This window comes from Streptomyces hiroshimensis, assembly GCF_014650335.1.
GTDB lineage: Bacteria > Actinomycetota > Actinomycetes > Streptomycetales > Streptomycetaceae > Streptomyces > Streptomyces hiroshimensis.
In genome coordinates, this window is sequence record NZ_BMUT01000010.1 from 283,635 (window position 1) to 339,760 (window position 56,126).

Here is a 56,126-nt window from a genome sequence, read left to right on the forward strand (position 1 = left end):
GGACGGGCGCACGGCCGAGGCCGACATGGTGGTCGCCGGCGTCTCGCCCGGGCGGCTGCGGCAGCTCGCCCCGGCGGCCTGCGGGCCCGCGGCGCGGCCCGGTCCGCCGGTGCCGCCCGGGCGGTTCACGGTCTTCCTCGCGCTCCGCGGGGCGCGGCCCGCGGCCACCGCCCACCGCACGGTGGTCCACGCGCCGGACCGCGGCGCGGAGTTGGAAGGGATCTTCGGCGAGGGTGCGCGCGGCCCCGCCGCGCTGCACTACCGGCCGACGGTGACCGTACTGCGCCCGGACGATCCGGACGTCCGCCCGGACGAGGGCCACGAGGCCGTCACGCTGACCGCCACGGTCGCACCGCACGGTCAGGTGGACTGGAACGGCGAGGCGACGTCCGCCGCCTTCGCCGAGCGCGTGCTCGACGCCGCGGAAGGAGTGCTGCCGGGCCTGCGGGAGCGCCTGCTGTGGCACGAGGTGCGCACGCCCGCCGACACCGAGCGGGCGACGGGCGCCGAGGGCGGGGGCGTTCCGGCGCCGGTGCTGGCCGGTGGCGGGGGCGCGTTCCTGCGGACCGCCAATGCGACGCCGCTGCCCGGCCTGTATCTCGCGGGCGGCTTCGCCCACCCCGGCGGCGGGCTGGCGCACGCGGGGATGTCCGGGACGATGGCCGCGGGCCTGATCGTGTCCGGGGCGGACTGGCGCGGCTCCCAGTAGGCAGCGGCTCTCCGCCGGGCGGAGGTTCTCCGCCCGGCTGCGGTTCTCGGCCCCGCTGCGGTTCTCGGCCCCGCTGCGGTTCTCCGCCCGGAGCCCCGCTGCCGCGGCGGTGCGGTCAGTAGCGGGGCTGCTCGTTGTGGTGCTCGGTGTACTGCTCGCCGTAGCCCGGCCCCTGACCCTGGCCCTGCCCCTGGCCGGGGAGTTGCTGGGGATAGCCCGGGTAGGGCTGCTGGGGGGCGTAGCCCTGCGGGGCGGGCGGAAGGTCGCCGTCGCGCTGCTGCGGCACCCAGACGCCGCCGGGCGGGGTGTCCATGTCGTACTGCGGGGCGGGCGCGTAGGCCTCGGCGGGATAGCCGCCCATGCCGTAGGGCTGGGGAGCGGGCTGCTGGTACTGCCCGTAGGAGTCGTACGGCTCGTAGGCCTGCTGCCGGCTGCCGATGTAGGGGTCGGAGTACGCGGCGTACTGTCCCTGCCCGTAGTCGAATTGACCGGGCTCGGCGGGCACGCCGGGCGCTGCCGGGACCTGGGCGCCGTAGGGGGCGTCGTACGGGGCGGAGTCGCCGTACAGGACGGGGCCGGCGCTCTGGGCAGGGCCGGTGTCCTGGGCGGGGGCGGAAGCCGCGCCGTAGCCGTTGTCGCCGTAACCGCTCTCGCCGTAACCGCCGTAGGCCGCCGCGTCGCCCGCGTTTCCGGGTCCGGCCTGCGTCCGGAGGTCGGCGCCGGGCAGGCCGGGGTCGCTCGCGGGCTCCGCGAGCGGGGGGACGGCGGGCATGGCCGCGGTCTCGTCGAGCGGAGGGGCCTCCGCCCGCTCCGTCCTGCGGCGCCGGCCGGTGCGCGGCTCCTTCGGGCCGTCGTCCTCGGCGGCCGGCTTCCCGGCGCGCTTACCGGACTTGACGCCCCTTCCGGACCTACCGCCCGTGCCGGATTTCTCCTCCGTGCCGGACTTGCCGAACTCGCCCGCGTTGTCGCCGTTGCCGGTCTTGTCCCGGCGGAGCGCCCAGCCGCGCGAGAAGCCCCGGCGGAAGGAGAGCGTCACATACGTCTGCCCGACGGCGAAGGCCACCGCGCCCACCGCGATGACCGCGACGGACGGGATGACGACGCCCGCGACGACGCCGAGGAACCCGGCGAAGGCGAGGAGGCGCCAGCGCAGTCGCGCCTTGTACTGCAGCAGCACTTCGCCGAGCAGCCAGAGCGCGACGACGCCGAATGCGATGTAGAGGACCGTCCAGCCCATTTACGCCCCTCTCGTGGCCGCCGCCTTTCGAGGGGCCGGCCGTCAGGACCGCTGGTGCAGTCCCAGATTCTCGTAGATTTCCAGCGTCGCCGTGGAGTGGTTCAGGGTAATGAAGTGCAGCCCGGGAATCTCCTCGGCCATCAACCGAGCGCACAGCTCCGTGGCGTACTCGATCCCGATCGAGCGTACAGCGGCGCGGTCGTCCTTGACCGCGAGGATCCGCTCGGCCAGCGCGGGCGGGAACGCGGCATTGCTGAGCTGCGCGAACCGCTCGATCTGGCGGACGTTGGTGACGGGCATGATCTCGGGGATGATCGGGGTGTCACAGCCGGCGGCCGCCACCCGGTCGCGCAGCCGCAGGTAGTCCTCCGGGTAGAAGAACATCTGGGTGATGGCGAAGTCCGCGCCCGCGCGGCACTTGTCCACGAAGTACCGGATGTCGGTGTCCCAGTCGGTGGAGCGCGGGTGCATCTCCGGGAAGGCGGCGACGCCGACGCAGAAGTCGCCGGACTCCTTGATGAGCCTGACGAGGTCGGCGGCGTAGTGCAGGCCCTCGGGGTGGCGCACCCACTCGCCCATGGGATCGCCGGGCGGATCGCCGCGCAGGGCGAGCATGTTGCGGATGCCGACGTCGGCGTACTGGCCGATGATGTTGCGCAGCTCGGCCTTGGAGTGGTTGACGGCTGTCAGGTGGGCGACGGGCGTGAGCGTCGTGTCGGTCGCCATGCGCTCGGTCACCCGCACGGTGCCCTCGCGGGAGGAGCCTCCGGCGCCGTAGGTGACGGAGACGAAGGTGGGGCCTACGGCCTCGATCCGGCGGATGGCGTCCCAGAGGGTGCGCTCCCCCTTCTCGGACCTCGGGGCGGCGAACTCGAAGGAATACGACCGCTCGCCTGAGGCGAGCAGGTCACGCACCGTGCGCGCGTGGTCTGTCCTGGTGGAGGCGGTACCAAGGGCCATACCGGCAAGTTAACCAGCGGTCCCGGCGGCCCCCAACCCACTTCTACGATTTGCCCGATAGGCCGGTATCCCGTCCGCCATGCGGACGGGATCTTCATATTCCGTTGATGCTCCGTTGACGTTCCCGGTGATGCTCCGTTGGCGTTCCCGGCCGGCCCGGAAGGAGCCTTAAGGAACCTCAGGAGCCTCAGAGGCGCTCGCGGACCCGCTTCGCCAGCAGCGCCGCCGCCTCGCCCGGATCGTCCGCCTCGGTGATCGCGCGGACCACCACGACCCGGCGGGCGCCCGCGTCGAGCACCTGCTCCAGATTGCCCAGGTCGATGCCGCCGATCGCGAACCAGGGGCGCGCGGTGCCGAGGGCCGCCGCGTGGCGGACCAGGGGCAGGCCGGGGGCGTGCCGGCCCGGCTTGGTGGGGGTCGGCCAGCAGGGGCCGGTGCAGAAGTAGTCCACGCCGGGCTCGGCGGCCGCGGCATCCACCTCGGCCTCGGCGTGCGTGGAGCGGCCGATCAGCACCTCTTCGCCCAGGATGGCGCGGGCGGCGGGCACCGGCAGATCGCCCTGGCCGAGGTGCAGGACGCCGGAACCGGCGGCGTGGGCGACATCGGCGCGGTCGTTGACCGCGAAGAGCCTGCCGTGGCGCCGGGCGGCATCGGCGAAGACGGCGAGGTGCTCCAGCTCCTCGCCCGCTTCCATGCCCTTGTCGCGCAGCTGGACGATGTCGACACCGGCGGCGAGGACCGCGTCGAGGAATTCCGGCAGATCGCCCTGGCGCTTGCGGGCGTCGGTGCACAGGTACAGCCGGGCGTCGTCGAGGAGGGCGCGGGCGGTGGCGGACATCGGGTGGTTCCCCCCGGGTCGGCGGAGTGCGGGCGGGGGCGCGCCCCGCCCGCACACCGGACGGTTCTGACGGGCGCGGCTCACCGCGCCCGGGACTGCTGCTGAGGCTTTCGGGCGGCTCGGCGGCTCAGACGGCGAGCGCCTGGGCGCGCCGCTTCACCTCCGTGCCGCGGTTCTCCCGCAGCGCGTCCGCCGGGGTGCCCGGCAGGGTCTCGTCGGCGGTGAAGAGCCACTCCAGCATTTCCTCGTCGCTGAAGCCGTCGTCCCGCAGCAGCGTCAGGGTCCCGGCCAGGCCCTTGACGACCTTGCCCTCGCCGATGAAGGCGGCGGGCACCATGAGCACCCTGTTCTCACCGCGGCGCACGGCGATCAGCTGGCCCTCCTTCACCAGCTGCCGCACGCGCGTCACCTCCACGTCGAGCTTCTCTGCGATCTCGGGGAGGTTGAACCAGGCGGGAACAAGCGCGTCGATCTTTGCGTCAATCTCGGTCACGGGACAAGCCTGCCATCTGCCGCTGACAGCCGGTAGCCGGGTTGACCCGACCCGGGCGCGTCACAGCACCGCGGCCTTCAGCGGCACCGACGCGTCGGCGGCCTTGGTGCGGTCCAGGGAGGCGCCCTTCTCGATGAGCTTGCGGCCCTGGGCGAGGTCCCTGGGACGGCCGACGGCCAGCAGGGCGACCAGGACGCCGGCGCGCAGCCAGCACACGCTCCAGGCGGCGGTCGAGGGGTCGCCGCGCCACAGCAGCTCGTCGGCCGCGGCGTGGTGGCCCGCGTACTGCACGAAGCGCCCGAACTGCTCGGACCAGAAGTACGGCACCGGGTCGTAGACCGGCCCCTCGGCCGGGCCGAGCACGATGTTCGCCGCGACGGTCCGCGGCCCCTGCATGGCGTTGTCCCAGTGGTGCACGAGCAGCCGCTCGCCGTAGCGGGCGGAGGGGAAGGAGGCGCAGTCGCCGACCGCGTAGACGTCGGGCAGCGAGGTGCGCAGCCGCTCGTCGGCGACGACGGCGCGGTCCTCGCCGAGCTCGATGCCGGAGCCCTCCAGCCAGCCGGTCGCGGGCCGCGCCCCGATGCCGACGACCACGGCGCCGGCCGGCAGCCGGGTGCCGTCGTCGAGTACGACCGCGCCGGGCTCGACGGTGCTCACGCGCGCGCCGAGCATCAGCCGGGCGCCGCTCTCGGCGTACCAGGGGGCCATGCGGGCGGCGACCTCGGCGGGCATGGCACCGGCGAGGACGCGGTCCGCCGCCTCGACCACGGTCACCTCGCAGCCCGCCTCCCGGGCGGCCGTCGCGACCTCGGCGCCGATCCAGCCCGCGCCGACGGCCACGACGTCGTGCTGGGCGGCCAGCACCGGCCGCAGCCCCACGGCGTCGTCGAGGGTGCGCAGCAGGTGGACGCCGGGCAGGCCCTCGCTGCCGGGCAGCCGGACGGGCTCGGCGCCGGTGGCGATGACCAGGACGTCGTAGGGGACGGGCCCGGCGGCGGTCTCCAGCAGGTGCTCGGCCGGGCGCAGGCCGGTGGCCTCCCGCCCGAGCTGGAGGTCTATCCCGAGCGAGGCGAAGTCCACCTCGAACGCGGAGCCCTCGGCCTTGCCCAGCAGGACGGCCTTGGAGAGCGGCGGCCTGTCGTACGGAGGGTGCGGCTCGGCGCCCAGCACCGTGACGGTGCCGACCCAGCCGTGCTCGCGCAGGGCGACGGCGGTCTGCACGCCGGCCATTCCGGCGCCCACGATGACGACGCGCCGCTCGCCGGCGGCAAGTGCTTCTTCCCGGTGCTCGCTCACCCGATCACTGTAGGGCGACGGCGGCGGGGACCGGCGCGCGGGCACCGCCGCGTCGTCGTCCGACGGGCCCTCGCCCCGCAATCGCGGCGCGTACTAGGGTGGCCGGTGCACGCACTCGCGGGAGCCCGGACGACCGGGCTGAGAGGGAGGCTGGACGGCCTCCGACCGTACGAACCTGATCCGGGTCATGCCGGCGAAGGGAGGGGCTGGACACCTCATGGCCGCGTCGACGACCACATCGGACGCACCGACTCCACCGACCGTGCCCGCCTGCGACGTCCTCGTCGTGGGCGGCGGTCTCATCGGGCTCGTCACCGCCTGGCGCGCCGCACAGCGCGGGCTGCGCACCGCCGTGGCCGACCCCGCACCGGGCGGCGGCGCGGCGCGCGTCGCCGCCGGGATGCTGGCCGCGGTGACCGAACTGCACTACGGCGAGGAGGCGCTGCTCGCCCTCAACCTGGCCTCCGCGCGCCGCTATCCGGACTTCACGGCCGAGCTGGAGGAGGCGAGCGGCGTCGCCACCGGCTACCGGGCGTGCGGCACGCTGGCCGTCGCCCTCGACGCCGACGACCGCGAGCACCTGCGCGAGCTGCACGCCCTGCAGCAGCGCTGCGGGCTGGACGCGCAGTGGCTCACCGGCCGCGAGTGCCGCCGCCTGGAGCCGATGCTCGCGCCCGGCGTACGCGGGGGGCTGCGGGTGGACGGGGACCACCAGACCGATCCCCGCAGGCTCGCGCGGGCGCTGCTCACGGCCTGCGAGCGGGCCGGGGTCGCCTTCCACCGCTCGGGGGCCGTACGGCTGCTGCTCGCCGGGGACCGTGCCACGGGCGCCGAGCTCGCGGACGGCCGCCGGATAGCCGCGGGCCAGGTGGTGCTCGCGGCGGGCAGCCGCAGCGGGACGCTCACGGGCGTCCCTGCCGACGCCTTGCCGCCCGTGCGCCCCGTCAAGGGCCAGGTGCTGCGGCTGCGTGTCCCGGACGCGTACGCGCCCTTCCTGTCCCGCACCGTGCGGGCGGTCGTCCGCGGCGGCCCGGTGTACCTGGTGCCCCGCGAGAACGGCGAGCTCGTCCTCGGCGCGACCACCGAGGAGCTCGGCTGGGACACCACCGTCACCGCCGGCGGGGTCTACGAGCTGCTGCGCGACGCCCACGAGCTGGTGCCCGGCATCACCGAACTGCCCCTGGTCGAGACCTCCGCCGGGCTGCGCCCCGGCTCCCCCGACAACGCACCCCTGCTCGGCCCGACCGCCCTTCCCGGGCTGCACGCCGCCACCGGCCACCACCGCAACGGCGTCCTCCTCACCCCGCTGACGGGCGACGTCATGGCCGAGGTGCTGACCACCGGGCGCCTCCCCGAGGAGGCCCGCCCCTTCACCCCCCGACGCTTCTCGAACGCGCTGCAGGAGCTGCCCGTATGAACCCCAGCGATCCCACCGACAACCCCGAGGCCCACATGGGCATCAGCGTCAACGGCGAGCACCGCGAGGTGCCCCACGGCCTGACCCTCGGCGCTCTCGTGGCGAGCATGAGCTCCGCGCCCGGCGGCGTGGCCGCCGCCGTCAACGAGGCCGTCGTGCCGCGCGGCCAGTGGGCCGCCACCCGGCTCGGCGCGGGCGACCGCGTCGAGGTCCTCACCGCAGTGCAGGGGGGCTGATCAGCACCGATGGCGGACGACCTGCTCACCATCGCCGACACCACCTTCGGCTCCCGGCTGATCATGGGCACCGGCGGAGCGCCCAGCCTCGACATCATGGAGCGCGCGCTGCTGGCCTCCGGCACCGAGCTGACCACCGTCGCGATGCGCCGCCTGGACGCGAGCGTCCGGGGCTCCGTGCTCTCCGTGCTGGAGCGGCACTCCATCCGGGTCCTGCCGAACACCGCCGGCTGCTACACCGCGGGCGAGGCCGTCCTGACGGCCCGGCTGGCCCGGGAGGCGCTCGGCACGGACTGGGTCAAGCTCGAAGTGATCGCCGACGAGCGCACGCTGCTGCCCGACCCGGTCGAGCTGCTCGACGCCGCGGAGATCCTCGTCGACGACGGCTTCACGGTGCTGCCGTACACCAGCGACGACCCGGTTCTCGCCCGCAAGCTGGAGGACGTCGGCTGCGCGGCGATCATGCCGCTGGGCTCGCCCATCGGCTCCGGCCTCGGCATCCGCAACCCGCACAACTTCCAGCTGATCACCGAGCGCGCCGGGGTCCCCGTGATCCTCGACGCGGGCGCCGGCACGGCCTCCGACGCCGCGCTCGCCATGGAGCTGGGCTGCGCCGCGGTGATGCTCGCCTCCGCGGTGACGCGCGCCCAGGAGCCGGTGCTGATGGCGGAGGCGATGCGGCACGCCGTGGAGGCGGGGCGGCTGGCGTACCGGGCGGGACGGATACCGCGGCGCCACTTCGCCGAGGCGTCCTCTCCTGCGGAGGGCTTGGCGCGTCTCGATCCGGAGCGGCCCGCCTTCGGCGCGGGCGACTGACCGGAGCTCCGCCCCGGACCCCGGTCCGGGGCGCCGGACGGCTTGATTCTTGCTGGGGTCATGGCTGTCTCCCCGCCCTTTTAGACTCGTCGCGTGGATACGACGCTAGGGGACCCGTTGGTCGGGCACACGCTCGACGGCCGCTACCGGGTCGAGGCCCGCATCGCCGTGGGCGGGATGGCCACGGTCTACCGCGCCCTCGACACCCGGCTCGACCGGGTGCTCGCGGTCAAGGTGATGCACCCCGGCCTCGCCGCCGACACCGCGTTCGTGGAGCGCTTCATCCGCGAGGCCAAGTCGGTCGCGCGCCTGGACCACCCCAATGTGGTGGGCGTCTACGACCAGGGCACCGACGGCCCGTACGTCTATCTGGCGATGGAGTACGTGCCCGGGTGCACCCTGCGCGACGTGCTGCGCGAGCGCGGGGCCCTCCAGCCCCGCGCCGCCCTCGACATCCTGGAGCCGGTGCTGGCCGCGCTGGGCGCGGCCCACCTCGCGGGCCTGGTGCACCGCGACATGAAGCCCGAGAACGTGCTGATCGGCGACGACGGCCGGGTGAAGGTCGCCGACTTCGGGCTCGTCCGCGCCGTGGACACCGACACCACCGCATCCACCGGATCCGTGCTCGGCACCGTGTCGTACCTGGCCCCCGAGCAGCTGGAGCACGGCACCGCCGATCCGCGCGTGGACGTCTACGCGTGCGGCGTCGTCCTCTACGAAATGCTGACCGGTGCCAAGCCGCACACCGGGAGCACCCCGGCCCAGGTCCTCTACCAGCACCTGCACGCGGACGTCCCGCCGCCGTCGGCGGCCGTGCCGGGCCTGGCCGCCGGGCTGGACGGCCTCGTCGCCGACGCCACCGCCCGCGACCCGCGGCTGCGCCCGGCCGACGCCGTCGCGCTGCTGGGCCTTGCCCGCGCCGCGCGCGCGGAGCTGAGCGACGAGCAGCTGGACTCGATGCCTCCGCAGGCGCTCACCGACGCGGTCACAGGCCGCGCGACGGGCCCCGAGGACCGTACGAGCGTGCTGCCCCGGCCGGCCGCGCGCCCGCTGCCCGAGGAGGACGGCGACCGGCTGAACCGCACCACGCGGCTGGAGCACCCGCCCGCTCCCCCGGCCCCGCCGGCCCCGCCTGTGCCCCCCGCGGGCCCGCGCGGCCGGTTCCGGCAGGCGCCGCGGCGCGGGGTCCTCGCGGCGGTCGCCGCACTGCTGGCCGTGCTGATCGGCACCGGGGTCTGGTACGTCAACTCGGGCCAGTTCACGACCGTCCCCGCCGTCCTGGACATGACCCGGGACAAGGCGGAGAAGACACTGGACGACGCCGGGCTCGGGGTGCGCACGAAGGAGGACTTCAGCGACACCGTCGAGCGCGGCCACGTCATCGCCGCCGACCCGGCGCCCGGCAAGCGCATCCGCAACACCGGCAAGGTGACGATCACCCTCTCGCGCGGGCCCGCGCGGGCCGAGGTGCCCAACGTCGTCGGCATGCCCTTCGACGAGGCGAAGAAGAAGATCGAGGGCGCGGGCCTGACCGTCGGCGAGGTCGGCAAGCAGTTCAGCAGCGAGACCCCGCAGGGCTCGGTACTGGCCACCGACCCGAAGCCGGGCGAGCAGCGCCGCCCGGAGGCGCCGGTCGCGCTGACCGTCAGCAAGGGCGCCCCGCTGGACGTGCCGGACGTGCGGGGCATGTCCCCGGACGCCGCGACCGCCGCCCTGCGCGACAAGGGCTTCGAGACCAAGGTGTCGGAGACCCAGGTCTTCTCCGACCGCGCCAAGGGCTCCGTGGCCGAGCAGTCCCCGGGCACGGGCGACAAGGCCGCCAAGGGCGACACGGTCACCCTGACCCTCTCCAAGGGCAAGGAGATGCTGCCGGTCCCGGACGTCACGGGCAAGAACGAGGCCGAGGCCAAGCGGCTGCTGACCGGGGCGGGCTTCCAGGTGAAGGTCGACAAGCCGTTCTTCTTCCCGCAGGACTCGGTGGAGAGCCAGTCGGTCAAGGGCGGCGAGCAGGCCGCCAAGGGCGACACCATCACCATCAAGCTCAAGGGCGGTCTGTAACCGTGTCCGTAGCAGTGGAGGAGCCGGCAGCCGCGGAGGAGCAGGCCCCGGGACGGCTGCGCAACCCCGTGGGCGGCCATGTGCCGGTGGCGGGCGGCCTGGCCAAGGTGGGCCTGGCCTACGCGCGCGAGATGGGCGCGGAGACCCTCCAGGTCTTCGTCGCCAACCCGCGCGGCTGGGCGACGCCCGCGGGCAACCCCGCGCAGGACGAGGCGTTCCGCGCCGCGTGCGCGCAGGAGTCCCTGCCGGTGTGGGTGCACGCCCCCTACCTGATCAACTTCGGCTCGCACACCGCGGCGACGGTCGAGCTGTCCGGGGAGTCGATGCGGCACTCGCTGCGCCGCGGGCGGGCCATCGGCGCGCAGGGCGTGGTCGTGCACACCGGCTCCGCGACGGGCGGCCGGCCGCGCCGGGCGGCGCTGGAGCAGGTCCACGAGCGGCTGCTGCCGCTGCTGGACGAGCTGACCCACGACGACGACCCCTGGCTGCTGCTGGAGCCCACGGCCGGTCAGGGCGCGTCGCTGTGCTCGCTGGTCGAGGACCTCGGCCCCTACTTCGAGGCGCTGGAGCACCACCCGAAGCTGGGGGTGTGCCTGGACACCTGCCACGTCTTCGCGGCGGGCCACGACCTCGCCGGGCCGGGCGGGATGAAGAGCACCCTCGACGAGCTGGTCTCGGTGGTGGGCGAGGGGCGGCTGAAGCTGATCCACGCCAACGACTCGAAGGCGGTCGTGGGCGCGCACCTCGACCGGCACGAGAACATCGGTTCCGGCCACATCGGCGCCGGCCCGTTCGCGGAGCTCTTCCGCCACCCGGCCACGGCCGGGGTGCCGCTGACGATCGAGACGCCGGGCGGCCCCGCGGGCCACGCCGCGGACGTGGCCCGCCTGAAGGAGCTGCGCGACGGCGTGCTCTGACGCGCGCCGCGGGCCTTAGAGCTCCGGGCCCTCGCCCGGCTGCTCCTGGTAGGAGTAGCGCTGCTCGCGCCAGGGATCACCGATGTTGTGGTAGCCCCGCTCCTCCCAGAAACCGCGCCGGTCGGCCGTCATGTACTCCACGCCGCGCACCCATTTGGGCCCCTTCCAGGCGTAGAGGTGCGGCACGACGAGACGGACCGGGAAGCCGTGCTCGGCGGTGAGCGGCTCATCGTCCTTGTGCGTGGCGAAAATCGTCTTTTCGGAGGCGAAATCGGCCAGTCGCAAATTTGAGCTGAAGCCGTATTCCGCCCACACCATGACATGTGTGACCCCGGGCGCGGGCGGTGCGAGTTCGAGCACCGTACGGGCCGAGACCCCGCCCCATTCGGCGCCGAGCACGCTGTATTTCGTGACGCAGTGCAGATCCGCCACGACCCTCGTGTACGGCAGTGCGGAGAATTCCTCGTGCGTCCAGCAGTGCTTGTCGCCGTCGGCGGTGGACCCGAAGACGCGGAACTCCCACCGGTCCGGCTTGAACCTCGGCACGGGGCCGTAGTGCGTCACCGGCCAGCCGCGCTGCAGACGCTGCCCCGGCGGCAGCTGGGGGAGCTCCCCTTTGCGGCTTTCGGTGTTTTTCGAGGGCCCCATGCCCCCATGGTGTCAGACCTTTCGGGGCGCCGGTGACCAGGGGTTCCACTATGGGGACAACTCCCACTAAGTGTGCACTTACTGGACGGTTTCGAAGGGCGGTGCGAGGATGCGCGCAACCTGCCAGTCACCCTTGCTTGGAAGGAGCCTCTGCAATGCAGGGCGATCCCGAGGTCATCGAGTTCCTCAATGAACAGCTGACTGCCGAGCTGACCGCGATCAATCAGTACTTCCTGCATGCGAAGCTGCAGGAGCACCACGGGTGGACCAAGATCGCGTCACATACGCGCGCCGAGTCCTTCGACGAGATGCGGCACGCGGAGACCCTCACCGACCGGATCATCTTCCTGGAGGGGCTGCCCAACTACCAGCGGCTCTTCCACGTCCGGATCGGCCAGACCATCACGGAGATGTTCCAGGCCGACCGGCAGGTGGAGGTCGAGGCCATCGACCGCCTGCGGCGCGGGGTGGAGGTCATGCGGGCCAAGGGCGACATCACCTCGGCCAATATCTTCGAGTCGATCCTCGCGGACGAGGAGGATCACATCGACTATCTGGACACGCAGCTGGAGCTGATCGAGAAGCTCGGCGAGGCGCTGTACATCGCGCAGTTCATCGAGCAGGAGAACGGCGGGTCGGACTGAGCCCTAGGCCGCCTGGGGCTGAGGCTGTGACAGCGCGGGTATCCCGGCGCCGAGCACATCGGATTCCCCCCGGTCGGCCAGCTCGCGGCGCGGGCACGCGCCACGGCCGAGCAGCGCCTGGATGCGGCGCACACAGCCGCCGCAGTCGGTGCCCGCCTTGCAGGCGGAGGCTATCTGCCGGGGCGTGCACGCCCCCTTGTCCGCGTGCTCACGCACCTGCTGCTCCGTGATGCCGAAGCACGAGCAGACGTACACGCGGTTCACCGCCAGCCGGGTTGATCAATAAGGTAACCCTAACCTTACCCGGCCCGGTGGCGGAAAAACAACGCCGTGGGGCGGGGATCACAGATCCCCGCCCCACGGCGCGCTCGTATCACCGGCTCCTACTGGTCGCGGTACATCTCCGCGACGAGGAACGCCAGGTCCAGGGACTGGCTGCGGTTGAGGCGGGGGTCGCAGGCCGTCTCGTAGCGCTGGTGCAGATCGTCGACGAAGATCTCGTCGCCGCCGCCCACGCACTCGGTGACGTCGTCACCGGTGAGCTCGACGTGGATGCCGCCCGGGTGCGTGCCGAGGCTCTTGTGGACCTCGAAGAAGCCCTTGACCTCGTCCAGCACGTCGTCGAAGCGGCGGGTCTTGTGGCCCGAGGCCGCCTCGAAGGTGTTGCCGTGCATCGGGTCGCAGATCCACGCCACCTGGGCACCGGAGGCGGTGACCTTCTCCACCAGCTCGGGGAGGTGGTCACGGATCTTGCCCGCGCCCATGCGGGTGATGAAGGTGAGCCGGCCCGGCTCGCGCTCCGGGTCGAGGCGCTCGATCAGGGTGAGGGCGTCCTCGGCCGAGGTGGTCGGGCCGAGCTTCACACCGATCGGGTTGCGAATCTTCGAGGCGAACTCGATGTGCGCGCCGTCCAGCTGGCGGGTGCGCTCACCGATCCAGACCATGTGGCCGGAGACGTCGTACAGGTTCCCGGTGCGGGAGTCCGTACGGGTCAGGGCCGACTCGTAGTCGAGGATCAGGGCCTCGTGCGACGAGTAGAACTCGACCGTCTTGAACTCCTCCGGGTCCGTCCCGCAGGCGTTCATGAAGTTCAGCGCGCGGTCGATCTCGCGGGCCAGGGCCTCGTAGCGCTGCCCGGACGGGGAGGACTTCACGAAGTCCTGGTTCCAGGCGTGCACCTGGCGCAGGTCGGCGTAGCCACCGGTGGTGAAGGCACGCACCAGGTTCAGCGTGGCCGAAGAGGCGTGGTACATGCGCTTCAGCCGCTGCGGGTCCGGCGTGCGGGCCTCGGGCGTGAAGGCGAAGCCGTTGACGGAGTCGCCGCGGTAGGTCGGCAGGGTCACGCCGTCGCGGGTCTCGGTCGGCTTCGAGCGCGGCTTGCTGTACTGACCGGCGATACGGCCGACCTTGACGACGGGCACCTGGCCCGCGTAGGTCAGCACGGCGCCCATCTGGAGCAGCGTCTTGAGCTTGTTACGGATCTGATCGGCACCGACGGCATCGAAGGCCTCGGCGCAGTCGCCGCCCTGGAGCAGGAACGCCTCTCCACGGGCGACCGCTCCCAGGCGCTGGCGCAGCTGGTCGCACTCACCCGCGAAGACGAGAGGCGGATAGGACTCGAGCTCGGCGATCACATCGCGCAGAGCCTCTTGGTCCGGCCATTCGGGCTGCTGCGCCGCGGGAAGGGAGCGCCAGGTGTTGCCACCGGCGTGGAGTTCAGCGTTCACGGTCACGCTCCAACCCTACGGGGTCGCGGCGGCTGTCCGGCCGCCGGACCGCACTTTGAGACATTTGCCGAGACAAGGACGAGACGCGCCCAAGACACGCCAGAGCCACCGCCCAATACCGGCCATCCCCGTACCGCTTCACCGCCGCACGGGACACGGGCGCCCCCGCGCCCCCGCCCGCTACCCCGGAAGCTTCCATTCCTACGGCCTGACCTCGGCTGATACCCGCCGGTAGGGATCGTGCTTCGGGTAGGGTGCCCAGCATGTTCGCGCAGCAGACCCAGAACTGGTGGTGGACCGCTCATCCGGCGGCCCACTGACTGCGCGTACCACCGACGCATCGCGAAGGCCGCCCGAGGGGCGGCCTTCCGCATTTCCCGGGCCGTTCCTCTCCTCACCGGAAGGAACACTCCCCATGCCCAGCGACACCGCCCGGCCCGCCGGCACCGCCGCCCTGCTCGCCCGGCTCACCGGCCCCGCCTGCCCGCCCTTCGCCCTCCTCCACCGCCGCACACCCGGCCTCCCGCACGGCGCCGGGGACGGGCCGGGCGCGCCCGCAGGCACCGTCGAGCTGCTCCTCGGCCCCGTCGAGGAGGTCGAGCGCCTCGCCGACATCCCGCTGCCCGCCGGCCGGCCCGGCGGCGACCGCCCCGTCCACGACGCCCTCGCCCTCGTGCCCTTCCGGCAGATCCGCGAGCGCGGCTTCGACGTCCGCGACGACGGCACGCCGCTGGCCGTCCTGCGCCCCGAGGAGAGCCACGAGCTGCCCCTCGGCGACGTCCTCGCCGCCCTGCCCGCCCACGCCGTCCGCGTCGAGGGCGGCGCCTTCGACGTGAGCGACGACGCCTACGCGGAGATCGTCCGGCGCGTGATCGACGACGAGATCGGCAGCGGCGAAGGCGCCAACTTCGTGATCCGGCGGACCTTCGAGGGCGAGATCCACGGCTTCACCCCCGCCGACGCCCTCGCCCTCTTCCGCCGCCTGCTGGCCGGTGAGCGCGGCGCCTACTGGACGTACGTCGTGCACACCGGCGACCGCACGCTCGTCGGGGCCAGCCCGGAGGTGCACGTGCGGATGTCCGGCGGGACGGTCGTGATGAACCCCATCAGCGGCACCTACCGCTACCCCGCCTCCGGCCCCGACCGCGACGGCCTGCTGGCCTTCCTCCACGACCGCAAGGAGGTCGAGGAGCTGTCCATGGTCGTGGACGAGGAGCTGAAGATGATGTGCACCGTCGGCGACATGGGCGGCGTCGTCGTCGGGCCACGGCTGAAGGAGATGGCCCACCTCGCCCACACCGAGTACGAACTGCGCGGGCGCTCCTCCCTGGACGTACGCGACGTGCTGCGCGAGACCATGTTCGCCGCGACCGTCACCGGCTCGCCCGTACAGAACGCCTGCCGCGTCATCGGGCGCCACGAGCCCGGCGGGCGCGGCTACTACTCGGGCGCCCTCGCGCTCATCGGCCGCGACGCCGGCGGCGCCCGCACCCTGGACTCGCCCATCCTCATCCGCACCGCCGACATCGACCGCCGCGGGCGGCTGCGCGTCGGCGTCGGCGCCACGCTCGTGCGCCGCTCCGACCCCTACGCCGAGGTCGCCGAGACCCACGCCAAGGCGGCGGGCGTCCTCGCGGCCCTCGGCGTCCGCGCCCCGCGGGCGCCCCTGCCCGCGGCGGCGCCGGTCCGGCTCGCCGACGACCCCCGGGTGCGCGCCGCGCTCGACGCCCGCCGCGCGGACCTCGCCCCCTTCTGGCTGCGCATGCAGTCCGCGGACACCGCTTCCGCCGCCTCGGCCGCCTCCGCCGCCGGGCGGGCCGGGCACGCCCTCGTGATCGACGGCGAGGACACCTTCACGGCCATGCTGGCCCACCTGCTGCGCACGTCCGGCCTGGAGGTGACCGTACGGCGCTACGACGAGCCCGGCCTGCGGGAGGCCGCCCTGGCCCACGAGGGCCCCGTCGTCCTGGGCCCCGGCCCCGGCAACCCCTCCGACGCCGCCGACCCCAAGATGCGGATGCTCCGCGGCCTGGCTGCGGAACTCCTGCGCAGCCACCGCTACGGCCTGCTGGGGGTGTGCCTGGGACACGAGCTGATCGCGGCCGAGCTGGGGCTGGAGATCGTCCGCAAGGACGTGCCGTACCAGGGGGCGCAGGAACGGATCGATTTCTTCGGGCGGCCCGAGACCGTGGGGTTCTACAACACGTTCACCGCGCGGTGTTCCGCCACCGCGGAGGCGGAGCTGGCGATGCACCGCATCGAACTGAGCCGGGACCCCGGCAGCGGGGACGTCCACGCGGTCCGCGGCCCGGGATTCGCGGGCCTGCAATTCCACCCGGAGTCGATCCTGACCCTGGACGGCGCCACGATCGTGGCGGAGCTGCTGGCCGCCGTCCTGGTCTGACCCGCCGCTGCGCGGCGGGGTCGTCCCACCCACCCACCCGTTCACTCAGAGAGTGATGGTTCTCCGGTAATGGGCGGGTGGGTGGGCGAAAACCCGCGCCGAAGGCGCGGGACACCCGGCCGTCAGCCGAAGAAGACCTTCACCTCCTCGTAGCGCTCGACCGGCACGGTCTTGAGCCGGGCCGTGGCCTCAGCCAACGGCACGCGGACGATGTCCGTACCGCGCAGGGCAACCATCCGCCCGAACTCCCTCCCTCGCACCGCATCGATCGCATGCAACCCGAACCGCGTGGCCAGCCACCGATCGAACGCGCTGGGCGTGCCGCCCCGCTGGACGTGCCCCAGCACCGTGGTCCGCGCCTCCTTGCCCGTGCGCCGTTCGATCTCCTTCGCGAGCCACTCCCCCACGCCGGACAGCCGTACGTGCCCGAAGGCGTCGTGCGACGTGCCGTCCTTGAGGACGAGGTCGCCGTCCTTGGGCATGGCGCCCTCCGCGACGACCACGATGGGCGCGTAGCTGGCGCGGAAGCGGGAGGTGACCCAGCCGCAGACCTCGTCGAGGTCGAAGCGCTGCTCGGGGATGAGGATGACGTTGGCCCCGCCGGCGAGGCCGGAGTGCAGGGCGATCCAGCCCGCGTGCCGGCCCATGACCTCCACGACGAGAACGCGCATGTGGGACTCGGCGGTGGTGTGCAGCCGGTCGATGGCCTCGGTGGCGATGCCCACCGCCGTATCGAAGCCGAAGGTGTAGTCGGTGGCGGAGAGGTCGTTGTCGATGGTCTTGGGGACGCCGACGCAGGGCACGCCGTGCTCGCTCCAGAGCAGGGCGGCGACGCCTAGGGTGTCCTCGCCGCCGATGGCGATCAGGGCGTCGACCTCGTCCTTGGCGAGGTTCTCGCGGATCCGGCGGATGCCGCCGGGCTCCTTGAAGGGGTTGGTGCGCGAGGAGCCGAGCACGGTGCCGCCGCGCGGGAGGATGCCGCGCACGGCGGGGATGTCGAGCCGGGACGTGGCGCCGTTAAGGACGCCCCGCCAGCCGTCCCGGTAGCCGATGAAGTCGTAGGAATGGTCCTGGACGCCCTTGCGGACGACGGCGCGGATGACCGCGTTGAGCCCGGGGCAGTCACCGCCGCCGGTCAGCACTCCGATCCGCATGACACTCTCCTTCAGCCGGAGGACGCCCGGCCGGGTCAAGGTCAGGCGTCGTCGAGACCTCGCTCTATCGCGTAGCGCACGAGCTCCACGCGGTTGTGCAACTGGAGCTTGCCCAAGGTGTTCTGCACATGGTTCTGCACCGTGCGGTGGGAAATAACCAGACGCTCGGCAATCTGCTTGTACGACAGACCCTTGGCGACGAGGCGCAGCACCTCCGTCTCGCGGTCGGTCAGCCGGGGCGCCTTGGGCTCGTCGGGCGCGGCCGGGGCGGGGTCGGCGGCCAGCCGCCGGTACTCGCCGAGGACCAGTCCGGCGAGGCCGGGGGTGAAGACGGGGTCGCCCGCGGCGGTGCGCCGTACGGCGTCCACGAGCTCCTGGGTGCTGGCCGACTTCAGCAGGTAGCCGGTGGCGCCGGACTTCACGGCCTCCAGGACGTCGGCGTGCTCGCCGCTGGCGGAGAGGACGAGGACGCGCAGCGCGGGGTTCTCCCCCACGAGCTCCTTGCAGACGGCCACGCCGGGCAGGCCCGGCAGGTTGAGGTCGAGGACCAGGACGTCGGGGCCGGCGGCCTTGGCGCGGCGCACGGCCTCGGGGCCGTCGCCGGCAGTGGCCACGACGTCGTACCCGGCGGCGGCCAGGTCGCGGGCCACGGCGTCGCGCCACATGGGGTGGTCGTCGACGACCATGACCCGCACGGTGCGCTCGGTGGGTGCTTCGGCTTGCGTATCGCTCATCGCTGTTCTTTCCCGTTCCCCCGTGGAACCTTCAGTTCGACTTCCGTGCCCTGGCCGGGGACGGACAGCAGCTCGGCGCTGCCGCCCAGGTCCCTCAGGCGCCCGCGGATCGACAGGGCGACGCCCATCCGCCCCTCCCGTTCGGCGTCCGCGAGCCGGCCCTCGGGGATGCCGGGGCCGTCGTCCCGCACGGTGACGATCACCGCGTCCGGCTCGTCCTCCAGCAGGATCCAGGCCCGCGCCCCCTCGCCCGCGTGCTTGCGCACATTGTCCAGGGCGGCCCCGACGGCGGCGGCGAGCTCGGCGGCGGCGGCCGCCTCCAGCAGGACGGGGGTGCCGGGCCCGGCGAAGGAGACATCGGCCCCGGCGTGCGGGGCGAGCAGCGCCCCCACGTCGATGGGGCCGGTGGGGACCGGCGGGGCGGCCGCGACGGCGCCGACCAGCTCGGCGTCCCCGGCCAGCTCCTCGGCGGAGCGCTGCGGGGGCAGCAGGCCCCCGGCGACCAGGGTGCGCAGCGCGATCTCCTGCTCGCCGGCCATCCGGCCGAGCTCGGCCGCCTCGCCGCCGAGCGCGGCACCGCGCCGCTGCACCATGGCCAGCACCTGCAGGACGCCGTCGTGGATGTCGCGGGCGAGCCGCTCGCGCTCGCGGGTGGCGGCCTCGATGCGCAGGGCGCGGGCGAGGGTGCGCTCACTGGCGCGGGCGACCTCGACGATGTAGCCGATGGCGATGCTGGAGACCCACACCAGGAGCACGTTGTGGACGGTGTCCCGGGCGGGGCTGCCGCGCTCGGCGAGGTTGGCGACGGCCACGAGGGTGGAGCCGACGGCCGCCCAGCGCCAGCCGCCCTTGATGGCCAGGCCCAGGACGGCTCCGCCGGTCCAGATGGACGGCAGAGTGGCGGCACCACTGTCGATGCGGGCCGGGGAGTCGACGGCCGCGGTGACGAGAATTCCGGCGAGTGCGAGGGCCAGGTCGGCGATGAGGAACCGCTTCGTGCAGCGTTCCGGCGCCGAGGTCCGGTTCCACGTGAGCGCCATCCACCCGGTGAGTACGCCCATGTAGAGGGCGCCGCCGAGCGGATGTGCGTACTCGCGGTAGTTGACGGCGAAGAGCGCCAGGGCGTAGCAGAGCGTCAGAATGCGGTAGCCGGTCAGCGCGCGCCACAGCGGCAGCTCCACCGACATCCGTACGACGCGCGGCTTCCTGCTGCGCGGTGTCATCGTCCAACCCCCGAGCCGGGCGCGCCTGCGCCGCCGGCCGCCGCTTCCCCGTTACCTGCCGCCCTGATCGGCTTTGTCGGCCTTGTCGCCCATATCGGCCTTTTCGAGCCCGGCGGCCTTCGCCGCCTTCTCCTCCTCGGCCTTCCGCTTCGCCTCGTCCGCGATCTGCCGCTTGGCGGCGGTCGCGTAGATGTCCACGTACTCCTGGCCCGAGAGCTCCATGATCTTGTACATGACCTCGTCGGTCACCGAGCGCAGGATGAAGCGGTCGCCGTCCATGCCGTGGTAGCGGCTGAAGTCCAGCGGCTCGCCGATGCGGATGCCCGGGCGCACCATCTTGGGCAGCACCTTGCCCGGGGGCTGCACCTTCTCGGTGTCGATCATGGCGACGGGGATCACCGGCGCCCCGGACAGCAGGGCCACCCGGGCGAGCCCGCCCGGCTTGCCCCGGTAGAGGCGGCCGTCGGGGGAACGGGTGCCCTCGGGGTAGATGCCGAACAGCTCACCGCGCGCCAGCACGTCCAGGCCGCTCTTGACCGCGGCCTCACCCGCACCGCGGGCACCCGAACGGTCGACGGGCAGCTGGCCGACGCCCTTGAAGAACGCAGCCGTCAGCTTCCCCTTGACTCCGGGGGAGGTGAAGTATTCCTGCTTTGCGATGAACGTGACCTTGCGGTCGAGCACCGCGGGCAGGAAGAACGAATCCGAGAACGACAGGTGGTTGCTCGCGAGGATCGCGGGCCCTTCGGCCGGGATGTTCTCCAGGCCCTCCACCCACGGCCGGAAGGCAAGCTTCAGCGACCCGCCGATGGACACCTTCATAGCGCCGTAGAACAACCGAGAACCTCCTGTGTGTGACGAGGAGACCTTAACCTGCCTACCCGCCGTGCGGCGCTCCGCGTACGCTGAGGGCCGGACCCTCTGCGTCCTCCTTTGCCCCCGCATCCCCGATCGGAGATCCCGGTGCCGCTCCTCCCCGGAGCCGAGCCGTTCCGCCATGAAGGCGGAGAGGTAGGCGTCCTCGTGTGTCACGGCTTCACCGGTTCCCCGCAGTCCGTGCGGCCCTGGGCGGACCATCTGGCCGGGCGTGGGCTGAGCGTCTCGCTGCCGCTCCTGCCGGGGCACGGCACCCGCTGGCAGGACATGCAGCTCACCGGCTGGCAGGACTGGTACGCCGAGGTCGACCACGCGCTGCGGGAGCTGAGGGAGCGCTGCTCGCAGGTGTTCGTGTGCGGCCTGTCGATGGGCGGGGCGCTCGCCCTGCGCCTCGCGGCCCGCCACGGGGATGCCGTCAGCGGCGTCGTCCTCGTCAACCCGGGCAACAAGGTCCACGGCCTGGCCGCGCGGGCCCTGCCCGTCGTGCGCCACTTCGTGCCCTCCACCAAGGGCATCGCGAGCGACATCGCCAAGCCCGGCGCCCAGGAGGTCGGCTACGACCGGGTGCCGCTGCACGCCGCGCACTCGGTGCGCCGCTTCTTCCAGCTGGTCGACGCCGAACTGCCCCAGGTCACCCAGCCCTTGCTGCTGATGCACAGCCCCGAGGACCACGTCGTCCCGCCGGCCGACTCCGCCCGCATCCTCGCCCGCGTCTCCTCCCGGGACGTCACCGAGCGGCTCCTGGAGCGCAGCTACCACGTGGCCACCCTGGACCACGATGCCGAGCGCATCTTCGAGGACACCTACGCGTTCATCGGCCGGCTCTCCGGCGTCGGCTCCGAGGAGGGGACGGCCGCCCGTGGCTGAGCGTGACGCGGGCCGCGACGAGAGCCGCGACCCGCTCGACGAGGACGCGGCCTGGGCGGAGCTCGTCGCCGCGTACGGGGAACAGCCCGATCCGGAGACCGGCCGCTGGCCCGCCACGGGCGACGACGCCGGCACCCCCGCGGGGGCCGGGAAGGACACCCCGGAGAAGGACGTCCCCGGGAAGGACGCCTCCCCCGGGCCCTCTCCCGCGAAGGAGGAGCCCCCGGGCAGCTTCATCGTCTACGCGCCCGGCGTGGGCCCCCGCGACTGGAGCACGCCGGAGGCGCCGGAGACCGGCGCGGACGATGCGGAGGATGCGGACGAGGGCCACTTCATCCCGCCCGAGCCGCCGCCCCTGCCCACCGGCGACGTGACCGCCCGTTTCGCCTGGATCGCCGTGCTGGGCGGTCCGCTGCTGCTCCTGATCATGGTGCTGCTGCAGCAGCAGCTCACCTGGTGGGTGACCACCCTCGGGGTCGGCGGCTTCCTGGGCGGCTTCGCCACGCTCGTCCTGCGGATGAAGGACGGCGACGACGAGGACGACGACCCGGGGCGCGGCGCGGTGGTGTGAACCCGCGCTGCGCTACGCAGCCGGCACGCGCAGTGCGGCCAGCACCGGCAGGTGATCGGTCGCGACCCGGAGGTCGCGCTCCTCCACGCCGGGCAATCCCATGGGGACCCCACACCCCAGCACCTCCACCCCCTCCGTCGCGAAGACCGCGTCGATCCGCTGCAGCGGGTCACCCAGCCGGGTGGTGTGCTCCCTCCCCCACGGCTTGGTCGCCCAGCCGTCCTGCAGGGCATCCGCCAGCAGGCCGAAGGTGCGGCCGTCGGGGCGGTCGTTGAGATCGCCCGCGGCGACGGCGTGCGGCACGTCCAGGGCGGCCAGCCGGTCGAGGAGCAGCCGGCCCTGCTCGTAGCGCTCCCACTCCTTGATGCTCAGGTGGCAGCTGAGGACGCCGAGCCGGGCCCGGCCGAAGCGGAGCACCGCGGTCGAGAAGCCCCGCTGGTGGAGACCGGGGGTACGGGGCAGCAGGACGTCCTCGGTGCGCTCCACGTGGGCGCGGAGCGAGGAGAGGATCATGGGCCCGGAGGCGGTGGCCCCGCCCGCGACGTACACGAGCCCGGAGGTGCGGGCGAGCCGGGCGGCGGCCTTGCGCCAGCGGAAGAAGCGGGGCGCCTCCTGAACGCAGACGACGTCGGGCCGGCAGGCCCGGATCACCCGGGCGAGGGCCGCGACGTCGTCGCGCATGGAGCGGATGTTGTAACTGAGCACCCGTACGACGGCGGAACCGTCGGACTCCGTCCGGGATGCCGGGAGATCCGGCAGGGCCGCCGTGCCCGTTCCGGCTTCTGAACCCATTCCGCTCCGTCACCTCTCTCCGCCGCAACGGCGGGCAGCGAGACGGCGGTCTCCGGCGGTGCCGAACCGGCCTCAGGTCGGCTCGGCACCGCCGGGATCCACCGTTGTGGTTGACGCCGGCCGCGGCGGAAGAACGCGGTGCGGCCGGCAAGCAGAGGGGCCCCCGGAACCGCGGGGTTACCCCTGCCGGGCCAGGTCGGCCGCGCCGACCAGCCCCGCCTTACCCCCGAGCTGTGCGGCAAGCACCTGCGCGTGCGGGCGCCACTGGCCGCCGATCAGCCAGCGCTTGAACGACTTGCGGATGGGGTCGAGCACGAGGTCGCCCTCGTCCGAGACGCCGCCGCCGACGATGAACGCCGAGGGGTCGAAGAGCGAGGCCAGGTCGGCCAGGCCCGCGCCGGCCCAGCGGGCCAGCTCGCGGAAGGAGTCGATGGCGACCGGGTCGCCCTGCCGGGCGGCGGCGCTGATGTGCTTGCCCTCGATGCCCTCGACCGTGCCGTCACCGAGACCCAGCAGGATCTCGGCGTTCTCGGGGGTGGCGTTGGCGCGCTGCTTGGCGTAGCGGACGAGCGCGCGCCCGGAGGCGTACTGCTCCCAGCAGCCCTGGCTGCCGCAGCCGCACAGCAGGCCGTCGGGGACGACCCGGATGTGGCCGAACTCGGCGGCCACGCCGAAGCGCCCGCGCCGCAGCTTGTTGCCGATGATGATGCCGCCGCCGAGGCCGGTGCCCAGCGTGATGCAGATGACGTCGTCGTGGCCCTGGCCGGCGCCGAAGCGGTACTCGCCCCAGGCCGCGGCGTTGGCGTCGTTCTCGACGACGACCGGGAGGCCGACGCGCTGCTCGACCTTGTCCTTCAGCGCCTCGTGGCGCCAGTTGATGTTCGGGGCGAAGAGGACGGTGGCCCGCTTGTCGTCCACGTAGCCGGCGGCGCCGATGCCGACGGCCTCCACGTCGTGGTCGGCGCTGACCGTGCGCACCGCGTCCGCGATGGCGTCGATGACGCCCTCGGGGGTCGACGGGGTCGGCACTTTGCACGTCGCGAGGATGTTGCCCGCTTCGTCGACCACACCGGCCGCGATCTTCGTGCCGCCGATGTCGACGCCGATGGTGAGTCCCATGTGTCCCTCAGTTTTTCGCTCGAACCCCGCCGCGACCCACCGTACCGGAGCCGGGGATCAGTCGAGGTCGATGCGCTCGCTCCCGCCCTTTCCTCCGTCACCTTCGCCGGGTCCGGCGGGCTTTCCGGGGCGCTGCGCGGGCTCGTCGCGCACCCAGCGGGCCTCCTGGCCCCGGACCGCGGCGCGGTAGGCGGCCAGGAGTTCGGAGCCGGCGGAGGCGAGGTGGTCGAAGACGTCGGGGTTGCGCTCGATGACGGGCTCGACGACGGCCTTCGCCTGGGCGACGACCTGCTGGACGACGCCCTGGGCGGTGCCGCCCCCCAGCGGCAGCTGCATGCCGGAGACCTTCTCGGCGACGGCGTCGACGAGCTTGCGCAGCTCCTCGGCGGCGGTGCCGGGCGGCGGGCCCTGCTGCGCCCGCCGGCGGGCGCGCTCCGCGGCGAGGTCCTCGGCGCAGGCCTGCTCCCAGGCATCGGGGTCGGGCGCCGCCCCGGGTGCGGGGCGCTCGGTGTGATCGCTCATGGCAGCGCCTCCAGGCTCCTGCAACAGGGGTTTTCTCCGACGTTACCCGAAGGGCAGGGTGCCGTTCAGGCAGTGCCGTTCAGGAGGGCGTCGGCCACAGGTCGGGGTCGGGGGTGAAGCGCACGCACAGCGCCCCGTCCCGCAGGCCCGCGCCCGAAACGGTGCAGCGGCGCAGCGCGGAGGGCAGGGCGAGGACGCGGCGGAACGGGCCGACGCCGACGATGAGTTCGTCGCCCCGGCGCAGGAGGTCGAGGTCGCCGCGGTCGGCGCCCGGCAGCGGGAGCCGCCACAGCAGGACGCCGTCGGTGGCGAGGCGGTCCTCGACGACGGGGTCGGCGGCGCCGGCGGTCCCGGTGCCGTTCCAGCCGTCGAGCTCGTCGGTGAGGCCGCCGCCGGGTATGACGCCGACGCCGCCGGCCGAACCGTTTCCTCCCCCGGCGGCCACGCCGATGGTGGTCGAGCGCGCGCGTCCGGCGAGCTCGGCGAGGTCCCGCGGGCCGCGCGGCCCGCGGCCGAGGTGGGGCAGCTCGCAGACGGTGACGCCGTCGACGAGGAACTCCTCGTGGAGCGCCTTGTGGGCGGCGAGCTGCTCGGCGGCGAGGCCCGCGAGCCAGGGGTCGCCGATGAGGTCGTCGCCGGTGAGGTCGTCACCGGTCACCCCGGCGCCGCTGACGCCGGGCAGCAGGCGGTTGGCGACGAGGGAGTCGACGCGGCAGCCCTGGAGGGCGAGGGCGGCGCGGGCGAGGCGCAGTTCGGCGGCGGCGAGCGGCCCCGGTTCGGCGACGAGCCGCACGGTCGTGCCGTCGGCTTCGAGGACGTCCTGGACGGCGGCGAGCTCGGCCTCCCAGCGCTCCGCGGTCTCGTAGAGCCGCTGCGTGGGCATGGGCACCCCGGCGAGCTGGGCGAGCATGGGGCGCAGGGCGCGGGCGGCCTGCCGCTCGGCGGGCAGCAGCCGGCGCAGGTAGCGGCGCAGCTGCTCGGGGAGGGCCAGCAGCCGCACCGTGGCGTGCAGGGGCGGCATGTCGGCGACGAGCAGGTCCCACTCGCCCTCCGCGTGCGCGGCGCGCAGGGCGGTGAGGAGCGCGAGGGGCTCGGCGCCGGGCAGTTCGGTGAGCTCCTCGGGGTCGAGGGGGCTCGCGCCGAGCAGGTCGAAGAGGGAGGCGCCGCGCTCCTGGAGGTCGCGGGCGCGGTCCTGGAAGTGCTCGCCGGTCGCAATGCGGGCGGCCCGCAGGCCGGGGGCCACCTCGGCAGGAGGCCCCCACAGGGCGCCGCCGCCCGCCCCGGGCGGCGGCAGGGCGGTGCCGAGCACGGCCTCGGGTGCGGGGCCGCGGTCGGCGGTGAGGAGCAGGACGCGCCGCCCCTCGCGGGCCGCGGCCAGGGCCGTGGCCGCGGCGGCGGTGGTGCGGCCCGCGCCGCCGGGACCGGTGACGAGGACCGTGCGCAAGGGGGGAGCCTCCAGCGGTGACGTACGGGGACGCAGGGCCGTCTGCGCGTGGCGCGTAAGGCCGTCTGCGCGTAAGGCCGGGCTACGCGTCGGAAGTCGGCGTGCCCGAGGGCGCCGCGCCGCTCTCGACGCGCTTCTTCAGGCCGTCGAGGGCGCGGTCGATGATGACCTTCTCCGCCTTGCGCTTGATCATCCCGAGCATGGGGATCTTGACGTCGACGGTGAGCTGGTAGGTGACCTCGGTGTGCTTGCCGCCCGCGACGGGGGCGAGGCTGTAGGAGCCGTCGATCTGGCGCAGCATCTGCGACTTGACCAGCGACCAGCTGACCACGTTCTCCTGGGGCCAGCTGTAGGCCAGCACGTGGTCGTCCTTGATGGCGCCGGCGTCCAGCACGAGGCGCACCTGCGTGGCGCGGCCCTGCTCGTCCGTCTCCAGCACCTCGGCCTGCTTGACCTCGCCGGTCCACTCCGCGTAGCGGCCGAAATCGGCGATCACGGCCATCACCTCGGCAGGGGTCGCCTCGATCGTGATGCTCGAGCTGGTGTGTTCCGCCATCTCCGTGGCTCCTCCGTACCGGTCCGCCGCCTGGGGTCTGCCGCTGAAGGCTACCTCGCGCCGCCCGTCACCACTCCAGCACCCAGGGTGTACCCGTGGAGGCGAAGTGGCCGACGTTGACGCATTCCGTCCCCCCGATCCGCATCCGCCGGGCGAGCGGCTGGTGGACGTGGCCGAAGAGTGCGTACCGGGGGCGGGTGGCGCGGATGGCGTCGAGGAGGGCCGCGCTGCCGCGCTCGAAGCGCCGGGCGACGGTGTCGTAGCAGAGTTCGGGCACGTCAGGCGGGATGTGCGAGCACAGGACGTCGACGTCGCCGAGGGCGGCGACCTTGGCCGCGTACTCCTCCTCGGAGACCTCGTAGGGGGTGTGCATGGGCGAGGGGAGACCGCCGCCGACGAATCCGAAGACGAGACCGCCGATCTCGGCCCGCTCCCCGTCGAGGACGGTCGTGCCCTCCCGGGCGAATTCCGGCCAGAGTCGGGGGATGTCGACATTTCCGTACGTGGCGTAGGTGGGCGCCGGGAATACGCCGAAGAGCTCGGCGTACTGCTTGCGGACCGCGGCCTCGATGGCGGCGTCCCGGTCCATGCCGTGCCACAGGCTCCGGGCCAGCTCACGGGCGTCGGCGAAGCGGCGCGCGGTGCGCAGCGCGACGATCCGGTCGGCGTTCTCCACGCCGAAGAGCTCGGGGAAGATGCCGCGGGAGTGGTCCGCGTAGTCGAGGAAGAGGACCAGGTCGCCCAGGCAGATCAGGGCGTCGGCGCCGTCGCCCGCCCGGGCGAGGTCCGTGCTGTTGCCGTGTACGTCGCTGACCACATGAACCCTCATACCGCCTCCATACCGATCACCCTAGGCGCTGCGACGCAGCCTCCGGAAGGGCTGCGACCTGCGGTTACTCCTGTGGTTACTTCCGGGTCACCAAACGGAGGGGCTAGGGTGCGGGGAGCAGTCCCGCGGCATGTGACGCAGAGAACATCTGGGCGCAGCCCCCTATTCGAAAGCCGTACTGGTGGGTAACGTCCGGGCAGTCCACTACCCCCCTTGCCTGATCATGGACCGCAGCCGACGCAGCGCCCCTCGAAGACGCGGCGGCGCCGGCGCCCGACGAGGAGCAGCAGTCTTGCGCGAGTTCAGCCTTCCGGCCCTCTATGAGGTCCCTGCGGACGGAAACCTGACGGATCTGATCCGCCGCAACGCCGCGCAGCGCCCCGACGTCGTCGTCATAGGCCGCAAGGCCGGCAACCGGTGGGAGGACGTCACGGCCGTCCGCTTCCTCGCCGAGGTCCGGGCGGCGGCCAAGGGCCTGATCGCCTCCGGTGTGCGGCCGGGCGACCGCGTCGCGCTGATGTCCCGCACCCGCTACGAGTGGACGCTGCTGGACTTCGCCATCTGGAGCGCCGGCGGCGTCACGGTGCCGGTCTACGAGACGAGCTCGGCCGAGCAGATCCAGTGGATCCTCAGCGACTCCGGCGCGGTCGGCTGCCTCGTCGAGACCGCCGAGCACGAGGCGGCCGTCGAGTCCGTGAAGGACCGGCTGCCCGCGCTCGCGCACGTCTGGCAGATCGAGGCCGACGCCGTCGGCAAGCTGGGCGAGGCCGGTGCCGGCGTCACGGACGAGGAGGTCGACGAGCGCAGCGCCCTCGCGAACGCCGACTCGCCCGCGACCATCGTCTACACCTCCGGCACCACGGGCCGCCCCAAGGGCTGCGTGCTCACCCACCGCGCGTTCTTCGCGGAGTGCGGCAACGCCGTGGAGCGGCTCAAGCCGCTGTTCAACACGGGCGACTCCTCCGTCCTGCTCTTCCTCCCCACCGCCCACGTCTTCGGGCGCCTGGTGGAGATCTCCGCGATGCTCGCGCCGATCCGCCTGGGCTGCGTGCCCGACATCCGCAACCTCACGGACGAGCTCGCCTCCTTCCGCCCGACGCTGATCCTGGGCGTGCCCCGCGTCTTCGAGAAGGTCTACAACGGCGCCCGCGCCAAGGCCCAGGCCGACGGCAAGGGCAAGATCTTCGACAAGGCCGCGGACACCGCCATCGCGTACAGCCGCGCCCTCGACACCCCGTCCGGGCCGGGCCTGGGCCTGCGCATCAAGCACGCCGTCTTCGACAAGCTCGTCTACGGCAAGCTGCGGGCGGTCCTCGGCGGCCGGGCGACCCACGCCATCTCCGGCGGCGGTCCGCTGGGCGAGCGCCTGGGCCACTTCTACCGCGGCATCGGCTTCACGGTCCTGGAGGGCTACGGCCTGACCGAGTCCTGCGCCGCGACCGCGTTCAACCCCTGGGACCGGCCGAAGATCGGCACCGTCGGGCAGCCGCTGCCGGGCTCCGTCGTGCGCATCGCCGACGACGGCGAGGTGCTGCTGCACGGCGAGCACCTCTTCCAGGGCTACTGGAACAACGAGGCGGCCACCGAGGAGGCGATGTCCGACGCCTGGTTCCACACCGGCGACCTCGGCACCCTCGACGAGGACGGCTACCTCACGATCACCGGCCGCAAGAAGGAGATCATCGTCACCGCGGGCGGCAAGAACGTCGCCCCGGCCGTGATCGAGGACCGCATCCGGGCCCACGCCCTGATCGCCGAGTGCATGGTCGTCGGCGACGCCCGCCCCTTCGTCGGCGCGCTCGTCACCCTCGACGAGGACTTCCTGCCGCGCTGGCTCGCCGACCACGGCAAGCCCGCCGGGATGACCCCGGCCGAACTGGCCGAGGACCCCGACCTGCTGGCGGACGTGCAGAAGGCCGTCGACGACGGCAACGCGGCGGTGTCGAAGGCCGAGTCGGTGCGCAAGTTCCGCATCCTGCCTGCGCAGTTCACGGAGGCGTCGGGGCATGTGACGCCGTCTCTGAAGCTGAAGCGGAACGTCGTGGCGAAGGACTTCGCGGACGAGATCGAGGCGATTTACCGCCCGTAGCGGCCCGTCGTTTCCCGCTCTCGTGCAGGACGGCCCCGGATTCCTTGCGAATCCGGGGCCGTCCTGCATGAGTCCGGGGCCGTCCTGCATGAGGGGGACGTCTAGAGCAGCTCCTTGAGACGCTCGGCCAGCAGGTCCCAGCGCCACTTCTCCTCGACCCACTGCCGCCCCCGCGCGCCCATGCGCGCCCGCAGCTCCGGGTCCCGCAGCAGGGTGACGATGCGGTCGGCGGCCTGGGCCGGCGAACCGCCCTTCACCACGAACCCCGTCTCGCCCTCCAGGACGGCGTCGGGCGCTCCGCCCGAGTCGCCGGCGACCACCGGCAGGCCCGTCGCCGAGGCCTCCAGGTAGACGATGCCCAGGCCTTCGACGTCGAGTCCGCCGCGGCGCGTACGGCAGGGCATGGCGAAGACGTCGCCCGCCCCGTAGTGCGCGGGCAGCTCCTCCCACGGCACGGCGCCCGTGAAGCGGACGGCGTGGGCGACGCCCGTCTCCTCGGCCAGCTTCCGCAGGTCGTCCCCGTAGGGGCCGCCGCCGACGACGAGCAGCACCGCGTCCGGAACGGCCGCCAGGATCCGCGGCATGGCCAGGATGAGGGTGTCCTGGCCCTTGCGCGGCACCAGCCGCGAGACGCACACGACCACCGGGCGGTCCGCGAGGCCGAGCCGGGCGCGGACCTCGTCGCCGCCGGAGCCGGGGTGGAAGGTCTTCTCGTCCACGCCGGGCGGCAGTTGCACCATCCGGGCCGCCGCCTCGTCCGTCAGTGCGGAGGCGATCCGCGAGCGGGTGTACTCCCCCAGGTAGGTGAGGGTGTCCGTGCCCTCGCCGATCCGCCGCAGCAGCTGCCGCGACGCGGGCAGCTGCGCCCAGCCGGCCTCGTGCCCGTGCGTGGTGCCGACCAGCCTGCGGGCGCCCGCCCGGCGCAGCGCCGGGGCCATGAGCCCGAGCGGGGCCGCGGCCCCGAACCACACCGAGGTACAGCCGTGTTCGCGCAGCAGGGCGGTGGCGCGCCGGGTCACCCGGGGCGTCGGCAGCAGCATGGTGGTGCGGTCGCGGACGACCGTGAACGGCTGCTCGGCGTCGAAGCGGGCGGTGGCCTCCGCGCCCTCCTGGCCGCGCTTCCAGGTGGACGCGTAGACGACGATGCCCGAGGGGTCCAGGCGCAGCGCCATGTTGTGCAGGAACGCCTGAATGCCGCCGGGGCGGGGCGGGAAGTCGTTGGTGACGACGAGAGTCTTGTCCATCGCCGTCCGACAGTACCGGGTGCGATCGGGGGCAGTCGGGGCCCCGTCCCGCCACGTCACGGCGTATGGACCGGCCGGGGCGGCATCATGCCTTGAAGTAGCGGCGTGCGTACAGCGTGTGGTGACCGTGAAGGGCGAGGTGGATGATGGCGGGCAGGGGTTTGCGGCTCTCGGTCGCGGTGTGGGCCGTCACCCGGGCCGTGCTGCTGATGTGTGTGCTGCGGGTGTGGGTGATGCCGGGGTCGGACGTCTCCGTCGACATCGAGGTGATCTACCAGGGCTGGTACGGGGTACTGCGCACCGGCACCTTCCCCTACGACGACGTCACCTGGCAGTACCCGCCCGCCGCGGCCCTCGCCGTGCTCGCCCCCGGCCTGCTCCCGTTCCTCGACTACGCCCCCGCCTTCTTCGTCGTGTGCTTCCTCGCGGACGCCGTCGTCTACGCGCTGCTGCTGTACGCGGTGCGGGGCGGGCGGCGCGCCGCCGCCGGGGTGTGGGTGTGGGTGGTGGGGGTCCCGCTGCTCGGCCCGATCGTCTACGCCCGCTACGACGTGATGGTGACGGCGGTCGCGGTCGCCGCCCTGCTCGCGGCCGGTCGCCGGGCCCGGCTCTCCGGAGGGCTCGCGGCCTTCGGGGCGCTGCTGAAGGTGTGGCCGGTGCTGCTGCTGGTCGGCACGCCGCGGGGGCCCCGTACGCGGGAGGCGTGGGGCGCGGCGGCGGCGACGGCCGCGGTGCTCGGGCTGGCGTTCGCGGCGACCATGCCGGGGGCGCTGGCCTTCCTGACCTTCCAGCGGGACCGGGGCACGGAGGTGGAGTCCCTGGGCTCGCTGGTCTTCCACCTCGGGCGGCACGTCGGCTGGCACGGCCACGCGCGGCTGCACTACGGCTCGGTGGAGTTCCTCGGCCCGTACGTCCACACGATGAGCCGGCTCGCGCTGGTGCTCAGCGTGGTGGCGTTCGCCTGGCTGCTGCTGTGGCGCGTACGGGCACGCAGGTTCACGGCGTGCACGCCCTACGAGGCGGCGTTCGCATCCGTGCTCCTGTTCACCACGACCAGCCGGGTCATCAGCCCGCAGTACGTGGTCTGGCTGCTCGGGCTCGCGGCGGTGTGCCTGACGATGGGCACGACCCGGCAGCGCCTGCCGATCGCCCTGGTCCTGCTGGCCGCGCCGCTCACCCAGCTGGAGTTCCCGATCTGGTTCTCGCACGTGGTCGCCAGCGACAAGCTGGGCGTGGCGACGCTGACGCTGCGGAACGGGTTGCTGGTCGTGGCCACGCTGATCTCGTGCGCCCGTCTGTGGCGAGAGACGGTGTCCCTGCCGGAGGATCCCGACACACCGGATGACCCTCCCGCGGAGAAGGAACCGGCCTTGCTGGCCGGTTAGCCCGCCGGTGCCGCTCCGCGCACGTCGCTCCGCGGGAGCTTGAGCCGAGTTCGTCACCGGGACCGCTCCGCGGGGGCTTGGCCGGTTCGGCTCCGCCGGTCGCCGCCACGGTGGCTGATCGCCGTCGCGGCGGGAGTGAGAGGCGAGGCCTCTCGGCTTCCCGGGCAACCCCCCGGGCACCTTGCCGCAGGCAAGAAAGATCCGCCGCGACGGCGATCAGCCACAGCGGCGGTACCCGGCGGTGCCGAACCTGGCTCGTCCCCGGCGTGGTCCCGGCTCCCCCGGCGGAGCGGGCCCGTCAGCCCGAGGCGAACTGCTCCGCGACGTACGCGCGCCACCGCGCGGTGAACTCCTGCCGCGAGACGCCCAGAACGGAACGCAGCGCCGCCTCGACGGCGCCGTCACCGCGAGCGTGGGAGCCGACCGCGTGGTAGAACGCGACGAGCTTCTCCTCGCTCCAGCGGTCGGCGATCATGCGGCAGGCCAGCCACCCCTCCTCGTACGCGCGGGCGAGCCGCCCCGCCTCGCCGGTGAAGCCGAACTCCGCGTCGTCGGGCAGCTGCCCGGGGAGGTTGCCGGCGGCGGCCGCGCGGGACAGTTCGGGGGCGGCCTGGCGAGGGGTGCGGCCGGTGCCGCGGTAGGCGGCCCAGTCGGCGAAGCCCTCGGACAGCCACAGCGGCGTGGCCTTGGTCGTCCGGGCCCGGGTGGCGACGTGGGCGGTCTCGTGGGTGAGCACGATGCGCCGCCCGAACTCGCCGAGCACCCCGTACGCCTCGGGGTTGACGATGATGCGGTCCGCGGGCGCGGCGGCGCCGGAGCCGCCCGCCTCGCCGGTGGTCACGGCGGCGATGCCCCGGTAGTTGGAGACGGGCGAGTCCAGGAGCGCGGCCATCCGCGCCAGCGAGGCGGGCATCTCGACCACGACCCGCCCGGGCCACTCGCGCGATCCGGCCCGCCAGGCCGCTCCCACGGCCGGGACGGCCTTGTCGGCGAGGTCGGCGAGGGCGCGCAGCCGCTCGCGGTCCTGGCCGACGCCGAGGACGAGGCTGCGCTCGCCGCGGACGACCGTCACGGCGCCCTGCTCCCACAGCTGGCGGCCGCCGCGCCGGGCGTCGGCGGCGACGTACCACCGCCCGTCGCGCTCGACGAGGGTCAGCCGGCTGCGGGCGGTGACGGGGGCGCTGTCGTAGCCGTCCAGCCGGTAGCGCAGCTCGGCCTCGGCGGCGACGCGCCGCCCGTCCCCGGGCGCCGGGGTGAAGCCGCCCGTGCGCACCAGGCGGTAGTCCCAGGAGGCGAGCGGGACGGCCGCGAGGTTGGCGAAGACGCGCCGCTGCTCCTCCCGGTAGCCCCCGGCGGCGGGGTCGAGGGCGCTCAGGAAGGCGCTCTCGTCGCGGTTGCGGACCGCGGCGGCCCACCGGTCCAAGAGGCCCTGTACGGCCCGCTCACGGGCGTCGGAGGCTCCGGAGAGCCCTCCGGAGCAGCCGGTCAGGCCGGCCTGGAGGGCCATGAGGAGGGCCGCCAGGCAGCATGCCGCCCGGCGGGCCGGCCCACGGCCGCCCGCACGTGTGCCCCCGCGTCCGCTCCTCCACCACCGGCCCGTCACGTCCCGCATCGTACGAGCCGCGCGCCCCCGGGGGCGCGCTCAGGGCGCGCTCACGGCCGGGTCACGGACGAAATCGGCATCATGTTGGCCGGGTCGTAGCGCACCCGGGCGCCCGGGTAGGGCGCGTGCACGACCTGGCCGTTGCCGACGTACATGCCGACGTGGCTGGCGTCGTCGCGGTAGATGACCAGGTCGCCGGGGCGCGCCTCGGACAGCGGGATGTGCCGTCCGGCGTTGCGCTGCGCCTGGGAGGTGCGGGGCAGCCCGACCCCGGCCCGCCCGTAGGCCCACTGCATGAGCCCGGAGCAGTCGAAGGCCCCCGGCCCGTTCGCGCCCCAGGCGTAGGGCGAGCCCACGGCGGAGCGGGCGGCCATGGCGGCCGCGGCGCCGCGGGAGGAGGCGGCGGCGAGGTCCTGCAGCCCGCCGAGGAGGCCGCCTTCCGAGCGCTCCAGCTGACGGGTGCCGCCGGAGCGCGAGGCCCGTGCGTAGGCCTCCCGGTCGGCCGTCGGCAGGGCGTTCAGGAGGCGGCGCGCGGTGGCGAGCTTCCCTTCGACCTCGCGCTTGTGGTGCTCGACGGCCTTGCGGGTCTCCTCCAGCTCGCCGAGCATCCGCGCGGCCTCGCTGCGCTCCTGACGCAGGGCCCGCTGGGCCCCCATGAGGGCCTTGAGCTGCTCGCTCTGGCGGTCGGAGACGCGGTCGAGGGTGGCGGCGCGGTCCAGGTAGCCGTCGGGGTCGGAGGAGAGGAGCAGCTGGAGGGCGGGGTCGACGGCGCCGCTGCGGTACTGGGCGGCGGCGATCATGCCGAGGGCGGTGCGCATGTGGTTGACGCGCTCCTGGCCGCGGGCCACGCGGTCGGTGGCCTCGGCGACCTTCCTGCGGAGCTCGCCGGCGCGCTCGCCCGCTTCGTTGAACTTCTCGGTGGCCCGCTCGGCCTGCTCGTAGAGCCGGTCGACCTGCGTCTTGACGGTCCCGCCGGACCGGTCGTCGCGGGCGGTGTCGCCGGGCCGTGCTCCGGCCGGGGGCGCCATCGCAGCCGCTGCCGTGGCCACGGCGGCGGACAGGACGGTGACCCGGACGGTCTGGGTGAGACCGGACTGCGAAGAACGGCGATGGGACGCCACGGGCTGCCGCACTCCCTTCCTTGCTGCACTGTGGGCGCGGTTCCGGGCGTGCCGGTGCCGCAGCGCCAGACAGTAGCGGCGTGCTCACCCCGCGTTCAAAGACCTCGCGGGGTGGGAATGGGACGAGAATGCGTACGCCCCGCCGGAGACGCAGGTCACCGGCGGGGCGTGGAGTCAGCGAGGGCCACCGCGATTCGCCCGAACGGGCGGCGGGTCAGCCATTCGGCCCAGTCGCGGGCCGGTCCGTCAGCCTATGCGGACGCCGAACTGGAAGGGCATGTTGCCCATCGACTCGTAGCGGACGTTCGCGCCCGGCTTCGGGGCGTGCAGGGTCATGCCGTTGCCCGCGTAGAGGCCGATGTGGTGCAGGTCGCCGTAGAAGAGCACCAGGTCGCCGGGCTTGAGCTGGCTCTGGTCGTAGATGCGGGTACCGGCGTTGGCCTGGTCCTGCGAGATGCGCGGCAGGGTGACGCCGGCCTGCGCGTAGGCCCAGCCGGTCAGCCCCGAGCAGTCGAAGGAGCCCGGGCCGGTCGCGCCCCAGACGTAGGGGGAGCCGATCTTGCCCTGGGCGGCGGCGAGGGCTGCGGCGGCGCGGCCGGAGGTGGGCACGTCCTTGCCGAGGTCGGGGCGGGCGCTGTCGCGTCCGGCGCGGGCGCCGTCGCCGCTCTTGCCGCCGTCGGCCTTCTCCTTCTCGCCGAGGACCTCGGCGCGCTCCGCGGCGGTGAGGGTGTTGAGCTGTTCCTTGGCCGCGGCGAGCTTCTCCTGGACGGATTCCTTCTGCTCGCCCAGCACCTTGCGGGTCTCCGCGAGGTCCTTGAGCTTGCCGCTGGCTTCCTGGCGCTGCTGCTTGAGCGCGCGCTGCTTCTCGGAGATCTGCTTGAGGGTGTCGGCCTGCTTGGCGCTCACCTGGTTGAGCGTGGAGGCCTTCTCCAGGTAGCTGTCCGGGTCGGAGGAGAGCAGCAGCTGCAGCGAGGGGTCGACGGCGCCGCTGCGGTACTGCGCGGTGGCCAGCGAACCGAGGCTGTTGCGCAGCTTGTTGATCTCCTCCTGGCCGCGGGCGACCTTGTCCTGGAGATCGGTGACCTGCTTGTCGAGCTTGTCCTGCTTCTCCTTGGCCCCGTTGTACTTCTCCGTGGCCTGCTCGGCCTCGTCGTAGTACTTGTCGACCTTCTCCTTGACCTCCGCCTTGGAGGCCTTGGGATCGGCGTGCGCGGCCTGCGAGGTGAGGGCGACGGCCGCCGCGGCGGTCGCGGTCAGCACGGTCACCCGGGCGCGGCCCGGCTGCTTGGGTCGACGGTGGGACGCCACGGAGACGGGCTCCTTCTTCCTCGGCCGCCACCGCGCGCCGAAGGCGGCGGTCCGGGCGGGACCTTCACCGTCACCCCGAATGGATGATCGACCGGGCGAAGGTTCGAGGCCCGACCTTAGTGACCCCGGAGTGATCCGTTCAAATCCTCAACAGAAAAATCTCCTGCCTCAACAGAAGCTTTACCAACATGACACAGCCGGTGATGGCGGCTTGACGGTCAGGTACGGGCAAGTCGCTTGAGGAGCAGGGCCGATGCGACCGGCCGGGCGCCCGCCTTCGCGACGCCGTCGGCGACCTCACGGTCGGTGGAGACCACCACGACCGGACGGCCCGGCGGCTCGGCCCGCACCAGCTGGCGGATGAGCTCATCCGCGGTCACCCCGGGCTTGCTGAAGAGCACCCGGACCCCGCGCGGCGGCGCGAGCAGCACCGGCGCGGCCAGCTCGGCCCCGTCGAAGACGCACGTCACCTCGGCGCCCGTCTGCGCGGCCAGCATCGCGAGCCCGCCCAGCAGCCGCAGCCGCTGCTTGTCCAGCGGCATCGTCGGATAGCCGGTCTTGGTGACGTTGTAGCCGTCGACCACGAGGTGCGCCTGAGGCAGCGCCAGCAGCTGGTCCAGCAGCGCCGGATCGGTCTCGGACAGGGCGCGCGTGGCGATGTCCTTCGGCGTCATCCGGCCCGGCTCCACGGCGTCCACGGTGTCCGCGGGGTGTACGGAGGCGGGCGGCAGCGCCAGCTCGCGGCGCAGCCCCTGCGCCGCGTCCAGGACCGTGTCCAGCAGCAGCCGCAGGCGCATGTCCTCCACGCTGCGGCCCTCGCGCACCGCCCGGCGGCTCGCCTCCAGCGCGGCCTCGGCCTCCGACAGCCGCGTCTTGAGCCGGCGGGTCTCCCCCAGCGCGGCGGCCTTCTCGGCCGCGCCCGCCGCCCGGACGGACTCCAGCTCGGCCTCGGCCTTGCGCAGGGCGGCCTCGCCGCGCCGCACATCGGCGACGGCGCTGCGCAGCTTGCGCTGCAGCGCATCGGACTCCCTGCGGGCCGCCTCCAGCTCGGCGCGGATCCGCTCGGTCTCGGACCGCGCCGCGGCCCGGGCCTCCGCCAGCTCCTCGCGCAGCCGCCGCAGTTCGCGCTGGGCCTCCTCGCCCGCGCGCTCCGCGGTCGCCCGCAGGGCCTCCTCGCCGGCCGCCGTCACGAGCTTGACCCAGCCCGTGGGCCGCAGCACGTAGGCCATGGCGGCCACGTCCTCCGGATCGGCGGCCGCCGGCGGCGAACCGGCGTCCAGCGCCTCGGCGAGCTCGGAGCCCGTCTCACGCAGCCTGGCCGAGATGCGCTGGCGGAACGCGGGGTCGTTCTCCACCGCCGCGGCCATCGCATTGCCCGCGAACTTGGCCCGCCGGCTCGGCGTGAACCGGGCGTACTGCCGCAGCGCCGCCGGGAGTTCGGCCACGGTCAGGCCGCCGAACGCCTCCGCCACCAGGCCGATGACCCGGCGTCGCACGCCTTCCGGCAACGGACGGTCGAGCACCTCGGCAGCGCCGTCGGTCCCACCGGTGTCACCAGGCCCACCGGCCGCCTCCGCGCCACCCGTGTGCTCCACCACCGCTCACCGCTCCCGTTCTTCAGGCCTTTGCGCCCGGCCGGTCCACCAGCTCGACCTGGTCGACCGCGTTGCACCAGCGGCAACGCACGGACTCGATCGTCTCACTGACCACCTCGCGTTCCTCCACGTGCGGCTCACCGGAGAGGTCGAGATGGACGAATTCCACGGCTTTGGTCGTACGTGTCACATCGAACCGGGTGAGATTGCCGCACAGAGCGCAGCGCCACCGGGTGCCGGCCGCCGGCTGGGGAACGCCCATCGTCTCGTCCGTCCTCATCAAGTCCATCGAACTGCGGGTGTGCTTCCCGTAACCCTACGGCCTGATGGTCATGCGGCGCGGAGTGCGGGCCCGCTTCGACGGCCCGGCGAGGCACTCTGTGCGCTTTGCTGCCCGTACGTCATGATCTGCTCATGTTCGGAAAGGCCGGAAAGGCTCCCCTGGTCACCTACGGCCTCATCGGCGCCTGCTGCGCGGTGTTCCTGCTGGGCCCCGCGGCGGGCCTCACCGCGCCCCTGGCCGGCGGCCACGGCAGCGGCAGCAATCTGCTGGCCGCCCAGACCGCCTACTTCGAACGCTGGGGTGTGGTGCCCCTGAAGCTCTGGCACGGGCCGCCGGCGGAGCTGATCACCCCGCTCACCGCGCTCTTCGTGCACGGCAACTGGCTGCATCTGCTCGGGAACATGCTCTTCCTCTATGTCTTCGGCGCCATGGCCGAAAACCGCATGGGACGCGGACCCTTCGCCCTCTTCTACCTCACCGCCGGAGTGCTGGCCCTGCTCGGCTACGCGGCCGCGCACGCCGCCTCCGACCGCACGCTCGTCGGCGCCTCCGGCGCGATCTCCGGGGTCCTCGGAGCCTTCCTCTACCTCTTCCCCCGGGCCCGCGTCACCAGTCTCTTCCCGTTCCTCTTCTTCCTGCCGCTGCGGTTCCCCGCCTGGGCCGTGCTGCTGTTCTGGTTCGCCCTGCAGTGGGTGGCCGCCCGCACGGCCGGCGACCGCCCCGGCGTCGCCTACCTCGCCCACGTCGTGGGCTTCGCGCTGGGCTTCCTGTACGCGTGGGCGAGGTACGGACGTGCGACTAGAGTGAAGCGGGGCTGCCCCCCGACCCCCGATAGGAGCCCGCAGTGATCACCTCGATCGTGCTGATCAAGACCGACGTCGACCGGATCCCCGAGATCGCCGAGCAGATCGCCGCGATCGAGGGAGTGAGCGAGGTGTACTCGGTGACGGGTGCGCACGATCTGATCGCCATGGTGCGGGTGGCCCGGCACGACGACCTGGCGGACGTCATCCCGGGCAGGATCAGCAAGGTCCCGGGCGTCGCGTCGACGGAGACGCACATCGCGTTCCGCACGTACTCGCAGCACGACCTCGAAGCGGCGTTCGCCATCGGCCTGGAGTCGTAGGCCGAGGCCGGTTCACTACCGCCGGTCACCTCCGGTGGGGGTTACACGCCGTCGCGGCGGATAAAGAAGCCCCGGCCCCGCCCTTTCACCGTTTCCCCCTGCCGGGGGCCGGGGGCTCGCCCCAGGGAACTCCCCCGCCGCAGCGGCGCTCAGCCCCCACTGGTGTGACCGGCGGTGCCGGACCGGGCGCAACCTGCGATTCCGGCAACCCGCCGTCAGGCGGGGACGCAGCGTCCACCCTCGGTCCGGTAGGACCACTTCGCTCCGTGGCGGACGAGTTCGCCGACGGCCGCCACAAATCGCTCGACGTGCTCGTCGGGGGTGCCGGCACCGAAGCTCACGCGGATCGCGTTGAGGGGCGCCCCCTCGTCGGAGCCGCACCCGCCGTCCGCCGAGGACGCGCCGCCGACCAGCGTCCGCACCAGCGGATGCGCGCAGAAGAGGCCGTCACGGACCCCGATCCCGTACTCCGCGGAGAGCGCCGCCGCGAAGTGCGAGCTGTTCCAGCCGTCGACGGTGAAGGAGAACACGCCCACGCGCGGCGCCTCCGGCCCGAACAGGGACAGCACCCGCACCCCGGGCACCGCCGCCAGCCCCTCCCGTACCGCGCTGATCAGCTGCCGCTCCCGCTCCGCGAGCCGGTCGAAGCCCTCCTCGGTGAGCGCCTTGCACGCGGAAGCGATGGCGTAGGCCCCGATGACGTTGGGCGAACCGGCCTCGTGCCGGGCGGCCCCCTCGTGCCAGTCCACCTCCACCTCGCCGGAGGCGCCCCGCCCGACCCGCCGGCTCGCGCCCCCGCCCGCCAGGTAGGGATCGGCGTCCCGGAGCCAGTCCGCCCGTCCGGCCAGCACGCCGGCGCCGAACGGCGCGTACAGCTTGTGCCCGGAGAAGGCGATCCAGTCGCAGTCCAGCTCCTCGATGTCCACCTGCTGGTGGGGGACGAGCTGGGCCGCGTCCACCACGATCCGCGCACCGTGGGCATGCGCGGCGGCGGCCAGCTCCCGTACGGGCCACAGCTCGCCGGTCACATTGGACGCGGCGGTCACGCACACCAGCGCGGGGCCGTAGGGCTCGCGCGCCGCGAGCGCCTGCTCCAGCGTCTCGACCGCCTGCCCGGGCGTGCGGGGCGCATCGAGGTAGGTCACCTCGACGTCCGCGCGCCGCTCCCAGGGCAGGAGCGCCGCGTGGTGCTCGGTCTCGAAGACGAACACCCGTGTCCCGGCGGGGAGTACGGCCGCGAGCAGGTTGAGCGAGTCGGTGGTCGAGCGGGTGAAGACCACCTGGTCCCCCTCCCGGCAGCCGAGGAACGCGGCGACGTCCGCCCGGCTGTTCTCGAACAGCTCCGTCGACAGCTGCGAGAGGTAGCCCGCGCCGCGGTGCACGCTGCCGTAGTAGGGCGCGTACGCCGCCACGTCGTCCCACACCCGCTGCAGGGCGGGGGCGCTGGCCGCGTAGTCCAGCGCCGCGTAGGTCACCTCTCCCCCGGTCACCAGCGGGACGCGGATATCCCGCCCGAGAACGGGCAGAGGGGTGCAAACGGACCGGTCGGAGGCAAGGGTGGAGACAGACATGGCGAACTCCCGTAAAAAGGCAGGCGAATTCCACCGCGCGACGGGCGCGGGAAAGGAAGGAAGGGTGCGCGGAAAAGGGGCTCTTCGAGCCCTAACGCATTCGCTGAACCACGGAAGGAACTCCCTCGACAACCAGGATCCCTGGCGAGGGATCCGCGCTTGCCGCAGACCTCGCTGCCTGCGACCTGGTCATCACCCGGGGCACCCCGCCACGGAAGGAGGGTTGCCGGACAGCGGGCCGGGGCCGTGTCGCTGTCACTCGTGACCTTGGCCGAGAGTATGGCACAGCTGATCGCCTGCCCGGAAGGGGCGTCCGTATCACGGACGCCCCTTCGCGGCACTGCGCACTACGCACTACGCGTTGCTGGCCATGACCCAGCGTTCGAGCGCCCGGCGCGCCGCCCCGGAGTCGACGGACTCCGCGGCCCGCGCGATCCCCGCCCGGATCTGCTCCGCCAGCGGCGCTTCCGTGGGCGCCAACGCCACCAGCGCCGCGGCGGAGTTGAGGAGCACCGCATCCCGCACCGGACCCGTCTCGCCCGCGAGCAGGCGGCGCGCGACATCCGCGTTGTAGGAGGCGTCGGCCCCCCGCAGCGCCTCCACCGGCACCAGGTCGATGCCCACCTCCCGCGGGTCGAAGGCCTCCTCGCGGACCCGCCCGCCGGAGACCACCCACACCCGCGAGGTCGCGGTCGTCGTCAGCTCGTCGAGGCCGTCGTCGCCGCGGAAGACCAGCGCCGAGGAGCCGCGCTCGGCGAGCACCCCGGCGAGGATCGGCGCCATCCGGGCGTCCGCGACGCCCGTGGCCTGGGCCCGTACCTTCGCGGGGTTGGTGAGCGGGCCCAGCACGTTGAACGTCGTCCGGATGCCGAGCTCGCGCCGCGCCGCGGCCACGTGCCGCAGGGCGGGGTGGAACGTCACCGCGAAGCACAGGGTGATGCCGGCCTCCTCGGCCACCTCCGCCACCCGCTTCGGGCTGAGGTCGAGGTTGACGCCCAGCTTCTCCAGGACGTCCGAGGCGCCGCTGGCCGAGGACGCCGCCCGGTTGCCGTGCTTGACGACCTTCGTGCCGGTGCCGGCGACGACGATCGCGGACATGGTGGAGATGTTGACGGTCTTGGCGCCGTCGCCGCCGGTGCCGACGATGTCCACGCTGGGGCCGGGCACCTCGATCAGCCGGGCGTGCTCGTACATCGTGCGCACCAGGCCGGAGATCTCGGCGACCGTCTCGCCCTTGGCCCGCAGGGCGACCAGGAAGCCCGCGATCTGCGCGCCGGTGGCCTCGCCGCGCATGATCCGGTCCATGGCCCAGGCGGTGTCGCCGGCGGTGAGGTCGCGGCCGGCGAGCAGGGCGTCCAGGAGACCCGGCCAGGAGGGGGCCACCGCGCTGTCGCCGCCTGCCGGGGTCACAACGTTCATGGTCCACGCTCCTGGTGGTCGGTCCGGAGAGCCGGGTTCGTCCCGGGGTCTGCCCGCCCAGCCTATCCACCCCCGGGAACAGCGAAGAGCCCCGTCCAGGCGCTGGACGGGGCTCTCGCTGTGGCGATCAGCGATCAGTGTGGATCACAGGCGGTGATCAGGGGATCAGTGGTGGCCGTGGCCGCTCGTGATCTCCTCGTACTCCTCGCGCGTGGCCTTGGGGATCTGGGTCCCCTCGCCGTAGAAGCCCTTGGAGAGCTTCACCTTCAGGCGCTGGCCTGCGCCGGCCTTGCGGGCCACGCCGTTCTCGTCGTACTCCGGCTCCAGCTCGAGCGGCTGGGGCTGCTGGTGCGCCGTGAGGGTGTGCAGCTGCTCCTGCGAGAGCGGCTCGTGGACCTCGACGAACTCACCGTGCGGCAGGCGCTTGATGATGCCGGACTCGCGTCCGTGCAGCACCTTGTCCTTGTCGCGGCGCTGCAGGCCCATGCAGATCCGGCGGGTCGCGATGAACGTCAGGACCGGGATCACGAAGAAGCCGATGCGGACGAACCAGGTGATGGCGTTGATCGACAGGTGGAAGTGGGTGGCCCACAGGTCGTTTCCACCACCGACCAGCATCACGAAGTACGCGGCGATCCAGGCGGCACCGAAGGCGGTGCGCGTCGGGGCGTTGCGCGGGCGGTCCAGCAGGTGGTGCTCGCGCTTGTCACCGGTGACCCAGGACTCGATGAACGGCCAGACCGCGATCGCACCGAGCACCAGCGGGAAGATGACCAGCGGGATGAACACGCCCAGGACGAGCGTGTGGCCCCACAGGTTGATCTCCCAGCCCGGCATGACACGGATCAGACCCTCGGCGAAGCCCATGTACCAGTCGGGCTGGGCGCCGGTGGACACCTGGTCCGGGCGGTACGGGCCGATGGCCCAGATCGGGTTGATCGAGGCGATCGCCGCGATGGCCGCGATGATGCCGAAGACCAGGAAGAAGAAGCCACCGGCCTTGGCCATGTAGACCGGCATCAGCGGGAGGCCGACGACGTTCTTGTTGGTCCGGCCCGGGCCGGGGAACTGCGTGTGCTTGTGGTAGATCACCAGGATCAGGTGGGCCACCAGCAGACCGAGCATGATGCCCGGCAGCAGCAGGACGTGGATGGAGAAGAACCGCGGCACGAAGTCCGAGCCGGGGAACTCGCCGCCGAAGAGGAACATCGAGATGTACGTGCCGATGATCGGCACGGACAGGATCGCGCCCTCCATGAAGCGGACACCGGTGCCGGAGAGCAGGTCGTCCGGCAGCGAGTAACCGGTGAAGCCGGTGAACATGCCGAGGACGAACAGCAGGAAGCCGAACAGCCAGTTGACCTCACGCGGCTTGCGGAACGCACCCGTGAAGAACACGCGCATCATGTGCACGAACATGCCCGCGAGGAAGATCAGCGCGGCCCAGTGGTGGATCTGCCGGATGAGCAGACCGCCACGGACGTCGAAGCTGATGTCGAGGGTCGACTTGAACGCCTCGGACATGTGCATGCCCTGCATGGGCACGTACGAGCCGTGGTAGACGACCTCGTTCATGCTCGGGTGGAAGAACAGCGTCAGATACACACCCGTGAGGATGATGATCACGAAGCTGTAGAGGCAGACCTCGCCCAGCATGAAGGACCAGTGGTCCGGGAAGATCTTCCGCATGTTGGCCTTGGCCAGGGAGTAGATCCCGAGCCGGCCGTCCGCCCAGTCGGCTACCCGCTCACCCGCGGGCGCCTTGCGGCGGCCCGGCGCACCTGCGCCGGACTGGTTGGTGGTCGTAGTGCTCATCCGCGCTCCCAGTAGGCAGGACCGACGGGCTCGGCGAAGTCGCCCATGGCCTCAAGGTAGCCCTTGTCGTTGACCTTGATCCGCAGCTGCGGAAGAGCGTGGCCGGCGGGGCCGAAGATCACGCGTCCGCCGTCGGAGAGGTCGAAGGTGGACTGGTGGCAGGGGCACAGCACGTGGTGCGTCTGCTGCTCGTAGAGGCTGATCGGGCAGCCGACGTGGGTGCAGATCTTGGAGAACGCGACGATGCCGTCGGCCGACCAGTCGAGCTCGCGCTTGTCCTTGATGTTCTCCGGCTGGAGCCGGATGATCATCAGGGCGGCCTTGGCGATCTCCTGCTGGAAGTCGTGGTCCTCCTCCTTCATGCCCTCGGGCATGGCGAAGGTGAGGGAGCCGACCTGGATGTCCTCGGGACGCAGCGGCTGCAGCGTGTTCTGGTTGATCAGCATCTTGCCCTCGGACCAGGCGGTCTTGCGGAGCTTGGTGCCCGGCAGCGGTCCGAGGTCGCGCAGCAGCATCACGCCGGAGAGCGGCACCAGGGCCAGCGCACCGAACATGGTGTTGCGGATCAGCTTGCGGCGGCCGAAGGCCGACTCCTCCGCGCCCTGCTTGAAGTCGGCCATGACCTTGGCCTTGACATCGGGCTCGGCGGCGATGGCGTGCCGCTCGTCGGCGACCTCCACGTCCGACATCAGGGTGCGGGCCCAGTGGACCGCGCCCGCGCCGATGCAGAACAGCGCCACCGCGAGGGTCATGCCCAGCGCGAAGTTCAGGGCGCTGATGTGGCCGATCGGGAAGACGTAGATGCTCTTGTCGACCGGCAGGCTCACGTAGGAGGCGATGAAGCCCACGGTGGCCAGCATGGACAGCAGGAACAGGAAGGCGACCACGCGCTCGGAGCGCTGGGCCGCCCGCTCGTCCACGTCCTGGATGCGGGGCTCGTGCGGCGGCAGGCCCGGGTCGGCGAACGGGTCGCCGGCCGTCTTCGTCACGGCACCGCCGTGCGCGTCCTGCGTGCTCGGCAGGTTCTCTTCTGGAATGTCTTGGCTACTCATGACTTCTTGGCCTTAGCGGTGTGGGCCGCGACCCAGATGGCTACTGCGATCAGTGCGCCCAGGCCGAAGATCCACGCGAACAGACCCTCGCTGACCGGGCCGAGCCCGCCCAGCTCAAGGCCGCCCGGGCTCTCCGACTTGCTGCTGTTGACCGTGTCGAGGTACGCGATGATGTCCTTCTTGTTCTTCTCCGACATCGTCGTGTCGGGGAAGGAAGGCATGTTCTGCGGGCCGGTCTGCATGGCCTCGTAGATGTGCTTCGGGTTGACGTCCGTCAGGTCCGGAGCGTACTTGCCGTTGGAGAGCGCGCCGCCCTTACCGGTGAAGTTGTGGCACTGGGCGCAGTTGGTGCGGAAGAGCTCCCCGCCCTTGGCGATGTCCGCGCCGTCCGGGCTGTACTGATCCTTGGTCGGGACCGCAGGGCCGGCGCCCAGCGAGGCGATGTACGCGGCGAGCTGGTCGCGCTCGGCCTGCGTGTAGATCGACTTCTTGCGGGGGGCCTGGGCACCCTGCTGCTGGAGCGGCATGCGGCCGGTGCCGACCTGGAAGTCGACGGCCGCGGCGCCGACGCCGACGAGGCTCGGACCGTCGGTGGTGCCCTGACCGCCGGTGCCGTGGCAGCTTGCGCAGCCCACGGAATAGAGCTTCTTGCCCTCCTCGATGGCGAGGGACTGGGCGGTTTCATCGGCCTTGGCCGTGTCCGCCGGCGCGAACGCGGCGTACAGCCCCCCAGTTACCGCCAGCGCGAAGAGTAGGACGACGACCGCCGCCAGCGGATGGCGTCGTCGTGCGGAGAGCTTTTTCACGGATTACCCCGGTGTCAGGATCTTCTGCGTCGATCTGGACTGTTGGTCCGGTGCGGGACGGGACCGATTACTTGATCAAGTAGATCGTGGCGAAGAGGCCGATCCACACCACGTCGACGAAGTGCCAGTAGTAGGACACGACGATGGCCGCCGTCGCCTGGTGGTGGGTGAACCTCTTGGCCGCGTACGTCCTGCCCAGAACCAGCAGGAAGGCGATCAGACCGCCCGTCACGTGCAGGCCGTGGAAGCCGGTCGTCAGGTAGAACACCGAGCCGTACGGGTCGGAGGAGAGCGAGAGACCGTCCTTCTTCACGAGGTCGGTGTACTCGAAGACCTGGCCGCCGATGAAGATGGCACCCATCACGAACGTGATCGTGAACCAGGTGCGCAGCTTCTTCACGTCGCCGCGCTCGGCGGCGAAGACGCCGAGCTGGCAGGTGAGGGAGGAGAGCACCAGGATCGTGGTGTTCGTCGCCGAGAACGGAAGGTTCAGCGAGGACGCCATTTCCTTCCAGTGGTCCGCGCCGGTCACCGATCGCAGGGTGAAGTACATCGCGAAGAGGGCCGCGAAGAACATCAGCTCGGAACTCAACCAGATGATGGTTCCGACGCTGGTGAGGTTCGGTCGATTGACCGACGGGTGTGCGTGCCCGGTATCTGTTGCTGTTGCAGTCGCCACGACCGACATTATGTCGGTCGCTTATCTCGTGCTCACTCCGGGGGGTGCCGTTCGGTGTGTCAAGAGCATGTGCGCTCCTCGTACGGCCCAGCGCCGGCGTCCCCCAAAGGGGGGAACCGGACGTTCCGGGGCACCTCGGGGGCCTGACGGACCCTCCTCCGGAAGGGTGTTCGCGGAGTAGAGTCCGGCCATCGATCAGCTCCACATCAGATCCACAGCTGTGCCGAACACAAGCCTGGAGGAACGATGCAGCCGACGGCCACCGTGCTGGTCTACAGCGACAACGCGGACACCCGCGAGCAGGTCCGGCTGGCCGCGGGGCGCAGGCCGGCCCCCGACGTGCCGCCGGTCGAGTACGTGGAGTGCGCGACCCTCCCGGGCGTGCTCGCGGCCCTGGAGGCGCACCACGTGGACGTGTGCGTCCTGGACGGCGAGACGGCGCCCGCGGGCGGCATGGGGGTGTGCCGGCAGCTGAAGGACGAGGTGTTCCGCTGCCCGCCCGTGCTGCTGCTGATGGGCCGTCCGCAGGACGCCTGGCTGGCCACCTGGAGCCGCGCCGACGCGGCCGTGACGCACCCGCTGGACCCGGCGGCCTTCGCCGACGCCCTGGCGGGCCTGCTGCGCGCCCGCAAGGCCGTGGACGCCTGAGGCGCCCGCGGCACGGCTAGAGCTCGGGGCGCAGGCGGGCCGCATCGGCGGGGTTGCCGCTCCGCTCGGTCTTCCCTCCGACGAGGGCGCTGCCCTTGCGCCATTCGTCCCAGGCCATGTTCCAGTCGCCGAAGCCGTTGTCGAACGGGGTCATGGTCGCGCCGGCGCTGCCCACGACCTTGACGATGTCGCCGACGTGCACGGTGTCGAAGAACCACTTGGCGTTGGCGGTGCTCATGCCGGTGCAGCCGTGGCTGACGTTCTCGGCGCCCTGGGACCCCTCGGACCAGGGCGCGGCGTGCACGTATTCGCCGCTCCAGGTGACCCGGGTGGCCCAGTGGACGGGCAGGTCGTAGGAGTCCGCGCTGCCCTCGGCGATGCCGATGCTGGTGCCGCGCATGCGTACGAAGGATTCCCGGCCCAGGATCACCTTGACCCCGTTACGGGTGGCGTAGCCGGGTTTGCCGGTGGTCACCGGGATGGACCGCACTTCCTTGCCGTTGACCGTCACGGTCATGCTGTGCGCGCTCGCGTCGGTGACGGCCTCGATGCGGTCGCCCGTCGTCATCCGCACGGCCCGGGAGGGTCCTCCGTAGAGGCCGCCGCCGACCTTGATGCCGTCGAGGGTGGCGTGCACGTCCACGGTGGTGTGGGCGGGCCAGTACTCCTTCGGGCGGTAGTGCAGGGTGCGGTTGTCCACCCAGTGCCAGGCGCCCTCCACGGCGGGCTGGGACTCGACCCTGAGGGTGCGCTCGACGATCGCGCGGGCGGCCGGGTCCTGGACGGGGGTGCTCAGCTCGGCGGTGATGGGCTGTCCCACGCCGTAGGTGCCGCTCTGCGGGCCGAAACTGACGCGCAGGAGGCGGTCTGCCGGATTGGTGTCGAAACCGATCGTGCGGCGCCCCTGGGAGCCGTTGTCGTCCTCGGTGGTGACGCGGACGGTGTAGTGGGCGCCGGCGGCGAGGGCGCCGGTGCTGTGCCAGCGGGAGCCGTCGGGGGCGAGCTCGCCCTTGACGTAGCGCCCCGCCGCGTCCGTGGCCGTGACGTCCGTGATCCGGTCCTCGCCCCGGGCCACCACCTCCAGGGGCTTGCTGGGATCCGCCTTCTGCCCGTCGCGGGCACTGGTGAGCTCGACCTGGCCGCTGGCGTCGTAGGGCTTGTCGGCCAGCGGGTTGGACGAGCCGCCGCAGGCGGTGACCCCCACCGCCAGCGCGGTCAGCAGCACCGCCCCGGTGAGCGCCAGACGGTGTCGACGTGACTGGGTCATGGTCACACCGTAGGAAGGATCGGGGGGTACGGCCTGCCGGGTGACTGCAAACGGGTGGAAATGCACCGGGCCCCGCACACCGGGTGGTGTGCGGGGCCCGGACGGCACCGGCCGCTCGCTACTGGTTCTGGTTCTCGCCTCGGTAGAACTCGAACACCCAGCCGAAGAGGCCGACCATGATGATCGGGGCCGAGAAGTACATCAGCCACCAGCCGAAGCAGATGCTCAGGAAGGCCAGGGCGCCACCGACCGCCAGGGAGAGCGGCTGCCAGCTGTGCGGGGCGAAGAAGCCCAGCTCGCCGGCGTCGTCGGCGACGTCCGCCTCCTTGTTGTCACCGGCGCCGGTGTCCACCCGGCGCGCGGTGAACGCCAGGTAGTAGCCGACCATGATGCACAGTCCGAAGGCCATGAAGAGGGCCGTCGTGCCGGCCGCCTCCTTCGACCACACGCCGTAGACACACGCCATGGCGAGGATGAAGACGGCGAGCCAGATGAACATCTTGCCCTGGATCTTCACTTGCCGGCCTCCTTGCCACCCGCGAGGGCCTTCTCAGCCGCGAGGTTCTCTTCGAGCTCCAGGGCCGCGATCTCCGGGTGGTGCAGGTCGAACGCCGGGGATTCGGAGCGGATGCGCGGCAGCGTGAGGAAGTTGTGCCGCGGCGGCGGGCAGGAGGTCGCCCACTCCAGCGAACGGCCGTAGCCCCACGGGTCGTCGACCTCGACCTTCTTGCCGTACTTGGCGGTCTTCCAGACGTTGTACATGAACGGCAGGATCGACAGGCCCAGCAGGAAGGAGCTGATGGTCGAGATGGTGTTCAGCGTGGTGAAGCCGTCGGCGGCGAGGTAGTCCGCGTAACGGCGCGGCATGCCCTCGGCACCCAGCCAGTGCTGCACCAGGAACGTGCCGTGGAAGCCCACGAACAGCGTCCAGAAGGTGATCTTGCCGAGCTTCTCGTCCAGCATCTTGCCCGTGAACTTCGGCCACCAGAAGTGGAAGCCGGAGAACATCGCGAACACCACGGTGCCGAAGATCACGTAGTGGAAGTGCGCGACCACGAAGTACGAGTCGGAGACGTGGAAGTCCATCGGGGGCGAGGCCAGGATGACGCCGGTCAGACCACCGAAGGTGAAGGTGATCAGGAAGCCGACGGCCCACAGCATCGGGGTCTCGAAGGACAGCGAGCCCTTCCACATGGTGCCGATCCAGTTGAAGAACTTCACACCGGTCGGGACCGCGATCAGGAAGGTCATGAAGGAGAAGAACGGCAGCAGCACACCGCCTGTGACGTACATGTGGTGCGCCCACACCGTCACGGACAGACCGGCGATCGAGATCGTGGCCGCGATCAGGCCCCAGTAGCCGAACATCGGCTTGCGGGAGAAGACCGGGATGACCTCGGAGATGATGCCGAAGAACGGCAGCGCGATGATGTACACCTCTGGGTGGCCGAAGAACCAGAAGAGGTGCTGCCACAGCAGGGCGCCGCCGTTGGACGCGTCGAAGACGTGGGCCCCGAATTTACGGTCCGCCTCCAGGGCGAACAGCGCGGCCGCCAGGACCGGGAAGGCCAGCAGGACCAGCACACCGGTCAGCAGGACGTTCCAGGTGAAGATCGGCATGCGGAACATCGTCATGCCGGGCGCGCGCATGCAGATGATCGTGGTGATGAAGTTGACCGAACCGAGGATCGTGCCGAAGCCGGAGAAGGCCAGACCCATGATCCACATGTCGGCGCCGACGCCCGGCGAGCGGACGGCGTCCGACAGCGGGGAGTAGGCGAACCAGCCGAAGTCGGCCGCACCCTGCGGGGTGAGGAAGCCGGCCACCGCGATGATCGAGCCGAAGAGGTAGAGCCAGTAGGCGAACATGTTCAGCCGCGGGAACGCCACGTCGGGCGCACCGATCTGCAGCGGCATGATCCAGTTCGCGAAACCGGCGAACAGCGGCGTCGCGAACATCAGCAGCATGATCGTGCCGTGCATCGTGAACGCCTGGTTGAACTGCTCGTTCGACATGATCTGCGTGCCGGGACGGGCGAGTTCGGCGCGCATCAGCAGCGCCATCAGACCGCCGATGCAGAAGAACGCGAACGACGTGACCAGATACATCGTGCCGATGGTCTTGTGGTCGGTGGTGGTGAGCCACTTGACCGCATTGATACCGGGCTGCTTCTGGCGGACTGGCGGTGCTGCCGTGGCTGTCGCGGCGGCGGCACCCTGGGGTTCGTTGAGGATGCTCACTTGTTCTTGGTCTCCGCGTTCTTCGCGTGATCCGTCATCGCGATGCCCGCCGGCTGGTAGCCGGTCTGGCCCTTCGCCGCCAGCTCCTTCAGGTGCTGCTTGTAGCGCTCAGGAGAGACGACCTTGACGTTGAAGAGCATCCGGGAGTGGTCCTGGCCGCAGAGCTCGGCGCACTTACCCAGGAAGGTGCCCTCCTTGTTCGGGGTCACCGTGAAGCTGTTGGTGTGCCCCGGGATGACGTCCTGCTTCATCAGGAACGGCACCACCCAGAAGGAGTGGATGACGTCCCGCGAGGTCAGCACGAACTGGACCGTCTCACCCTTGGGCAGCCACAGGGTGGGGCCGGGGTTGTTGGTCTGCTCGTTGCGCGTGCCGGGGATGCCGATGTCGTAGACACCCTCCGCGCCCTGCGGTGCCTTCTTCAGGAACCGGTCCGGGATCGCGTCGAGCTCCTTGTTGTCACGGAGCGGCTTCGCCGGGGTCGCGGCGTTGCCGTCGACGTCCTCCATGTAGTTGAAGGCCCAGCTCCACTGGAAGCCCACCACGTTGATGACGTGCTGCGGCTTGTCAGGGTTGGTCAGGAGCTTGTTCTCATCACGAGCCGTGAAGTAGAAGAGCACCGACACGATGATGATCGGGACCGCGGTGTACAGCGCCTCGATCGGCATGTTGTACCGGGTCTGCTGGGGTACCTCCACCTTCGTCCGGCTGCGCCGGTGGAAGATGACGCTCCAGATGATCAGGCCCCACACCAGGATGCCGGTCACGAGGGCGGCGGCCCAGGAGCCCTGCCACAGGGAGAGGATCCGCGGCGCCTCTTCCGTGACGGGAGTGGGCATTCCGAGGCGGGGGAAGTCCTTCGATGTGCAACCGGTGGCGGTCGCCAGGACAGCGCCCGCGGCCAGCGCCTGCAGCAGCTTCCGCCGCACCGGGCGCCGCGACGAGCGGTCGGAGCCGTTGGGACTCACGTAGCGCCTTCCCGAGAGTCTCGCCCGTGCGGCCGGCTGCGGCCGTCTCGCTGGTCGGTCGCCGGCCCGCTGCGGGCAGGGGTTTGGATGTTTATGCGGACCAAACCCTACTGGACGCTATTTGGGGCCGCGCGGGGAGGGTGCCCAACGCGCCGCGTCACTCCCCGAAGGGATGGAATCCACGGGTCCGGGCGCCGTCTGGGGGACCGTCAGACGGCTACGGCGCAGGTCGGACGGTACGCACCGGCCGCGCGCCGATGGCAGGTTAGTTTCTGGGTGTGCCCTACTTCGACGCCGCCTCCGCCGCCCCCCTGCACCCCGTCGCCCGCCAGGCGCTGCTGGCCTCCCTCGACGAGGGCTGGGCCGATCCCGCCCGCCTCTACCGCGAGGGCCGCCGGGCCCGGCTGCTGCTGGACGCCGCGCGCGAGGCCGCCGCGGAGGCCGTCGGCTGCCGCCCGGACGAGCTCGCCTTCACCCCTTCGGGTACCCGCGCCCTGCACGACGGCATCGCCGGCGCCCTCGCCGGGCGCCGCCGCACCGGCCGCCACCTCGTGGTCTCCGCCGTCGAGCACTCGGCCGTGCTGCACTCCGCCGCGGCCCTGGAGGCGGCCGGGGGCGGCTTCACCGAGGTCGCCGTCGACCGCGGCGGCCGCGTGGACCCCGGTGCGTACGCCGCGGCGCTGCGCCCCGACACCGCGCTGGCGGCCCTGCAGTCCGCCAACCACGAGGTGGGCACCGAGCAGCCGGTCGCCGAAGTGGCCGAGGAGTGCCGGGCGGCGGGCGTGCCGCTGCTGGTGGACGCCGCGCAGTCGCTCGCGTGGGGCCCGGTGGACGCGGGCTGGTCGCTGCTGACGGCCAGTGCGCACAAGTGGGGCGGCCCCTCGGGCGTGGGCCTGCTCGCCGTGCGCAAGGGGGTGCGGTTCGCGCCCCAGGGGCCCGCGGACGAGCGGGAGTCGGGCCGGGCGCCGGGCTTCCCCGACCTGCCCGCGATCGTGGCGGCGGCGGCGTCGCTGCGGGCCGTGCGGCAGGAGGCCGCGGCCGAGAGCGCCCGGCTGCGGGCGCTGGTCGAGCGGATCCGGGAGCGCGTGCCGGCGCTCGTACCGGATGTGGAGGTGGTGGGCGACCCGGTGCGGCGGCTGCCGCATCTGGTCACCTTCTCGTGTCTGTATGTCGACGGCGAGACGCTGCTGCACGCCCTGGACCGGGCGGGGTTCTCCGTCTCCTCCGGCTCCTCGTGCACCTCCAGCACGCTGGCCCCGAGCCATGTGCTGCAGGCGATGGGCGTGCTCTCGGAGGGCAACGTCCGCGTGTCGCTGCCGGCGGGCACCACGGAGGAGGACGTCGAGCGCTTCCTCGGCATCCTGCCGGGGGTGGTGGCGTCCGTACGGCAGGAGCTGGGCGCGCCGGCCGCGCCGGAGCCGGCCGTCGCCCGGAAGGCGGCGGAGTCGGAACTGGTGATCGACTCGCTGGGCAAGCGCTGCCCGATCCCGGTGATCGACCTGGCCAGGTCCATCGGCGACGTGCCGGTGGGCGGGCTGGTGACCGTCCTGTCCGACGACGAGGCCGCGCGGCTGGACATCCCCGCGTGGTGCGACATGCGGGAGCAGGAGTACGTGGGCGAGCGCCCGGCGGAGCGGGGGACGGCGTACGTGGTGCGGCGCCGGACGTGACCCCTGCCCCGGGGGACAGGGGCCGGCCGGCGGCCGGGGCTAGGCCAGGTGCGCCTTGACCTCGGCGGCGGCCTCGTCGCCGTAGGCCTTGGTGAAGCGCTCCATGAAGTGGCCGCGGCGCAGCTCGTACTCCTGGGTGCCCAGGGTCTCGATGACGAGGGTGGCGAGCATGCAGCCCAGCTGGGCGGCGCGCTCCAGGGACAGCTCCCAGGTCAGGCCCGAGAGGAAGCCCGCGCGGAAGGCGTCGCCGACGCCCGTCGGGTCGACCTTGGCCTCCTCCTGGGCGCAGCCGACCTCGATGGCGGGCTCGCCCGCGCGCTCGATGCGCACGCCCTGCGCGCCGAGGGTGGTGATGCGCGTGCCGACCTTGGCCAGGATCTCGTCCGCCGACCAGCCGGTCTTGGACTCGATGAGGGCCTTCTCGTACTCGTTGGTGAAGAGGTACGTGGCGCCCTCGACGAGGACGCGGATGTCGTCGCCGTCCATGCGCGCCAGCTGCTGGGAGGGGTCGGCGGCGAAGGGGATGCCCCGCGAGCGGCACTCCTCGGTGTGGCGGATCATCGCCTCGGGGTCGTCGGCGCCGATCAGGACCAGGTCGAGGCCGCCGACGCGGTCGGCGACGGGCTGCAGCTCGATCTGGCGGGCCTCGCTCATCGCGCCGGTGTAGAAGGACGCGATCTGGTTGTGGTCGGTGTCCGTGGTGCAGACGAAGCGCGCGGTGTGCAGGACCTCGGAGATGCGCACCGAGCCGGTGTCCACGCCGTGCCGCTCCAGCCAGGCGCGGTACTCCGCGAAGTCGGCGCCGGCGGCGCCGACCAGGATCGGGTGCAGGCCGAGCAGGCCCATGCCGAAGCAGATGTTGGGAGCGACACCGCCGCGGCGGACGTCGAGGTCGTCGACGAGGAAGGAGAGCGAGACGGTGTGCAGCTGGTCCGCCACGAGCTGATCGGCGAAACGGCCGGGGAACGTCATCAGGTGGTCGGTGGCGATGGAGCCGGTGACAGCGATACGCACGGCGGTTCTGCTCCTGCGGGGCGAGGTGGGTGGGCGAGGGTGGAAAACGAGACGAGCCACACCACGCTACCGGGTCCGGATATCGCACCTGGGTACGGTTTCGGCCACCGTCCGGACAAAATTACCAAATAGTAGCCCTTTCATCGTGTGGCGCGGGCTGCATACGGTGCCGTTATGCCGAACCCTGTGAAGGACGTCACTTTCTCCGACTCCGAGCCCGAATCCCTGGCGGAGCTGCGCGGGCTGTGCGCGCGGATGTCCCCGCACTGGACGGGCGGCGCCGGGCAGCGGCAGGCCGCCGCGGCCGTGCCGCCCTCGTGGATCAGGGGGGTCTCGGTGCCGGCGGGGTCGGCGCGGCTGATCGACGGAATGTCGGAGTACGGCGACTGATACCGCCGATATCGCAGTACGGCGAGGGATGTCCGAGTACGGCGACTGATGCATCCGGCGTAGACGAACCCCGGTGGAACCACTCGCTCCTGCGCTCCGTCCAAGCGGCGTCCCCCTCACGGGGGATGCGGCGCTACAGACATTGGGCGGAGTGAAGGAGCGATGTGGTGAGCACCGAGGGCGGCAGCCCCGAAGGCAAGCAGCAGCGGAAGCGTTCACGGCTCGCGGTCGCGTCGGTCGCGGCGGCGGTGCTGCTGGCCGGTGGCGGCGGGGCGTACTGGGCGGCCACGGCCTCGGAGGGCGACGGCGGCAAGGACAAGGGCGCGGCGGGCGGTGAGAGCCCGCCACCGCCCCTCGCGCTGGACGCGCCGTCCGCGGGCAGCGGCCCCGCCGGCTCCCCGCAGGGCATCGCCGTGGGCGAGCCGGACCCCACGGGCGTGCGCTACCGCGCCGAGGGGAAGCTGCCCGACGGGCCGCGGACGGCGCCGGTGCGGCTGCCGAAGGGCGAGGTGAGCCGCGAGGAGGTGGCCGCCCTCGCCGCGGCGCTCCACGTGCCGGGCACGCCCACCGCCGACGGCGAGGTATGGCGGGTGGGCGGGCCGCCCGGGGCGGACGAGCCGGTGCTGCGGGTGGCCCGCAAGGGCCCGGGCAACTGGTCGTTCGCGCGCTTCGGCGGTGCGGCCAAGGGCTGTGTGCACCCGCCGGGCTCGGGGCCGCGCACGGACCCCGCGGCCGACCTCTCCCCCGGCACCCCCGACCACTGCCCGCAGCAGGAGGGCAAGGCCTCGGACGGGCAGCCGCCCGTGCCGGAGGAGAAGGCGAAGAGCGCCGCCGCACCCGTACTGAAGGCGCTCGGCCAGGACGACTCCAAGGTCGACGCCTCGGTGCTCTTCGGTGCCGTGCGGACGGTCAACGCCGATCCCGTGCTGGACGGCCTGCCGGTCTTCGGCTGGCGGACGACCCTCGACGTCGGCTCGGATGCACAGATCGTCCGCGGCAGCGGCCAGCTGCAGGTCCCGCCGAAGGGTGCGACGTATCCGGTGGTGACGGCGGACGAGGCGCTCAAGGAGCTGAACAAGGGCGGCGGCACCGGCAGCGGCGGGATCGGCGGCTGCGCCTCGCCCGTCCCGCACGACGGCTCGGACGTGCCGGGCGGCTTCGCACCGCCCTGCCCGCCGAAGGCGCCGCCGCGCGAGCCGGCGACGGTGACGGGGGCGGCGTTCGGCCTGTCGGCGCAGTCGGTGGCCGGGCGGCAGGCGCTGGTGCCGTCGTGGCTGTTCCAGGTGCGCCTGCCGGGTGCGGACAAGGAGCCGGCGATCACCGTCGCCCGGCCCGCGGTGGACCCGAGGTTCGTGGCGAAGCCCTCGCCGGCGCCGGAGCGCTCCGAGAGCCCGGGGAAGGGCGCGCCGAAGTCGTCCCCGGTGCACGTGACGTCGTACAGCGTGGAGGACAGGAAGCTCGTCCTGCACTTCTGGGGCGGGGTGTGCCAGACCTACGCGGTCTCCGCCGAGCAGTCGTCCGCCGCGGTGACGGTCAAGGTCACCGGCACGGAGAAGCAGCCGGGCCGGCAGTGCGTGCTGATGGCGAAGAAGTTCGACGAGACGGTGACGCTGGACGAGCCGCTGGGCGACCGGAAGGTCGTGGACGCCTCGACGGGGGAGCCCGTGGCGCAGCAGCAGGAGAAGTAGAGCCGGCGGAAGAGGCACGGAAAACCGCGAAGGCGGCGACCCCGGTGGGGGCCGCCG

54 protein-coding genes and 2 riboswitches (1 of these 56 only partly in view) are annotated in these 56,126 nt (G+C 72.5%); of the genes, 19 read left to right on the forward strand and 35 right to left on the reverse strand.

Annotated elements, in window-relative coordinates:
- A protein-coding gene (locus tag IE241_RS23260) for a phytoene desaturase family protein (protein WP_190023739.1) crosses the window boundary here: on the forward strand, positions 1–709 show its 3' portion. The gene continues 818 nt to the left of window position 1, outside the view; 709 of the gene's 1,527 nt are visible here — the last part of the coding sequence; the start codon falls outside the window, past its left edge; its stop codon occupies positions 707–709.
- 115 nt (positions 710–824) lie between these two features.
- Here IE241_RS23260 and IE241_RS23265 read toward each other — a convergent pair whose 3' ends face one another.
- The 5 genes from IE241_RS23265 to IE241_RS23285 all read right to left on the reverse strand — a co-directional run bounded on the left by IE241_RS23265 (position 825) and on the right by IE241_RS23285 (position 5,533).
- On the reverse strand, positions 825–1,946 hold the full coding sequence (locus IE241_RS23265) for a hypothetical protein (protein ID WP_190023740.1): 1,122 nt from the start codon (positions 1,944–1,946) through the stop codon (positions 825–827).
- 42 nt (positions 1,947–1,988) lie between these two features.
- Positions 1,989–2,906, reverse strand: a complete 918-nt coding sequence (metF, locus tag IE241_RS23270) for a methylenetetrahydrofolate reductase [NAD(P)H] (RefSeq protein ID WP_190023741.1) — start codon at positions 2,904–2,906, stop codon at positions 1,989–1,991.
- Positions 2,907–3,093: 187 nt separating this feature from the next.
- Entirely contained in the window at positions 3,094–3,744 is a 651-nt protein-coding gene (gene thiE, locus IE241_RS23275; RefSeq protein ID WP_190023742.1) for a thiamine phosphate synthase, read from the reverse strand.
- Between the two features lie 127 nt (positions 3,745–3,871).
- Complete coding sequence (locus tag IE241_RS23280; protein ID WP_190023743.1) at positions 3,872–4,237, reverse strand: Rv2175c family DNA-binding protein; 366 nt, start codon at positions 4,235–4,237, stop codon at positions 3,872–3,874.
- A 60-nt stretch (positions 4,238–4,297) separates the two neighbouring features.
- Positions 4,298–5,533, reverse strand: coding sequence for an NAD(P)/FAD-dependent oxidoreductase (locus IE241_RS23285; protein WP_268254424.1), 1,236 nt, complete (start codon positions 5,531–5,533; stop codon positions 4,298–4,300).
- A gap of 107 nt (positions 5,534–5,640) precedes the next feature.
- Positions 5,641–5,752, forward strand: a riboswitch (TPP riboswitch).
- Here IE241_RS23285 and thiO point away from each other — a divergent pair.
- The 5 genes from thiO (at position 5,751) to IE241_RS23310 (ending at position 10,977) form a co-directional block, all read left to right on the forward strand.
- Positions 5,751–6,950, forward strand: a complete 1,200-nt coding sequence (thiO, locus tag IE241_RS23290; protein WP_190023744.1) for a glycine oxidase ThiO — start codon at positions 5,751–5,753, stop codon at positions 6,948–6,950. (Overlaps the previous riboswitch by 2 nt.)
- A complete protein-coding gene (thiS, locus tag IE241_RS23295; RefSeq protein ID WP_229899687.1) occupies positions 6,947–7,186 on the forward strand; it encodes a sulfur carrier protein ThiS in 240 nt (79 codons plus the stop codon). The genes thiO and thiS overlap by 4 nt, the downstream gene beginning before the upstream one ends.
- A 9-nt stretch (positions 7,187–7,195) precedes the next feature.
- Positions 7,196–8,002: a thiazole synthase gene (locus IE241_RS23300; RefSeq protein WP_190023745.1), complete on the forward strand. Its 807-nt coding sequence runs from the start codon at positions 7,196–7,198 to the stop codon at positions 8,000–8,002.
- Positions 8,003–8,095: 93 nt separating this feature from the next.
- On the forward strand, positions 8,096–10,060 hold the full coding sequence (gene pknB / locus IE241_RS23305) for a Stk1 family PASTA domain-containing Ser/Thr kinase (RefSeq protein ID WP_190023746.1): 1,965 nt from the start codon (positions 8,096–8,098) through the stop codon (positions 10,058–10,060).
- 56 nt (positions 10,061–10,116) lie between these two features.
- Positions 10,117–10,977, forward strand: coding sequence for a deoxyribonuclease IV (locus IE241_RS23310; RefSeq protein ID WP_190023826.1), 861 nt, complete (start codon positions 10,117–10,119; stop codon positions 10,975–10,977).
- Between the two features lie 15 nt (positions 10,978–10,992).
- Here the strand turns inward: IE241_RS23310 and IE241_RS23315 are convergent, their stop codons facing one another.
- Positions 10,993–11,625, reverse strand: coding sequence for a sulfite oxidase-like oxidoreductase (locus IE241_RS23315; protein ID WP_190023747.1), 633 nt, complete (start codon positions 11,623–11,625; stop codon positions 10,993–10,995).
- Between the two features lie 155 nt (positions 11,626–11,780).
- On the opposite strand from IE241_RS23315, the gene bfr reads away from it, so the two are divergent.
- The gene (gene bfr, locus IE241_RS23320) at positions 11,781–12,269 is read left to right on the forward strand and encodes a bacterioferritin (protein ID WP_190023748.1); all 489 of its coding nucleotides are present in this window, start codon (positions 11,781–11,783) and stop codon (positions 12,267–12,269) included.
- 3 nt (positions 12,270–12,272) lie between these two features.
- On the opposite strand, the gene IE241_RS23325 is transcribed toward bfr, so the two are convergent.
- Both IE241_RS23325 and IE241_RS23330 read right to left on the reverse strand, forming a co-directional pair.
- Positions 12,273–12,533 carry a (2Fe-2S)-binding protein gene (locus IE241_RS23325; protein ID WP_190023749.1) on the reverse strand — a complete coding sequence of 87 codons (261 nt, stop codon included), beginning with the start codon at positions 12,531–12,533 and terminating at the stop codon, positions 12,273–12,275.
- 119 nt (positions 12,534–12,652) lie between these two features.
- Positions 12,653–14,002 (reverse strand): class II 3-deoxy-7-phosphoheptulonate synthase, encoded by a 1,350-nt coding sequence (locus IE241_RS23330; RefSeq protein ID WP_058044801.1) that lies wholly within the window; start codon positions 14,000–14,002, stop codon positions 12,653–12,655.
- 257 nt (positions 14,003–14,259) lie between these two features.
- Between IE241_RS23330 and IE241_RS35010 the strand changes: the two genes are divergently transcribed.
- Together IE241_RS35010 and IE241_RS23340 are read left to right on the forward strand one after the other, a co-directional pair.
- Positions 14,260–14,316 carry a trp operon leader peptide gene (locus tag IE241_RS35010; protein ID WP_190023827.1) on the forward strand — a complete coding sequence of 19 codons (57 nt, stop codon included), beginning with the start codon at positions 14,260–14,262 and terminating at the stop codon, positions 14,314–14,316.
- Positions 14,317–14,411: 95 nt separating this feature from the next.
- Positions 14,412–16,400, forward strand: a complete 1,989-nt coding sequence (locus IE241_RS23340) for an anthranilate synthase family protein (protein WP_190023750.1) — start codon at positions 14,412–14,414, stop codon at positions 16,398–16,400.
- Positions 16,401–16,522: 122 nt separating this feature from the next.
- On the opposite strand, the gene IE241_RS23345 is transcribed toward IE241_RS23340, so the two are convergent.
- From IE241_RS23345 to IE241_RS23360, 4 genes are read right to left on the reverse strand one after another with little or no spacing between them, the layout of a single operon-like run.
- Positions 16,523–17,554 (reverse strand): 6-phosphofructokinase, encoded by a 1,032-nt coding sequence (locus IE241_RS23345; RefSeq protein WP_190023751.1) that lies wholly within the window; start codon positions 17,552–17,554, stop codon positions 16,523–16,525.
- A gap of 41 nt (positions 17,555–17,595) precedes the next feature.
- Positions 17,596–18,288 carry a response regulator gene (locus tag IE241_RS23350; protein ID WP_190023752.1) on the reverse strand — a complete coding sequence of 231 codons (693 nt, stop codon included), beginning with the start codon at positions 18,286–18,288 and terminating at the stop codon, positions 17,596–17,598.
- On the reverse strand, positions 18,285–19,511 hold the full coding sequence (macS, locus tag IE241_RS23355) for a MacS family sensor histidine kinase (protein WP_229899689.1): 1,227 nt from the start codon (positions 19,509–19,511) through the stop codon (positions 18,285–18,287). The genes IE241_RS23350 and macS overlap by 4 nt, the downstream gene beginning before the upstream one ends.
- Positions 19,512–19,562: 51 nt before the next feature.
- Positions 19,563–20,348, reverse strand: a complete 786-nt coding sequence (locus IE241_RS23360) for a lysophospholipid acyltransferase family protein (protein WP_190023753.1) — start codon at positions 20,346–20,348, stop codon at positions 19,563–19,565.
- 126 nt (positions 20,349–20,474) lie between these two features.
- On the opposite strand from IE241_RS23360, the gene IE241_RS23365 reads away from it, so the two are divergent.
- Both IE241_RS23365 and IE241_RS23370 read left to right on the forward strand, forming a co-directional pair.
- The gene (locus IE241_RS23365) at positions 20,475–21,254 is read left to right on the forward strand and encodes an alpha/beta hydrolase (RefSeq protein ID WP_190023754.1); all 780 of its coding nucleotides are present in this window, start codon (positions 20,475–20,477) and stop codon (positions 21,252–21,254) included.
- On the forward strand, positions 21,247–21,825 hold the full coding sequence (locus IE241_RS23370; protein ID WP_190023755.1) for a hypothetical protein: 579 nt from the start codon (positions 21,247–21,249) through the stop codon (positions 21,823–21,825). The genes IE241_RS23365 and IE241_RS23370 overlap by 8 nt, the downstream gene beginning before the upstream one ends.
- A gap of 12 nt (positions 21,826–21,837) precedes the next feature.
- On the opposite strand, the gene IE241_RS23375 is transcribed toward IE241_RS23370, so the two are convergent.
- From IE241_RS23375 to IE241_RS23400, 6 genes are all read right to left on the reverse strand, one after another.
- Complete coding sequence (locus IE241_RS23375; RefSeq protein ID WP_190023756.1) at positions 21,838–22,617, reverse strand: endonuclease/exonuclease/phosphatase family protein; 780 nt, start codon at positions 22,615–22,617, stop codon at positions 21,838–21,840.
- Between the two features lie 177 nt (positions 22,618–22,794).
- A complete protein-coding gene (locus IE241_RS23380; RefSeq protein WP_190023757.1) occupies positions 22,795–23,736 on the reverse strand; it encodes an ROK family glucokinase in 942 nt (313 codons plus the stop codon).
- Between the two features lie 57 nt (positions 23,737–23,793).
- On the reverse strand, positions 23,794–24,258 hold the full coding sequence (locus IE241_RS23385) for a DUF5304 family protein (RefSeq protein WP_190023758.1): 465 nt from the start codon (positions 24,256–24,258) through the stop codon (positions 23,794–23,796).
- Positions 24,259–24,337: 79 nt separating this feature from the next.
- Complete coding sequence (locus IE241_RS23390) at positions 24,338–25,702, reverse strand: ArsA family ATPase (RefSeq protein WP_190023759.1); 1,365 nt, start codon at positions 25,700–25,702, stop codon at positions 24,338–24,340.
- Between the two features lie 82 nt (positions 25,703–25,784).
- On the reverse strand, positions 25,785–26,258 hold the full coding sequence (locus IE241_RS23395; protein ID WP_190023760.1) for an SRPBCC family protein: 474 nt from the start codon (positions 26,256–26,258) through the stop codon (positions 25,785–25,787).
- Between the two features lie 67 nt (positions 26,259–26,325).
- A complete protein-coding gene (locus IE241_RS23400) occupies positions 26,326–27,087 on the reverse strand; it encodes a metallophosphoesterase family protein (RefSeq protein ID WP_190023761.1) in 762 nt (253 codons plus the stop codon).
- 292 nt (positions 27,088–27,379) lie between these two features.
- Between IE241_RS23400 and IE241_RS23405 the strand changes: the two genes are divergently transcribed.
- The gene (locus IE241_RS23405) at positions 27,380–29,176 is read left to right on the forward strand and encodes an AMP-dependent synthetase/ligase (RefSeq protein ID WP_190023762.1); all 1,797 of its coding nucleotides are present in this window, start codon (positions 27,380–27,382) and stop codon (positions 29,174–29,176) included.
- A gap of 101 nt (positions 29,177–29,277) precedes the next feature.
- Here the strand turns inward: IE241_RS23405 and IE241_RS23410 are convergent, their stop codons facing one another.
- Positions 29,278–30,420 (reverse strand): glycosyltransferase family 4 protein, encoded by a 1,143-nt coding sequence (locus IE241_RS23410; RefSeq protein WP_190023763.1) that lies wholly within the window; start codon positions 30,418–30,420, stop codon positions 29,278–29,280.
- Positions 30,421–30,566: 146 nt separating this feature from the next.
- Between IE241_RS23410 and IE241_RS23415 the strand changes: the two genes are divergently transcribed.
- A complete protein-coding gene (locus tag IE241_RS23415; RefSeq protein ID WP_190023829.1) occupies positions 30,567–31,805 on the forward strand; it encodes a glycosyltransferase 87 family protein in 1,239 nt (412 codons plus the stop codon).
- 298 nt (positions 31,806–32,103) lie between these two features.
- Here the strand turns inward: IE241_RS23415 and IE241_RS23420 are convergent, their stop codons facing one another.
- The 5 genes from IE241_RS23420 to IE241_RS23440 all read right to left on the reverse strand — a co-directional run bounded on the left by IE241_RS23420 (position 32,104) and on the right by IE241_RS23440 (position 37,694).
- Positions 32,104–33,312, reverse strand: a complete 1,209-nt coding sequence (locus IE241_RS23420; protein ID WP_229899691.1) for a hypothetical protein — start codon at positions 33,310–33,312, stop codon at positions 32,104–32,106.
- Between the two features lie 146 nt (positions 33,313–33,458).
- Positions 33,459–34,529, reverse strand: coding sequence for a C40 family peptidase (locus IE241_RS23425; protein ID WP_190023765.1), 1,071 nt, complete (start codon positions 34,527–34,529; stop codon positions 33,459–33,461).
- A gap of 246 nt (positions 34,530–34,775) precedes the next feature.
- Positions 34,776–35,837, reverse strand: a complete 1,062-nt coding sequence (locus IE241_RS23430) for a C40 family peptidase (protein ID WP_190023766.1) — start codon at positions 35,835–35,837, stop codon at positions 34,776–34,778.
- Positions 35,838–36,055: 218 nt separating this feature from the next.
- On the reverse strand, positions 36,056–37,435 hold the full coding sequence (locus IE241_RS23435) for an NYN domain-containing protein (RefSeq protein WP_190023767.1): 1,380 nt from the start codon (positions 37,433–37,435) through the stop codon (positions 36,056–36,058).
- Between the two features lie 19 nt (positions 37,436–37,454).
- Positions 37,455–37,694, reverse strand: coding sequence for a hypothetical protein (locus IE241_RS23440; protein WP_190023830.1), 240 nt, complete (start codon positions 37,692–37,694; stop codon positions 37,455–37,457).
- A gap of 152 nt (positions 37,695–37,846) precedes the next feature.
- On the opposite strand from IE241_RS23440, the gene IE241_RS23445 reads away from it, so the two are divergent.
- Complete coding sequence (locus tag IE241_RS23445; protein ID WP_190023768.1) at positions 37,847–38,563, forward strand: rhomboid family intramembrane serine protease; 717 nt, start codon at positions 37,847–37,849, stop codon at positions 38,561–38,563.
- The gene (locus IE241_RS23450; protein ID WP_106676590.1) at positions 38,560–38,841 is read left to right on the forward strand and encodes an Lrp/AsnC family transcriptional regulator; all 282 of its coding nucleotides are present in this window, start codon (positions 38,560–38,562) and stop codon (positions 38,839–38,841) included. The genes IE241_RS23445 and IE241_RS23450 overlap by 4 nt, the downstream gene beginning before the upstream one ends.
- A 215-nt stretch (positions 38,842–39,056) precedes the next feature.
- On the opposite strand, the gene IE241_RS23455 is transcribed toward IE241_RS23450, so the two are convergent.
- The 6 genes from IE241_RS23455 to ctaE form a co-directional block, all read right to left on the reverse strand.
- Positions 39,057–40,412 carry an aminotransferase class V-fold PLP-dependent enzyme gene (locus tag IE241_RS23455; RefSeq protein ID WP_190023769.1) on the reverse strand — a complete coding sequence of 452 codons (1,356 nt, stop codon included), beginning with the start codon at positions 40,410–40,412 and terminating at the stop codon, positions 39,057–39,059.
- A gap of 150 nt (positions 40,413–40,562) precedes the next feature.
- Positions 40,563–40,679: riboswitch (SAM riboswitch) on the reverse strand.
- Positions 40,680–40,766: 87 nt separating this feature from the next.
- Positions 40,767–41,831, reverse strand: coding sequence for an anthranilate phosphoribosyltransferase (gene trpD / locus IE241_RS23460; protein WP_190023770.1), 1,065 nt, complete (start codon positions 41,829–41,831; stop codon positions 40,767–40,769).
- A gap of 165 nt (positions 41,832–41,996) precedes the next feature.
- Positions 41,997–43,646, reverse strand: a complete 1,650-nt coding sequence (qcrB, locus tag IE241_RS23465; RefSeq protein ID WP_190023771.1) for a cytochrome bc1 complex cytochrome b subunit — start codon at positions 43,644–43,646, stop codon at positions 41,997–41,999.
- Positions 43,643–44,698: a cytochrome bc1 complex Rieske iron-sulfur subunit gene (gene qcrA, locus IE241_RS23470; RefSeq protein WP_190023772.1), complete on the reverse strand. Its 1,056-nt coding sequence runs from the start codon at positions 44,696–44,698 to the stop codon at positions 43,643–43,645. Before qcrA ends, qcrB begins: the two co-directional genes overlap by 4 nt.
- Entirely contained in the window at positions 44,695–45,504 is an 810-nt protein-coding gene (gene qcrC, locus IE241_RS23475; protein WP_190023773.1) for a cytochrome bc1 complex diheme cytochrome c subunit, read from the reverse strand. The genes qcrA and qcrC overlap by 4 nt, the downstream gene beginning before the upstream one ends.
- Before the next feature lie 67 nt (positions 45,505–45,571).
- Complete coding sequence (gene ctaE, locus IE241_RS23480) at positions 45,572–46,192, reverse strand: aa3-type cytochrome oxidase subunit III (RefSeq protein WP_190023774.1); 621 nt, start codon at positions 46,190–46,192, stop codon at positions 45,572–45,574.
- Positions 46,193–46,429: 237 nt separating this feature from the next.
- Between ctaE and IE241_RS23485 the strand changes: the two genes are divergently transcribed.
- Entirely contained in the window at positions 46,430–46,831 is a 402-nt protein-coding gene (locus IE241_RS23485) for a DNA-binding transcriptional response regulator (protein ID WP_190023775.1), read from the forward strand.
- A 16-nt stretch (positions 46,832–46,847) separates the two neighbouring features.
- Here the strand turns inward: IE241_RS23485 and IE241_RS23490 are convergent, their stop codons facing one another.
- The 4 genes from IE241_RS23490 to ctaC form a co-directional block, all read right to left on the reverse strand.
- Positions 46,848–48,098: a L,D-transpeptidase gene (locus IE241_RS23490; RefSeq protein ID WP_190023776.1), complete on the reverse strand. Its 1,251-nt coding sequence runs from the start codon at positions 48,096–48,098 to the stop codon at positions 46,848–46,850.
- A gap of 118 nt (positions 48,099–48,216) precedes the next feature.
- Positions 48,217–48,615 (reverse strand): cytochrome c oxidase subunit 4, encoded by a 399-nt coding sequence (locus tag IE241_RS23495; RefSeq protein WP_190023777.1) that lies wholly within the window; start codon positions 48,613–48,615, stop codon positions 48,217–48,219.
- Complete coding sequence (gene ctaD, locus IE241_RS23500) at positions 48,612–50,339, reverse strand: aa3-type cytochrome oxidase subunit I (protein ID WP_190023778.1); 1,728 nt, start codon at positions 50,337–50,339, stop codon at positions 48,612–48,614. Before ctaD ends, IE241_RS23495 begins: the two co-directional genes overlap by 4 nt.
- Positions 50,336–51,307, reverse strand: coding sequence for an aa3-type cytochrome oxidase subunit II (gene ctaC, locus IE241_RS23505; protein ID WP_190023779.1), 972 nt, complete (start codon positions 51,305–51,307; stop codon positions 50,336–50,338). Before ctaC ends, ctaD begins: the two co-directional genes overlap by 4 nt.
- 278 nt (positions 51,308–51,585) lie before the next feature.
- Here ctaC and IE241_RS23510 point away from each other — a divergent pair, with 278 nt between their 5' ends.
- A complete protein-coding gene (locus tag IE241_RS23510; RefSeq protein WP_190023780.1) occupies positions 51,586–52,977 on the forward strand; it encodes a cysteine desulfurase/sulfurtransferase TusA family protein in 1,392 nt (463 codons plus the stop codon).
- Positions 52,978–53,016: 39 nt separating this feature from the next.
- Here the strand turns inward: IE241_RS23510 and IE241_RS23515 are convergent, their stop codons facing one another.
- Complete coding sequence (locus tag IE241_RS23515) at positions 53,017–53,991, reverse strand: carbohydrate kinase family protein (RefSeq protein ID WP_190023781.1); 975 nt, start codon at positions 53,989–53,991, stop codon at positions 53,017–53,019.
- 174 nt (positions 53,992–54,165) lie between these two features.
- Between IE241_RS23515 and IE241_RS23520 the strand changes: the two genes are divergently transcribed.
- Together IE241_RS23520 and IE241_RS23525 are read left to right on the forward strand one after the other, a co-directional pair.
- A complete protein-coding gene (locus IE241_RS23520) occupies positions 54,166–54,381 on the forward strand; it encodes a hypothetical protein (protein WP_190023782.1) in 216 nt (71 codons plus the stop codon).
- Between the two features lie 167 nt (positions 54,382–54,548).
- On the forward strand, positions 54,549–56,069 hold the full coding sequence (locus tag IE241_RS23525) for a hypothetical protein (protein WP_190023783.1): 1,521 nt from the start codon (positions 54,549–54,551) through the stop codon (positions 56,067–56,069).
- Positions 56,070–56,126: the final 57 nt, after the last annotated feature.

What these genes read in the sequence shown, in the direction of transcription:
- IE241_RS23265 (WP_190023740.1), bottom strand. Translation starts at nt 1,946, where the DNA reads ATGGGCTGGACGGTCCTCTACATCGCATTCGGCGTCGTCGCGCTCTGG.
- metF (WP_190023741.1), bottom strand. Translation starts at nt 2,906, where the DNA reads ATGGCCCTTGGTACCGCCTCCACCAGGACAGACCACGCGCGCACGGTG.
- thiE (WP_190023742.1), bottom strand. Translation starts at nt 3,744, where the DNA reads ATGTCCGCCACCGCCCGCGCCCTCCTCGACGACGCCCGGCTGTACCTG.
- thiO (WP_190023744.1), top strand. Translation starts at nt 5,751, where the DNA reads ATGGCCGCGTCGACGACCACATCGGACGCACCGACTCCACCGACCGTG.
- thiS (WP_229899687.1), top strand. Translation starts at nt 6,947, where the DNA reads ATGAACCCCAGCGATCCCACCGACAACCCCGAGGCCCACATGGGCATC.
- IE241_RS23300 (WP_190023745.1), top strand. Translation starts at nt 7,196, where the DNA reads ATGGCGGACGACCTGCTCACCATCGCCGACACCACCTTCGGCTCCCGG.
- IE241_RS23315 (WP_190023747.1), bottom strand. Translation starts at nt 11,625, where the DNA reads ATGGGGCCCTCGAAAAACACCGAAAGCCGCAAAGGGGAGCTCCCCCAG.
- bfr (WP_190023748.1), top strand. Translation starts at nt 11,781, where the DNA reads ATGCAGGGCGATCCCGAGGTCATCGAGTTCCTCAATGAACAGCTGACT.
- IE241_RS23340 (WP_190023750.1), top strand. Translation starts at nt 14,412, where the DNA reads ATGCCCAGCGACACCGCCCGGCCCGCCGGCACCGCCGCCCTGCTCGCC.
- IE241_RS23345 (WP_190023751.1), bottom strand. Translation starts at nt 17,554, where the DNA reads ATGCGGATCGGAGTGCTGACCGGCGGCGGTGACTGCCCCGGGCTCAAC.
- IE241_RS23350 (WP_190023752.1), bottom strand. Translation starts at nt 18,288, where the DNA reads ATGAGCGATACGCAAGCCGAAGCACCCACCGAGCGCACCGTGCGGGTC.
- macS (WP_229899689.1), bottom strand. Translation starts at nt 19,511, where the DNA reads ATGACACCGCGCAGCAGGAAGCCGCGCGTCGTACGGATGTCGGTGGAG.
- IE241_RS23375 (WP_190023756.1), bottom strand. Translation starts at nt 22,617, where the DNA reads ATGGGTTCAGAAGCCGGAACGGGCACGGCGGCCCTGCCGGATCTCCCG.
- IE241_RS23380 (WP_190023757.1), bottom strand. Translation starts at nt 23,736, where the DNA reads ATGGGACTCACCATCGGCGTCGACATCGGCGGCACGAAGATCGCGGCC.
- IE241_RS23385 (WP_190023758.1), bottom strand. Translation starts at nt 24,258, where the DNA reads ATGAGCGATCACACCGAGCGCCCCGCACCCGGGGCGGCGCCCGACCCC.
- IE241_RS23395 (WP_190023760.1), bottom strand. Translation starts at nt 26,258, where the DNA reads ATGGCGGAACACACCAGCTCGAGCATCACGATCGAGGCGACCCCTGCC.
- IE241_RS23400 (WP_190023761.1), bottom strand. Translation starts at nt 27,087, where the DNA reads ATGAGGGTTCATGTGGTCAGCGACGTACACGGCAACAGCACGGACCTC.
- IE241_RS23410 (WP_190023763.1), bottom strand. Translation starts at nt 30,420, where the DNA reads ATGGACAAGACTCTCGTCGTCACCAACGACTTCCCGCCCCGCCCCGGC.
- IE241_RS23415 (WP_190023829.1), top strand. Translation starts at nt 30,567, where the DNA reads ATGGCGGGCAGGGGTTTGCGGCTCTCGGTCGCGGTGTGGGCCGTCACC.
- IE241_RS23420 (WP_229899691.1), bottom strand. Translation starts at nt 33,312, where the DNA reads ATGGCCCTCCAGGCCGGCCTGACCGGCTGCTCCGGAGGGCTCTCCGGA.
- IE241_RS23440 (WP_190023830.1), bottom strand. Translation starts at nt 37,694, where the DNA reads ATGGGCGTTCCCCAGCCGGCGGCCGGCACCCGGTGGCGCTGCGCTCTG.
- IE241_RS23445 (WP_190023768.1), top strand. Translation starts at nt 37,847, where the DNA reads ATGTTCGGAAAGGCCGGAAAGGCTCCCCTGGTCACCTACGGCCTCATC.
- IE241_RS23455 (WP_190023769.1), bottom strand. Translation starts at nt 40,412, where the DNA reads ATGTCTGTCTCCACCCTTGCCTCCGACCGGTCCGTTTGCACCCCTCTG.
- trpD (WP_190023770.1), bottom strand. Translation starts at nt 41,831, where the DNA reads ATGAACGTTGTGACCCCGGCAGGCGGCGACAGCGCGGTGGCCCCCTCC.
- qcrB (WP_190023771.1), bottom strand. Translation starts at nt 43,646, where the DNA reads ATGAGCACTACGACCACCAACCAGTCCGGCGCAGGTGCGCCGGGCCGC.
- qcrA (WP_190023772.1), bottom strand. Translation starts at nt 44,698, where the DNA reads ATGAGTAGCCAAGACATTCCAGAAGAGAACCTGCCGAGCACGCAGGAC.
- ctaE (WP_190023774.1), bottom strand. Translation starts at nt 46,192, where the DNA reads ATGTCGGTCGTGGCGACTGCAACAGCAACAGATACCGGGCACGCACAC.
- IE241_RS23485 (WP_190023775.1), top strand. Translation starts at nt 46,430, where the DNA reads ATGCAGCCGACGGCCACCGTGCTGGTCTACAGCGACAACGCGGACACC.
- IE241_RS23490 (WP_190023776.1), bottom strand. Translation starts at nt 48,098, where the DNA reads ATGACCCAGTCACGTCGACACCGTCTGGCGCTCACCGGGGCGGTGCTG.
- IE241_RS23520 (WP_190023782.1), top strand. Translation starts at nt 54,166, where the DNA reads ATGCCGAACCCTGTGAAGGACGTCACTTTCTCCGACTCCGAGCCCGAA.